Genomic DNA, 56752 nt, shown 5'->3' with positions numbered 1-56752 from the left:
GGCAGGATCGCCGAGGTCATCCGGCTGTTCAGTGCCGCTTCAGCCATGCCGCCGACGTCGAGCCCCTGGACCAGGAACAGCTTCCCGCCCACCACCAGCAGGAGCGTGAGCATGATGCCCAGCCCCAGGCGCAAGCGCTTCGTGGCGTTGGGTGCTTTGCTTTTTCCTGCTTTGCCGGTCGTTTGCGCCACCGTGATATTCCTTGCTGTTCGACCTGCTGCCTGTCTTGCCTGGCGACTTACTGTCCGGGGACCTTCTGCTGCGGCGCCGGGACGGAGCCGCCGTGCAATTCAGGTGCCGGAACTGCCGCCGCGGCTGCAGCCTTTGCGGCTGCCTGTGCCTGCGCGGCGGCCTGTGCCTGTGCTGCCGCCTGGGACGCCTCCGCCGCGGGGGCTGAGGACGTCCTGCCGGCATCCGACGGCGTCACTTTGTCCGCAGCCGCATCCTTTGCTGCCGGTGGCACGACGAGCTGGCCCGCCACGGCCGGCGACGGAATGACTGCGCCAGCCGGTGCACCCTTAACCGCAGGTGTCGCCTTTCCGGTCACGGACAGCGTGGACAGGTCGATTTGTCCTTTCACCGTTGACGCCACCATGCCCAGTTCCGTGGCCTTGGCGGCCAGGTTCTGGGGTGCCTCGAAGTTCTGCACCTGCTGGGTGAGATCCTGGTTGGCCTTGGTCAGGGTGCTCTGCTTGGCCCGAAGCTCAACGAGCTGGTACTGCGCCGTTGACACTGAGATGTTGAGGACGAGCACCGCAACCAGCGCGACGGCGAGCATGGCGAAACACAGCACGACGAAGGGGGCACGGCGCTTACGCGGAGCAGTGCGAACGACGGAGAGCGGCGTCCGTCCCTTGCGTCCTTCGTCAGGACGGCCCGCGGGCCTGCTGTCGGCCGCCGAGCTGCCGGAAACGACGGGAAAGTTCTTGACGGCGGCGGTGCTCATGCAGCTCTCCTGGCTCTGATTCGTTCTGCAGCACGAAGCCTGGCGGAGGCAGCGCGCGGGTTTTCGGCGATTTCGACGGCGGTGGGCACCTCAGTGCCTTTGGTCAGGGTTTTCAGTTCGGGCTTGTGCTCCTCCAGCTCCACCGGGAAGCCGAGGGGAGCCGAAGACTTGGACCGGGCCTGGAACACGCCCTTGACGATCTTGTCTTCCAGCGAGTGGTAGGACATGACCACGATGCGGCCGCCCAGAGCCAGAGCGTCGACGGCGGCCGGGACGGCCCGCTCCAAGACATCGAGTTCTTCGTTAACCTCGATCCTCAGGGCCTGGAAAGTCCGTTTGGCGGGATGTCCGCCGGACTTTGCGGCCGAGGCAGGGACAACCGAGCGGATTGTTTCCACGAGTTCGCCGGTGGTGGTTAACTCCTTGACCGCGCGGGCCGCGACGATCCGGTTGGCTATGCGTCCTGCGAACTTTTCCTCGCCCCATTTGCGGATGATCCGGACCAGGTCCGCTTCGCTGTAGGTGTTGACCACATCCGCTGCCGTTTGGCCCCGGCTGGTGTCCATCCGCATGTCCAAGGGTGCATCGAAGGAGTAGGCGAATCCGCGCTCACGCTCATCCAACTGCAGGGAAGAGACGCCGAGGTCCATGAGGATCCCATGCACTTCGGCTACACCGAGATCCGCCAGGACGTCCTCGATTTCGTCATACACGGCGTGGACGAGGTCGGTCCGTGCCGCAAAAGGCGCCAGCCGCTCCCCTGCGAGGGCCAGGGCTTCTTCATCGCGGTCGATCCCGATGAGGTGAAGGTCAGGAAAGCGCTGAAGCATTGCCTCTGAGTGGCCGCCCATGCCCAGGGTTGCGTCAACGGCTACGGGAGTCCGGCCCCGCAGTCTCGCAGCCTCAAATCCCGGGGCCAACAAATTGATGCACCGGTCCCGCAGGACCGGCACATGGCGTTCGGACGTAGGCTTCGGTTCATCGGTCATGCCTGGTCCTTTCCCGCCGTCATTGTCACCTGCTGCTTCTGGGACCAGATCCCCATCCGCGCCTACCGTCCTGCCCGCCTGGCTCAGGGGAAGTTGAGCCAGGTTGGCAGCCGATGGGCCGGCTGGAGATCTCGTCCAAGAAGCCACCCGCTGCCCGTTCCGGATTCAGAGAATGCCCGGAATGGGGTCGTCAGTTTCGGAGAAGGCGGTTTCCTTCTCCGCGAGGTATTCGTTCCAAGCCTGAGCGTCCCAGATCTCGGCGCGGGTACCGGCGCCGATGACGGCCAGTTCCCTTCCGAGTCCTGCATACTCCCGGAGCGCTGGTGGTATGGTCACGCGCCCCTGCTTGTCAGGTACCTCGTCCGAGGCTCCAGAGAGAAATACACGGATGTAGTCACGTGCTTGCTTGGAGGAGATTGGCGCCTCCCGCATCTGCTCGTGGACCCGTGCAAATTCCTTCTCGCTGAAGACGTAGATGCAACGTTCCTGGCCCCTTGTGAGCACCAGCCCGCTGGCAAGCTCCTCGCGGAACTTTGCGGGGAGAATGATCCGTCCCTTTTCATCCAGACGCGGCGAGTGAGTGCCCAGAAACACTGGCCCACCGCCTGTCCGCCGTCAGGAACTGCACATCCCCTATGTTGCAACCACCCTCTTATGTCCTCCACATTACTCCACTTTCCACCACAGTCAACGCAAAACGGCCGTTCAGGCCCTCCATTTATGGGATAGGACCCTTTAATTGGCGCGGAAAATGACCTGGGGGTGGAAAGTGGAGGACTTTTACTAAAGTCCGGCTCCCACAGGACCGTGAATCCGGGGCACTCGCCGCTTAAACAGGAATAAGGCCCGGTCAAACAGGAAAAGGCCCGCCGAAGCGGGCCTTTAGGTGCGTTCCCCTGCCTTCAGGGGAGCGAAATGGAGAAGTGGGTGGCTTGCCGGAGAGGCCGTTCAGGACTCTCCCCGGCGCCGCTCGTCCCAACGTTCCTCGAGGCTGCTCATGAAGGAACTCCGGGGCTTGCCGGCCTTGCCGGCGCCGGCCTTGGAACCAGGCCTGCCGCGTGAACTGCGCATGGTGGCGAAATAGACTCCGCCGCCCATTACCACAAAGCCCAGGACGCCGACGAAGATGTTCTGGAGGGTAACGCCAACCAGCAAGAGGAAGACGCCGGCAAGCGCGCACAGGACTCCGATGACCACGTGCCTCGTGGACCATGAACGACCGGGGTCCGAACCCATTGAGTTCGCAAACTTCGGATCGTCCTCGTGAAGCTGCTTCTCAAGCTGCTCAAGCAGCTTCTGTTCGTGCTCCGACAGCGGCATCACGACCTCCTTTTGTAGGCCAACGTCCGGGCTGATCCCAGCCACTACTTCTGACCCCTAGAACGTCTGCTGCAGCTGGAAAGTTCCCACCCGGCCGGCGGCGGCCAAGACGGGAACCTTACATGCAGTCGCGGGGGCGGGAGCATGTCCAAGAGGGTCCGGCAGTAAGTCCATTCACTCGAAAACTATGTATATCTAAGGATAGATTGTTGAGGCCTGATCTGAAAGACGGCAATGACTTCGGCGGAGCTTCAGGCCGGCCCTTGTGTCCTCTCGCCGGACGGGCTGTCCGGCTCCATCAGGCGCGCAGGCAGTACGGACTTGCTGCCGAACCTGCGCGTTACTTCGTCCAGTGCCTGCTCGGCAGCCCGCCAGTTCTCATCCCTGCGGTCAATACTCAGCTGAAGCGAGGTCCGGGCCGCTTCCTCGAGCTGTTCAGCCCGGACCCCCACGAGCCGCACGGTCATGGCCCTGGTTCCGAGGGACTCCAAAAGCTGGAGTGCAACCGCATAGATCAGCTGGGCGCTGTCCACCGGAGTCTGGACCGTCCTGCTGCGGGTGATGGTTGAGAAGTCTGCGAAGCGGAGCTTCAGGGCCACGGTCCGCGCCACCATTCCTGAGCTGCGAAGCCGCGTCGCGGTTCGGTGGGACAGCCGCAGCAGTTCCCGCCGCAGGAGCGCGTCGTCGGCTGTATCCACGGCAAACGTCTCTTCCGCTCCAATGCTCTTTTCGAGCCGTACCGGGGTTACGGGACGGGGGTCAATGCCCCAGGCGAGCTGGTGCACGTGTTCTCCGGAGGCACCAAGGACCTTCTTCAACGAAGACACCGGGGTAGCCGCGACGTCTGCCACGGTCCTGATTCCCATATTCGCCAGGGTCTCACCCGTCTTGGCGCCGACGCCCCAAAGCGCGCCAACCGGGAGGCTGTGGAGGTATGGAACGGTTTCGTCAGGCCCAATCATCAGGAGCCCGTCAGGCTTGCACCGGGTGGAGGCAATCTTGGCCACGAATTTGGTTTCCGCAATCCCCACCGAGGCGGTAATGCCCAGTTCCGCAGCCACCCTCCGCCGGATGAGTTCCCCTATCCCCCTGGGCGGGCCCAGGCGCCGCAGCGCGCCGGTGACGTCAAGGAAAGCCTCGTCAACACTCAGCGGCTCCACGAGCCCGGTGATCGATTCGAAAATCGCCATCAGCTCTCCGGACACCTCGTAGTAGAGCTTGTGCCGGGGTTCAATCACGACGGCTTGCGGGCACATCCGCGTCGCCACGGCCATGGGCATCGCGGACTTGACGCCAAAAGCCCGCGCTTCATAGGACCCTGACAGGACCACCGAACGCTCACCCGGGAACCCGACAATAACGGGCTTGCCGCGAAGTTCAGGACGTGTCCGGAGCTCCACCGAGACGAAGAAGGCATCCATGTCCACGTGCATGATGCACGTACGCCGGCGGCCCGGGAGGCGGGCGGCGGCTGGCTGGTTCATACCTGCGGGCCCCACGGCTGCAATCCTATCGGTTTGTAATGACCCTTCCGGAGGCTGGCTAAACTGGAGGCTGATTCCGCCAACAACACCAGGAGGAAAGTCTCTGTGACGGCTATTGGAAACTTCAAGCCAGCTGGCCTTGCCGCGCTTGCCGCCATTGGGATGCTTGCCCTTGCTGCATGCAGCCAGGCGCCATCAGGTCAGGCACAGCCTTCCCAGGCCGCTTCCACTGCCGCCACGCAGTCCACTCTCACGGCCTCGTCCAGCCCATCGGCATCCCCCAACACATCGGCCACGGTCGGCGCCGTCGTGGAAGGGTTTCCGCGGCAGCTTCTTCCCCTGATGACCGGGGCCACTGTGGTGTCCAGCAGTTTTGACAAAGCGTCCACCCCGGCAACGGCCGCGCTCGTGGGGACAGTGTCGGCACCGACCAGCGCCGTCATCGACTTCTATACCAAAGCCCTCGAAGGCCAGGGGTTCAAGGCGGTGCCGGGCGATACCGTCGGTGGTGTTGCTTCCAAGGACTTCGTCCGCGGCGACAATGAAACCGTGAACCTCTCGGTAGTGGAGGCCTCCGGCGTCTCCACGTTCACCATCGGTGCGAACGTCGCAGCTGAGTCGGCCAAGTGACTGCCGCGGAGCAACTGAGGAATGAGCAGGCGGACTTCGTGGCGGGCGTTGCCGGCGAGCTGACCGGCTTCCTGACCGAGCGCCAGTCCATCATGTCGGGCATCTCGCCTGACATCGAGCCCATCATGGGCTCCATCTCCAACTTGGTCACCGGCGGCAAACGCCTCCGCGCACTCATGTGCTACTGGGGCTGGCGCGGCGCGGGCGGCGAAGCCGGAGCCGGCCAGGTTGTGACGGCCGGCGCGGCACTTGAGCTGTTCCAGGCGGCGGCCCTGATCCACGACGACATAATCGACCGTTCCGACACCCGGCGGGGCGGTCCCAGTGTGCACCGGCGCTTCAGCCAGCTGCACACCGCACAGGGCTGGGCGCTGGACAGCGAACGGTTTGGCCAGGCAGCAGCCATTCTTGCCGGCGACCTTTGCCTGTCGTTCAGCGAGGAAGCGTTCACCGACATTGGAGAGCGGGCAGCCTCCGGCAGCAGGGCAAGGCTGATCTTCAACCTCATGCGCGCCGAGGTTATGGCCGGACAGTACCTGGACATCCTGGAAGAAGTCGCGGGTCCGGTCCGCGACCGTGCCGGCGCTGTCGGCAGGGCCCAGTCGATCATCCGTTTTAAGAGCGCCAAGTACTCCACCGAGCATCCGCTTGCGCTTGGCGGAGCCCTTGCTGGGGCCTCCAACGAGCTGCTCCGCGGCTACTCGGCCTTCGCCCTGCCGCTCGGCGAAGCGTTCCAGCTCCGCGACGACGTGCTGGGCGTTTTCGGCGATCCGCTGACCACGGGCAAGCCGGCGGGCGACGATCTGAGGGAGGGAAAGCGCACCGTACTGGTGGCGTTGGCCTTGGACCAGGCATCCCCGGCCGAATCGGCGTTCATTGACGCCAGCCTCGGCAGCCCCGACCTTTCGGAGGCGGACATCCTGGAAATCAGGCGGATCATCGAAGACTCCGGGGCGTTGCAGGCCACGGAAGTGCTGATCGGGGAATTCGGTGCAGCGGCATTTGATGCCCTTGATGAGCTCCCATTGGAGGACCTGCCCAAGACAGCACTGCGGAGGCTGGCTGAAGCAACCGTCAGCCGAGCCTCCTAGAGCGGGACATTACCAAGCGAGGGTTTGGGCCCTGCGCCTGATTTCTGTCTTGCGGCCTTCCCGCAATGCATCGATCGGGCGGCCGCGCAGTGATTCGTCGGCGGTAAAGAGCCACACAATGAGGTCTTCATCCGAGTATCCTGCGTCGGAGAGGACCACAATGGTGCCTTTTAAGCTGTCCACTACCTGGCCGTCCTGGATGAATTCAGCGGGAACTGAACGAATCTTCCGCTCGCCAACGCGCACTGCGGCCAAGGCATGGTCGTCAATGAGGCCATGGACCTTGGTAACTGAAACATCCAACAAACGGGCGACGTCGGGCAGCGGCAACCACTCGCCCACCAGGTTTTCTACATTACTCACGGACCAAGGTTGCCACGCTGCGCACCCCGTCGCCTAGTCGGGGCAATTCATTTGCCTGCCCATCCGGAGACACTCCACGAAAGTGGCCATTCCAGGCATTCCCCAGCTGTTGTGCTAATTGCAAATTCGTGAGAGATTCACTTTCATCACATTTGTAACACAAATAACTTAAGTCACAGTAGTATCAAGATTGACAGCGGCATCCCCGCCCGCGTCCGCACCCGCAGTTGAGAAGAGGATTCTTTCCATGTCGATGTCCCGCTCGCCCAAGCAGCCCCCCAAGCCGAGCCTGCCGATGATTGCCGCCACCACCGCGGCACTCCCAGCCGTCGTCCTGTCATCCTTGGCCCTTGCCCAGCCCGCAGCGGCAGCGCAGCCTGCACGGACCATTCCCAGCAGCCTGGCCGCAGCAATGAAGGCCCAGGCAGCTGCGCAGGCCACCGGCACGGTCATCCCCGCCTCTTCCGTCTCCACCACCGTTCCGTCGACCCTCCAGCCTGCACAGCCGGCGCCTCCCGCGGAATACACCATCGTCCGGGGCGATACCGTGAGCGCGATCGCCGGCCGCTTCGGACTGGACACAGGGGAAATCCTCAAGCTCAACAACCTCCAGCCGAACACCATCATTTACCCTGGCCAGAAGATCAAGCTCTCCGGCTCAGCGGCACCGGCAGCCCCGGCCCCGGCGCCCGCAGCACAGGCCCCTTCGGCACCGGCCGCCCCGGGCGGGGCAACGTACACGGTGAAGCCCGGGGACACCCTCGGTGCCATTGCCGCCAGGCACAGCGTGGGCCTCTCGGACGTCTTCGCTTGGAACAACCTCTCGATGCGCTCCATCATCTACCCCGGACAGAAGATCAAGGTCAGCGCCGGAGACGCCACGCCCGCCCCTGCCGCGCCGGCAGCGGCAGCTCCGGCCCCGTCCGCTCCTGCACCTGCCTTGGCCGTCACATCCGCCCCGGCCACCGGCTCATACACCATCAAAGCCGGTGACACGCTCTCGGCCATCGCATCCCGGCACGGCGTAAAGTTGTCGGACCTGCTCTCGGCGAACCAGCTGGGCATGACCACGGTCATCTACCCCGGCAGCAAACTGCTGATCCCCGGCGGCTCCGGACAGGCGAACCCGCAGCCTGCCCCCGCAGCCCCGCAGCCGGCGGCCGCACCCCTGGTTCCCAGCACCTTCCTCGGCTTCAGCTACCCGGCGGCGGTAGTGAGCTCGGCGAACGACAACAAGGCCCTCCTCAACGCATCCCCCGTCCCCTCGAGGGATGAAATGAAGAACATCGTGGCTGATACCGCCCGCCGGATGGGCGTGGATACGTCCCTTGCCCTGGCCTTTGCGTACCAGGAGTCAGGCTTCAACCAGCGGGCCGTATCACCGGCAAACGCGATCGGGACCATGCAGGTCATTCCCAGCTCAGGGCAGTGGGCATCCGACCTGGTGGGACGCAAGCTGAACCTGCTCGACCCCTACGACAACGCGACGGCAGGCATCGCCATCCTCCGCCAGCTGCTGGCCACCAGCAAGGACCAGGATACGGCTATCGCCGGCTACTACCAGGGCCAGTACTCGGTAAGCAAGTACGGAATGTACGACGACACCAAGGCCTACGTTGCCGCCATCAAGGCGAACCAGAAGAACTACAGCTGAGCCCCTGGGCACCACCGGCTCCGGATGAAACACCGCGGGTCCGAACCGTTACCGGTTCGGACCCGTTTCCGTTTCGGATGCCTTTTGCCGCGGGATTAGGATCGTAAGGTGCAGGAACACGTGACAGACCCCCTTGCAGGGACACTGGTGGACAACCGCTATGCAGTGGCCTCCAGGCTCGCCCGCGGCGGAATGTCCACTGTCTACCTCGCTGTCGACCAAAGGCTGGACCGCGAAGTGGCGCTCAAGGTGCTCCACCCGCACCTCGCTGCCGACGAAAACTTCCTGGGCAGGCTGGGCCGCGAAGCAAAGGCCGCCGCCCGCCTCTCCCACCCGCACGTGGTGGGTGTACTGGACCAGGGCAACGACGGCAATACTGCCTACCTCGTCATGGAGTACATCAAGGGCCACACGCTCAGGGACGTTCTCAGGGAGCGGGGCGCCCTGCCGCCGCGGCTGGCACTGGCACTGATCGATCCCGTGGTGGAGGGGCTGGGAGCCGCGCACGCAGCGGGCTTTATCCACCGGGACGTCAAGCCGGAGAATGTCCTGATCGCCGATGACGGCAGGATCAAGATTGGCGATTTCGGCCTGGCCCGTGCCGTCACCAGTTCCACCAGTACCGGTGCGCTGATCGGCACCGTTGCCTATATCTCCCCCGAACTGGTCCTGGGCCAACCGGCGGACGAGCGCAGCGATGTCTACTCCGTGGGCATCATGCTGTACGAAATGCTGACGGGCCGGCAACCCTTCGAGGGCGACGTGCCCATCCAGGTCGCCTACCAGCATGTCAACGGAACGGTCGGGCCGCCGTCAGCCCTGGTGCCCGGCCTCGCAGCGGAAGTGGATGAGCTGGTGCAGTGGTGCACCGCCAATGATCCCGAAAACCGGCCGGTCGACGGCAATGCCCTGCTCCAGGAGCTGCGCCACATCCGGACCAACCTGACGGATGCCGAACTTGACCTGCAGCCCCCCGCAGCTGCCGCCGCGACTGCCCAGCACCAGACCGAGGTTCTGGCCCGCGCCAGCAATCCAACGACGCTTATGCCCCCCGCACGGCCGGCCGCGCCCGGCTATCCTCCCGGACGGCAGACACTGCCGCAGGAGCGCACAGCCGCCGGGCCTGCGGCGGAAGCCCTGATGTCCCACTGGCGGGCGGACCTCGCACTGCCCGACGACGATGCGGAGGACGCCTGGGCTCCCCCACCGCCCCGGCTCAGCAAGCGGGCGCAGCGCCGAGCGGACCGGGAAGACGAAAAAGTCCGCGCGCGGGCGGCCGCCACTCCCGCGCGCACGCTCCGGGAAGGCAATCCGCGCCGTCGGGGCATCCTGTGGATTGTTGTCCTTATTGTTGCCGCCCTGCTGGCTACCGGCGCCGGATGGTTTTTCGGCATGGGTCCGGGCGCTGCGGCAGCGGTGCCGGCCGTGGCCAACAAGACGGTGGCGCAGGCCCAGCAAGTGCTCAACGGGGTGGGTTTCCATTCCACTACCAGCGATGTCTTTGATGACCAGGTGCCCAACGGGCTGGTGGTGGGCAGCGAGCCCTCCGCCGGAACCGAGATCCGCAAATTCCAGCCCGTCTCACTGTTGGTCTCGAAGGGCCCGCAGCTCTTTCCCCTGCCGAAACTCACCGGCGGAAGCCTGACGGACGCGAAGAACGCACTCAACGCGGCTGAAATGGCGTTGGGCCCGGTCAGCGAACAATTCGACGACCAGGCCGCAGCCGGCACGGTGTTATCGCAAAATCCTGCTGCCGGCACGCCCGCCCGGCACGGCACACCCGTGGAGATGGTGGTTTCAAAGGGACCGCAGCCGATCCCCGTTCCCTCCGTGGTGGGGAAGGCCAAGGACGATGCCGTAGCCGCGATCAAAGCCGCGGGACTCACTGCAGACACATCACCGGATGCGGTGTTTGACAAGTCCGTTCCCGAGGGCGCCGTAGTCAGCCAGTCTCCGGCCACCGGGACGCTGACCCGCGGCGGCACGGTCAGCTTGACCATTTCCAAGGGACCAAAGATGGTGGATGTCCCCAGCTTCATCGGCAAGCAGGCAACAGAAGCACGGAAGGCCCTGGAGGCGCTGGGCTTCCAGGTCCGGGTCAACAACATCCTTGGCGGCTTCTTCGGCACCGTCCGGGACCAGGAACCGGTGAACCGGAAGGTGCCCGAGGGTTCCGTCATCACCATTACGGTGGTGTAGGTGTTGGCAGGCCGGCCGCGCCGGCCCGCCAACTGACCTAGTTCTTGGCGAGGGCGCCTGCTACGAGGAAGGCCATCTCCAGCGACTGCATGTGGTTCAGGCGGGGATCGCACACCGACTCGTAGCGGTCCAGGAAGGCGTCCTGGTCGATCGGGTCCGCGCCGCCGAGGCACTCGGCCACGTCGTCGCCGGTCATCTCCACGTGCAGCCCGCCAGGGACCGTGCCCAGCCCGTGGTGTACTTCGAAGAAGCCGCGCACTTCGTCGATGACGTCGTCGAAATTGCGCGTCTTGTAGCCGTTGGGCGACGTGACGGTGTTGCCGTGCATGGGGTCGGTGACCCACAGCACCTGGGCGCCGGAAGCGGTGACCTTCTCGACGACGGCAGGCAGCTTCTCGCGGATGTTGCCGGCGCCCATGCGGGTAATGAAGGTCAGGCGCCCTGGCTCGCGGTCAGGGTCCAGCTTGTCGATCAGGCGCAGTGCATCATCACCGGTGGTGGACGGGCCGAGCTTGACCCCGATGGGGTTGCGGACCCGCGAGAGGAAGTCGACGTGTGCGTGGTCCAGTTCCCGGGTGCGCTCCCCGATCCACAGGAAGTGGGCCGAGGTGTCATACGGGAAGCCGGTGCGGGAGTCGATACGCGTCAGGGCGCGCTCGTAGTCCAGCAGCAGTGCCTCGTGGCTGGCGAAGAACTCCACGCGCTTGAGGGCTTCGAAGTCGGCGCCGCAGGAGTCCATGAACTTGATGGCGCGGTCGATGTCCCGGGCCAGCGACTCGTAGCGGGCGTGGGCCGGGTTTTCGGTGAACCCCTTGTTCCACTGGTGTACCGAACGGAGGTCGGCGAAGCCACCCTGTGTGAAGGCCCGGATGAGGTTCAGGGTGGAAGCGGAGGTGTGGTAGGCGCGGAGCATCCTGGCGGCGTCATGGCCGCGGGACTCCGGCGTGAAATCGTAACCGTTGACGATGTCGCCACGGTAGGCAGGCAAGGTGACGCCGTCGCGGGTTTCGTCGTTTGAGGAACGGGGCTTGGCGAACTGGCCCGCCATCCGGCCCATCTTGATGACCGGCATCGCCGCCCCGTACGTGAGCACCACTGCCATCTGGAGAATGGTCTTGACGCGGGCACTGATCCTGTCCGCCGTGGCGGCCTCGAACGTTTCGGCGCAGTCGCCGCCCTGCAGCAGGAAGGCCTTGCCCTGGGCGGCAGCGGCGAGCCGCTCGCGCAGCACGTCCACTTCACCGGCGAACACCAGTGGCGGAAGGACGGAAAGTTCCTTTACCGAGGCCTCGAAAACGCCGCGGTCCTGCCAGCTGGGCTGCTGCGAGATGGGAAGGTCCCGCCAGTTGTCGAGTCCGGGATAGTTGGCCGCCCCGCTCTGGGCGGTACTGGACAGCGAAAAGGCAGGTTTTGCAGATAGCTCAGTCACCATCTAAGACTAGCGGCAGGGCGGGACCGGCGGGGCACAGCCCCGTCACTCAGCCCGGCCCCGGCGTCACAACGGCACCGGAAACCCCGATGCCGTTACCTGGCGGCGGATGTCCCGGCGTCGTCCTCCGGTGCAGTACTGCCTTCCGCCGGTACCTCCGGGCCCGTACCGCTGCCGTGGACGAATTCGCCTTCGCCGGCGGCCGGTGCGGCCAATGGCTCCGCTGCCGCCCTCGGTTCTGCAGGCTTGCCGGCAAGCCGGAGCTTGACGACGGCGGCGTACTCGTCCACATACTCCTGGCCCGACAGCCGCATCAGGTTGGTCATGATCTCGTCCGTGATAAGCCGCTGCACGGTGCGGTCTTCCGCCTGGTCACGGTACTGGCTGAAGTCCAGCGGTTCGCCGAAGATCATGCCGATCCTGCGGATGTTGGGCAGCCGCTTGCCGATGGGCTGGACTTTGTCGGTGCCGATCATGGCAACGGGAATAACCGGAACGCCCGCCTGCAGCGCCAGCCGGGCCACACCCACTTTCCCGCGGTACAACCGGGCGTCCGGGCTGCGCGTGCCCTCGGGGTAGATGCCCAGCAGGCCGCCGGAGGTAAGGACGTCCATCCCGGCATTCAGGGACGCCGCCGAGGCCGCGCCACCGGACCGGTCCATGGGCAGCTGGTTGGTCAGGCGGAAGAACGCCGCCGTCAGCCTGCCCTTGATCCCGGTTCCCGTGAAGTACTCCGATTTGGCCAGGAAAACCACCGGACGGCGGACCATGAGCGGCATGAAGATGGAATCCGAGAACGACAGGTGGTTGGAGGCGATAATGGCGGCCCCCTGCACCGGGATGTTGTCCAGGCCCTTGACCCACGGCCGGAAAAGCAGCTTGATCACCGGACCGAGGAAGATCCTTTTCATGACCCAATAGAACACGTAGCGAACCTCTCCGGAAGGCGGCTTCCAGCCCCTGCGTCGGGCCTGGCCAGCGATTCAATGCAACCCTACTCTAGTGAGATTTGGCGGGAACAGTGACACGATGGAGTCATGACTGAAAGCAGCATCCCGCCCCGTCCGGCCGCTTTCAGCTATCCAGGCCGCGGCCCCAATGCGCGGATTGGCATCGCCATCTGCCACGGGTTCACCGGCAGCCCCTTGAGCGTGATGCCGTGGGCACTGCACCTGGCGGACCAGGGATACGCGGTGTCCGTCCCCTTGTTGCCCGGGCATGGAACGGACTGGCGCCAGCTCGCCCGGACGGCGTGGCAGGACTGGTACCGCAGCTACGAGGAAGCTTTCCTGGACCTTTCCGCGCGGACGGACATGACGTTTACCGCCGGCCTGTCCATGGGCGGCGCGATCGCCCTGCTCGCGGCCTCCCGCCACCACGTTTCGGGGGTCACCATCGTCAACCCGGGGCTGAGTTTCTATGACCGCCGGGTGCGCGTGATCGGCGTCCTCAAGTACTTCCAGCGGACCACGGTTCCCCTCCAGGAGGACCAGACCGGGGCACCAGCCACGGACGACGGCGACTATTCGCGGACTCCCCTGGCTGCCGTGCATGAGCTCAAGAAGCTCTTTGGCGCTGCCACGCGCGGGCTGCCGAGGGTGGACGCCCCGGTCCAGGTCTTCAAGTCGCGAACGGATGCAGTGGTCCCGCCAACATCCCTGGCCCTGCTGGAAAAGGGGCTGCGGGGAAACCTCGCCGAGGTCGTGGATCTTGCCAGCAGCGGACATGTGGCTACTCTGGACGTGGACGCACCCGCGATCTTCGAAAAATCGGAAGCATTCGTCGCCGCCCACGCCCGCCGCACCAGTACCTTGGAGACGCCATGACCTCCGGCCCTGACCACAGCCCCTTCTCGAGCGCCTTCAGCGGCGAAGGTCCCCGCACCGGAATCGTCCTCTCCCATGGCTTCACGGGAAGCCCACATGGTCTGCGGGCCTGGGCCACGGCGTTCGCCGCGGCCGGTTTCGCTGTCCGGATGCCGTTGCTTCCGGGCCACGGGACGTCGTGGCAGGACCTCTCCCGGACCCGCTGGCAGCAATGGCACGGTGCCCTGGATGAAGCTTTCCTCGAGCTTGACTCCGAGTGCGACCGGGTTTTCGCCGCCGGCCTGAGCATGGGCGGGGCCCTGGCCCTGCGGATTGCGGCCACCAGGCCCGTTGCGGGAGTGGTCCTGGTGAACCCGGGCCTGGTGGTCGATGACCCCCGCGCGCCGCTGGCGGGCATCCTGAAGCTGGTCCTGAAGAGCACCCCGTCCATTGGCAACGACATCCTCAAAGCAGGTGTGGAGGAGGGCGCCTACGCACGCACCCCGGTGGCGGCCGCCCACGAACTCAACAAGATGTTCAAGGACACCGTCCGGCTCCTCCCCCGGATCACCGCCCCCGTCCAGGTCTACCGCTCAACCGTGGACCATGTGGTGTCCGATGCCAGCATGGCCGTCCTGCGGCGCGGGCTGACCAATGCGCCACTGGACGTGGTCCCGCTGGAGAACAGCTACCACGTCGCCACCCTGGACAACGACGCGGAGCTCATCTTCGAGGGCTCGGTGGACTTCATCCGGCGGGTCCTGAACACCGCACCACCGGCCAGTCCCGCCACGGCAGGGCAGGAGGGCCGCAATGAACAGGCATGATCCGGGCCAGCCGGACCCGGGGGCCAGCCAGGACGACGCCGTCTGGCTGGACCTGGTGGCACGCCTCGAATCGGACGCCGTGGCAACGCGCCCTGATACCCCTGCAGGCGGACAGCTGCCACCATCCGGGACAGCATCCGAAACCCCGAAAACGCACCAGCCGCCCTCATTCCGGGACTTTGATCCCCTGGGCCTGGCCGGGATGCCGCCTGCCGAGTTATCGGCGGCGGAGCGCCAGGCGGCAGCCGCCGGCGGCACGGGCGCAGAGCCTGCCGACCCCTCCGATGGCCCCCGGGACTATGAGGTGGACGACGACGGCGGTGAGTTCGTGCCCGAGGAGCCGCCCAGCCTGGCCGGTACCGATCCCCTGACCATGCTGGCGTGGCTTGGGGCGGTCGGCGGACCGGTGGCGTTGCTGTTGTCGGCAGTGTTCTGGCGGTCAGCGCCCCTGCTGGCCATCGTCGGCATTGTTGCCGTCTTCGTGCTCGCGACCGTGTACTTGATCATGAAGCTGCCGCAGGAAAAGAACGGGGACGACGACGGCGCGCGGGTCTAGCAACCCCGCCGGGCCGGTCAGCTGCGGACGCGGCTGCTGACGCGGGAGAGGTCCGCGGCACCGATCAGGCCCGCGTTGGGGCCAAGGGCTGCCAGCTCGATGCCCGCCTCGGGCCGAAAGCCACGGCCGGTGAGGTTCCGTGCGAACGCCTTGCGGGCCGGCTCCACCAGCAGGTCACCCGCCGAGCACAAGCCGCCACCAATCACGAACAGGCCCGGATCCAGGGCCGCGGCCAGGTTGGCCAGTCCCAGGCCAAGCCATTCGCCGACTTCCTCGAGCAGCTCGCGCGACGCACGGTCGCCTGCCAGGGCCAGTTCCGTGACGATTGCACCGGTGATGGCTTCAGAACGGCCGCCGACGGCCGCCAGGAGGTCCTGGGCTACGGGTGAATTTGCCCGGGCGAGGAGCCGTGCCTCCCGGCCCAGGGCGTTGCCCGATGCGTACTGTTCCCAGCATCCGCGGTTGCCGCACTCGCACCGGTGGCCGCCGGGCATGATGATCTGGTGGCCGAATTCGCCGGCGACTCCGAAGCGGCCGCGTTCCACCCTGCCGTCCATCACCATCGCCCCGCCGATTCCGGTGCCCAGCGTGATGCATACCAGACGGTCCTCCCCCTGGCCGGCGCCGAAGCGCCATTCGGCCCAGGCCGCAGCATCGGCGTCGTTGGTCAGGAGCACCGGGCGGCGAAGAAGCCGCTGCAGGTTCTCTCGGAGAGGCTCGTTGCGCCAGGCCAGATGCGGGCTGAAGAGGACGGTTCCGCCTGCCAGGTCCATCCAGCCGGCGGCACCGATGCCCACCGACCAGATGCGGTGGCCCCGGCCCAATTCCTCGACGAGTTCCACGATGACCTGCTCCACCGCCCGCGGGTCCGTTCCCGGCGTGGACCGGCGGGCCTCGCTGAGGATCCGGCCTTCGGAGTCCACGACGCCTGCGGCGACCTTGGTTCCCCCGATGTCGATCCCAATGGCCAATCCCTTGCGGCCGAGGCGGAGGTGCCCACGGACTCCGCCGCCTTGCAGCTGTCCGGCGCGGTGGGTGACGGGACGGCGGCGCCAGGGAGCCGGTCGTCCAAGGGGGCCGGCCTGGTCGCCGGGCAACGGTCCGTACATAGTCCACCATTCTAGGCGGCCGGCGGAATTGTCTTGACATACACCGCCGCGCGCGGGGCTGATTGACGGCTAAGTTACTCGCCAGTAGGTTTGTGTACTGCACGGTCCCGCCAGGGGTATTAGTCTTTAGGCAAACCCCTGCGCGGGACTTCAGATATCAAAGGAGCTACAGTGCGCGAATTCAGTGTTCCGCCCCTGGTTGTTGTCCCACCCGAATCCAACATCACCGACCTGGTGTTGCGGCAGGCAGGCAAGGCCAGCAACCCGGCACTGTTTTCACGCCTTGATGCCGCAGGCGCCTGGCAGAACGTGGCCGCCACCGAGTTCCTGGCAGATGTCAGGGCACTGGCCAAGGGCCTGATCGCCAGCGGCGTCGCTGCAGGCGACCGGGTGGGCATCATGTCCCGCACCCGCTACGAGTGGGCCCTGGTCGACTTCTCCATCTGGTTCGCCGGGGCGGTTTCGGTCCCCATCTATGAAACATCCTCCCCGTCCCAGGTCGCCTGGAACCTCGGCGATTCTGGTGCGGCGGCCGCTTTCGGCGAATCCGCGCACCACGAGAACATCATCCGCCAGGCCGTCACGGCCGAGGGGCTCACCGACGTGCAGCACGTCTGGCAGCTTGAGGGCCAGGGACTGGACGCCCTCCGGGACGCCGGCCGGGACGTCAGCGATGAAGAACTCGAAGCGCGCCGCAGCGCAGCGAACCTTGGCGACGTCGCCACCATCATCTACACCTCCGGAACCACGGGACGGCCCAAGGGCTGCGAGTTGACGCACGGAAACTTCGTGGAGCTCTCGGACAACGCCTTGGCCATCATCGGCGACATCGTCCATGAGAACGCCAAGACCATCATGTTCCTGCCGATGGCCCACGTGTTCGCCCGCTTCATCTCGGTGCTGGCGATGGCCGCAGGTACCACCGTGGCCCACACCCCTGACATCAAAAACCTCCTGGGCGACCTGCAGAGCTACGAGCCCACCTTCATCCTGGCGGTCCCGAGGGTCTTCGAGAAGGTCTACAACTCTGCGCTGACCAAGGCCGAGGACGGCGGCAAGGGCGCCATCTTCCACCGGGCGGCAGAAACCGCCATCGCATTTTCCAAGGCGCGCCAGGACGGCCGGGTGGGGCTGGGCCTGAAGCTGCGCCACGCGGTGTTCGACAAACTGGTCTATGGCAAGTTGCGGGCGGCGATGGGCGGACACGTTGCGCACGCCGTGTCCGGCGGCGGCCCCCTGGGCGAACGGCTGGGGCACTTCTTCCAAGGCATCGGACTGCAGGTGCTCGAGGGATACGGCCTCACGGAGACCACTGCTCCCATCACTGTCAACACTCCGTCCCGGATCAAGATCGGATCGGTGGGCAAGCCGCTGCCGGGCAACGCGGTCAAGATCGCCGACGACGGCGAGATCCTGGCCAAGGGGGTCTGCGTCATGCGGGGCTACTACCGGCGGGACGACCTCACCGCCGAGGCGTTCACGGACGGCTGGTTCCACACCGGCGACATCGGCCGGCTGGACGAGGAAGGCTTCGTCTGGATTACGGGCCGAAAGAAGGAGATCATCGTCACCGCCGGTGGGAAGAACGTCATCCCGGCGCTGCTTGAGGACCAGATCCGGGCTGATGCCCTGGTCTCCCAAGTCCTGGTAGTGGGCGACAACAGGCCGTTCATCGGCGCCCTGGTGACCCTGGACCAGGAAGCACTGCCGGGCTGGCTCCAGCGTCACGGGCTGCCAGCCGGCACCACCTTGGAGCAGGCGGCCGGGAACCCAGTGGTCAAGGCGGCCGTCCAGGACCTGATCACCGCAGCAAACACGTCGGTGTCCCAGGCCGAGGCCATCAAGTCCTTCCGCATCGTCCCGGCAGATTTCACCGAGGCCTCCGGGCACCTGACCCCCTCCATGAAGGTGAAGCGGGCCCAGGTGATGAAGGACTTCGAAACGGTCATCGAGGAAATGTACTCCGCCCCGCGTTCGTAGCAAGGCGCCACCACGACGAGGGGGCCTCCCGTTGCCGGGAGGCCCCCTCGTTGTTGCGCGGGCTGTTACTGCTCGATCACCAGCAGCAGGTCTCCGCCCTGGACCTGCTCCACGGCCGAGATGGCGAGGCGGGAAACCTTGCCGCCCACCGGCGTCGTGATTGAAGCTTCCATCTTCATTGCTTCAATCGTTGCCACGGTGTCTCCGGCCTGGACCGTGTCGCCCGGCTTGACGGTGACGGTGACGGCACCGGCGAAGGGTGCGGCCACTTGGCCGGGCTGGCCGGGATCGGCTTTTTCGGCGGCCTTGACGTTGCTCACCACTGAACGGTCGCGGACCACGACCGGCCGCGACTGGCCGTTGAGGGTGCACATGACGGTGCGCATGCCCTTTTCATCCGGCTCCGAGACGGCCTCCAGGGAAGCGATCAGCCGGACACCGCGCTCCAGCTGGATTTCGTGCTCGGTACCCTGCTGGAGCCCATAGAGGTAGTCACGGGTGTCCAGCACGGAGATGTTGCCGTAGGTGTCCACGCTCTTCAGGTAGTCCTTGGTGGGTCCGTCGAAGAGCAGCCGGTTCAGCGTATGCTGGCGGGTCTTCGAATCGGACTTCAGGGCTGCGCTGTCCTCGGCGCTGAGCTCGGCGTCGCGGACCTTCACGCTCCTGCCCTGCAGGGCCTTGGTGCGGAAGGGCTCGGGCCAGCCTCCGGGAGGATCACCGAGCTCGCCGGACAGGAAGCCGATGACGGAGTCGGGGATGTCGTAGTTCTGCGGGTTCGCTTCGAAGTCCGCAGGATCGGCGTTGAGGCCTACCAGGTGCAGGGCGAGATCGCCCACCACCTTGGACGACGGTGTCACCTTCACCAGGTGGCCCAGGATTCGGTCCGCGGCCGTGTACATGTCCTCGATCGCTTCGAACCGCTCCCCCAAGCCCAGGGCCATGGCCTGCTGGCGGAGGTTGGACAACTGGCCGCCCGGGATTTCGTGCTTGTACACCCGGCCGGTGGGGCCGGGCAGGCCGGACTCGAACGGCGCGTAGACGCGCCGGACCGCTTCCCAGTACGGTTCCAGCGAGCTGACGGCGTCCAGGCTGATGCCGGTGTCACGCGGCGTGTGGGCCAGGGCTGCAACAAGGGCCGACGCCGAGGGCTGGCTGGTGGTGCCGGCCAGCGATGCCGCAGCCACGTCCACGGCGTCAACTCCGGCGTCGACTGCGGCGAGCAGGGTGGCCAGCTGGCCACCTGCGGTGTCGTGCGTGTGCAGGTGGACGGGCAGGTCGAAGCGTTCCCGGAGGGCGGCAACGAGTTTTGCCGCCGCCGCGGGGCGCAGCAGGCCCGCCATGTCCTTGATGGCCAGGATGTGGGCTCCGGCGTCGACGATCTTCCGCGCCAGCTCCAGGTAGTAATCCAGGGTGTAGAGCTTCTCTTCCGGGTCCAGCATGTCGCCGGTGTAGCAAAGCGCCACCTCGGCCACGGCGGTGCCCGTGGCCCGGACCGCCCGGATGGCAGGGGCCATCTGGCTGACATCGTTCAGGGCGTCGAAGATACGGAAGATGTCGATGCCGGTGGCGGCGGCCTCGTTTACGAAAGCCTCCGTCACTTCTTCGGGGTAGGGCGTGTAGCCAACGGTGTTGCGGCCCCGCAGGAGCATCTGGATGCACACGTTCGGCATCGCCTTGCGCAGTGCCGCCAGCCGGTCCCAGGGGTCCTCGCCCAGGAAGCGGAGGGCGACATCGTAGGTTGCCCCGCCCCAGGCCTCGACGGACAACAGCTGCGGGAGCAGCGCCGTGACCGCGGGCCCGGCGGCGACGAGGTCGCGGGTCCGGACACGGGTGGCCAGCAGTGACTGGTGCGCGTCGCGGAACGTGGTGTCCGTGACGGCGACGGCGGTCTGCTCGCGCAGTGCCTTGGCGAAGCCTTCCGGGCCCAGCTCCAGGAGTTTCTGGCGCGACCCCGGTCCCGTCTCCTTGCCCTTGACGTCCGGCAGCTTGTCGGCGGGATTGGAGTGCACGGTCAGCTCACCGTTGGGCTTGTTGACGGTGACGTCGGCCAGCCAGGTGAGGAGCTTGGTGCCGCGGTCGGCCGAGACACGGGCCTTGAGCAGCTCGGGGCGCTGGTCGATGAAGTTGGTGGCGACATCGCCTGCAATGAAATCCGGGTCATCGAGGACAGCCTGGAGGAAGGGGATGTTTGTGGAAACACCGCGGATGCGGAACTCGGCCAGGGCACGGCGGGCACGTGCCACTGCTGCCGGGTAGTCGCGGCCGCGGCAGGTGAGCTTGACCAGCATGGAGTCAAAGTGCGGGCTGATCTCGGCACCGGAGTAGACCGTGCCGCCGTCGAGCCGAACCCCGGCGCCGCCGGCCGAGCGGTAGCCGGTGATCTTGCCGACGTCGGGCCGGAACCCGTTGGCGGGATCCTCGGTGGTGATGCGGCTCTGCAAAGCTGCGCCGCGCAGCTTGACGGTGTCCTGGGAAAGCCCAAGGTCGGCCAGGGTCTCACCGGAGGCAATCCGCATCTGGGCCTGGACCAGGTCCACGTCCGTGACTTCCTCGGTGACGGTGTGCTCCACCTGGATGCGCGGGTTCATTTCGATGAAGACGTGCTGGCCTGCCCGCTCGCCCTCGGTATCCACGAGGAATTCGACCGTGCCGGCGTTGACGTAGTTCAGGGCCTTGGCGAACTTCACGGCGTCCCGGTACAGGGCCTGCCGGATTCCCTCGTCGAGGTTGGGAGCGGGAGCGATCTCGATGACCTTCTGGTGCCGCCGCTGGATGGAGCAGTCACGCTCGAAAAGGTGCATGACGTTGCCCTCGGCGTCGGCGAGGATCTGCACTTCGATGTGGCGCGGGCGCAGGACGGCCTGCTCCAGGAACATGGTGGGGTCACCGAACGCCGCATCTGCCTCGCGCATGGCGGACTTCAGGGCCTCGGGCAGGGCTTCGCGGGTATCCACCCGGCGCATTCCGCGCCCGCCGCCACCCGCCACAGCCTTGGCGAAGATGGGAAAACCAATCTCGTCTGCGGCGGCCAGCAGCTCGTCCAGATCCTTGGAAGGCTCGCTGGATTTGAGCACGGGCACACCGGCCTGGCGGGCAGCCTTCAGGGCGGCCACCTTGTTGCCGGCCAGCTCCAGCACTTCCGCGGGCGGACCTACAAAGGTGATGCCGGCTTCCTTCGCCGCACGGGCAAGCTCCGGGTTTTCGGAGAGGAAGCCGTAGCCCGGGTAGATGGCGTCCGCGCCGGATTCCTTCGCAACCCGGACCACCTCTGCCACGTCCAGGTACGCCCGGACCGGGTGCCCTTCCTCGCCGATCAGGTAGGCCTCGTCCGCTTTCTGGCGGTGGATCGAATTTCGGTCCTCCTGCGGAAAAACGGCAACGGTCTTGGCGCCCAGCTCGTAGCCGGCGCGGAAGGCCCTGATCGCGATTTCACCGCGGTTGGCCACCAGAACTTTGGAAAACATACTTCTCCTGCATCATTGCGGGGTGGATCGATGAGTGGTCACAGTGTCTAGGACCTACAAGGACAAACACAAATCTTTGTGGCCACCATCACAGATTTCCCCGTCATGTCCCGAACGCTTTCAGCCTGGCTGGCGGAAACCGCCCCGGCAGCACAGTCGGTGCCATGCCGACGCCTGATAAAGCAGGATTCGCCGACGCATCAACATATGATGAGTAGGGCGGCAGGACCGTCCGGCTTCGGCTCTGCCGAGGCAAACATTACCCCCAACACGGCATCCGGCGTTAGGTTTTGGTCTCTCAAGTGCAAGTAGTCAGCATCAGCAGCCTCAAGGGTGGAGTCGGCAAGACTTCCGTCACCACAGGATTGGCGTCTGCGGCGCTTGCCGCCGGAGTACGCACGCTGGTGGTGGACCTGGATCCGCACGCCGACGCCACCACCGCATTGGGTGTCCAGCCCGCAGACCAGCTTGATATCGGCCGGATGCTGAAGAGCCCCCGCCGGGCGAAACTGGCCGAGAATGTGGTGCGAAGCAGTTGGGCGGACCGTACGCCCGCCAATGGTTCCGGGCCCGCTGTCCTGGACGTCGCCGTCGGCTCCGCCTACAGCGGTATCTACGACCGACCGGACCTTGGCCGCCGCGACCTCCGCAGGCTTTCCGCCGTACTCGCGGGCGCCGAGGACTACCAGCTGGTCCTGATCGATTGCCCACCGTCCCTCAACGGCCTGACACGGATCGCGTGGGCAGCCAGCGACAAGGTTGCCCTCGTCGCAGAGCCGGGCCTGTTCTCGGTGGCCGGCACGGAGCGCACCATGCGGGCCATCCAGCTGTTCCGGCAGGAGTTCGCGCCCAACCTTTCGCCGGCAGGCATCGTGGCCAACCGGGTCCGCACGGGCTCCTCCGAACACACTTACCGGCTGGCGGAGATGGAGTCCATGTTCGGTGAACTCCTGCTGAGCCCGCGGATCCCGGAACAGGCCAACTGGCAGCAGATCCAAGGCGCAGCCCACCCCGTCCACCACTGGCCCGGTGACTCGGCCAAGTCCGCAGCCGGGTTGTTTGACGACCTCCTGGCCAACCTTATGGCCGCCGGCAGCAGCCTGCGCAGCCGCACCCGCTAGGAACCCGTTCCCAACGAGTAAGGGCCACCCTCCGTCCGGAGGGTGGCCCTTACTCGTTGGAACTTGTGTCAGCTGATCTTCCGCGCTGCACGCCGCTTGCTCAGTTCGTCGTCGGGAAACGATTGTTCGGCAGCATGTTCGCTGGGCAGCGAGGCGAGGCTGCCTTCGACTTCCCGCCAGACGCGCCCCACGGCAATGCCGAAGACGCCTTGGCCGCCCTGGACGAGGTCGATGACCTCATCCGCGGACGTGCACTCGTAAACGCTGGCGCCGTCGCTCATGAGCGTAATCTGGGCCAGGTCCTCCACGCCGCGTTCCCGGAGGTGTTCGACGGCGGTCCGAATCTGCTGGAGGGACACCCCGGTGTCCAGGAGCCGCTTGACGACCTTGAGGACCAGGATGTCGCGAAAGCCGTACAGCCGCTGCGAACCGGAACCGGCGGCGCCGCGGACGGCGGGCTCCACCAACCCGGTCCGTGCCCAGTAGTCGAGCTGCCGGTAGGTGATGCCTGCGGCCTTGCACGCCGTGGGGCCGCGGTAGCCTGCGTCCTCGTCCAGTACCGGAAGGTCCTCGGTGAACAGGAGGCCCTGGGCACCGCTCACGGGCACAGCAACACCGGCCGTGGGCTGTTTCAGCCCGCCTGCTTCGCCTTTGGGACTCACCTGGATCCTCCTTGTCGTACGCTCCCAGGAACTCTTTAAGGCAGCTTCGGCATGAAGACCATGCGTGTAATTGTCGCGGGGCGCACTTTCCAGTGTGACTTGCGCGGCTGCCGTAAGCAAGGGAACTTGATACTTCGACGTTAGGCCCGGCAGGTCCCGAGGTCAAAGACGTTGAGTGGTTGGAAGAGGCGTGTCGAAACTTTCAGCCTCAACTTTAACCTTAACGTGACCTTAGCCGTCGAAATCCTCAGGCTCCACGTCGTCAAGGAACTCGCGGAAGCGGCGCATTTCGCGCTCCTCGTCGACCGTGGGCCCGGGCTCGGTGTCCTCCCCCTCGTCGTGCTCGGTGATGCGCACGCCTGCCTCGTCCATGACCGAATCCGCGCACCAGATACGGCACTTGGCACGGAGCGCGATGGCCAGTGCGTCGGAGGCCCGGGAGCTGACGGTGGTCCCGTTCTCGAACTGCAGCTGGCCGTAGAAAATGTTGTCCTCCACGGCCACGATGTTGACGCTGACCACGGAGTGCCCCAGCGACTCCACCACGTCCACGAGGAGGTCGTGCGTCATGGGCCGGGGCGGGACCACGCCCTGCTGGGCCAGTGCAATGGCACTGGCCTCGGGCGTGCCGATCCAGATGGGGACGTGGCGTTCGCCGTGCATCTCCTTGAGCAGGACCAGCGGCTGGTTGGACGGCAGTTCGATGCGAACGCCTACGATCTCTACTTCAATCATCAGATATCCATGCGTGAGATGTGGTCTTGCACCAGGGCCCGGTGCAGGGTGAGGCAAAGATCGCTGATCTCACGGGCCGCTTCGGCGGCCCGCGCCTGCGATGCCGGGTCCTTGCGCGAGGCAAGCGGCGCGACAGCCCTTTCCACCAGGCCAAACTCCCTCTCCGCCGCCGCCTGGAAAGGACGCAGGTGGCGGGGCTCCAGCCCATGGCTTTCCAGCTGTACGCATGCGCGGGCAACATGGAGGGCATGCTCATCGAACTGGCCGTTGCTGTGGCTGATGAGGCCGAAGCTCAGGAGCGACTGCAACAGGGGGACGCTGGCTCCGGACTCGGTCCGAAGCTGTTCCTCGCTCAGTTTCCGGCCGCGGTTCTGCAGCTCGGCCGCAAGTTCGTCCGAGACGATGCGCGGGGACACCACGACGCCGGGCGGCAGGTTCTCCGGCCGCTCTCCCCTGTCGATCGCGTCAAGGTAGTCCTTGATGACTTTCAGGGGCAGGTACTGGTCGCGCTGCAGGGCCAGCACGAAGCGCAGCCGCTCGACATCGCCGTCGGAATACTGGCGGTAGCCGGCCGGCGTGCGGCGTGGATTGATCAGCCCCTTTTCCTCAAGGAACCGGATCTTCGACGCCGTCATGCCCGGGAAGTCGGGGCTGAGCTGGGCGAGGACTTCGCCGATGTTCAGGACCTGGGGGCCCCGGCGTTCCGGTTGTGCCATTGCCACAGGCAGTGGTCCCCGGTTCAGCTGCGGCCTGCAGCCGTGGCAGGGCTCAGGTAGAAGGTGAGGCGGAACTTGCCGATCTGGACTTCACTGCCGGACTTGAGCTCAACGCTGTCCACCCGGTCGTGGTTGACGTAGGTGCCGTTGAGGCTGTTCTTGTCCACGACTTCGAAACTGCGCGCGGTGCGCCGGAATTCGACGTGCCGGCGCGAGACCGTGACGTCGTCCAGGAAGATATCCGCATCCGGGTGGCGGCCGGCGGTGGTCACGTCCGAATCCAGCAGGAACCGGGCACCGGCGTTCGGGCCGCTGTGGGCCACCAGCAGCGCGGAACCGGCAGGCAGGGCCTCCACGGAGTTGCGCTCGTCCGAGGAAAGCTTCGGGGCGATGGTGGGTTCAGAGGTGACGGGGGTGAGATGGATTGAGGTGGTCTCCGACGCCTTAGCCGCACCCGTGCCGTAATCCCCATCGGCAGGGTTGTGTCTGTGGCCAGCCATGGATTCCTCCTCTTTGACGTGCAGGGCCTTGGCCCGCAACCAACGATTGCTCTCCGGCCCTGCCCGGCAGGTCCGGCACCGGCTCCCGATCCGGCCACTGACGTGCGAAGACGTCCTGCCTGCGACGCGGGGCCGGACCGGAATAACCGGTTAGCTTTAGCCTACCTGTTGTTCGTACTCCGATGCACTGAGCAGCGACTCAACGGCGTCAGGTTCGGCCAGTTTGACCTCGATGAGCCAGCCGTCGCCGTACGGATCGGTGTTGATCAAGGCCGAATCGGTGTCCAGCGAATCGTTGCGCGCCACGACCTCGCCGGAAACGGGTGCATAGATGTCGCTCACGCTCTTGGTGGATTCGACCTCGCCCACCACTTCGTTTGCCGTAATCTTCGTGCCGACTTCGGGCATCTGGGCGTAGACGACATCGCCGAGCGCGTCCTGGGCAAAATCGGTGATTCCCACGCGGACCACGCCGTCAGCATTGGGGGCAGTAACCCACTCATGTTCGGCGGTGTAGGACAGGTCTTCGGGAATGTTGCTCATGGGGGGCCTTTCATCGGGGTGCGCGCCAAGGTCACAAGGGGCCCGGAAATCGGGCCGCCGCTGAAAGTATAGGCATAACTGCCGGGGCGGGCACCGGCGTTTCTGACAAGATGGGACCCATGAGTGCAAGCACTGGTGCAGCATCCCTGCGGCGGGGCAGGTAAGCCATGCCGGAACTGCCCGAAGTAGCCGGCCTGGCCACGTTCCTGGACGAACAACTGCGGGGGTGCACGATCTCCAGGCTGCAGATCGTGTCCTTCGCCGTGCTTAAGACTGCCGACCCGCCTTTCACCGCCCTCGAGGGCCAGACTGTTTCCGGGGTCCGCCGGTTTGGAAAATTCATCAGCATCGATACCGCGGGCGTGTCGCTGGTGTTCCACCTGGCGCGCGCGGGCTGGGTTCGCTTCACCGACTCCCCCGCAGACAGCCAGCTCAGGATGGGCAAGGGCCTGATAGCTGTCCGGTGCATCTTCTCCGGCCAGGACGGACCGCGTGGCCTGGACCTGACCGAAGCGGGGACGAAGAAGAGCCTGGCGGTCTACGTGGTCCGCGATCCGCAGGACGTTCCGGGCATTGCGGCCCTGGGTCCCGATCCCTTCACGGAGGCGTTCGACGCCGGCATGCTGGCGGAGATCCTGCAGGGCAGTTCGCAGCAGATCAAGGGACTCCTGCGCAGCCAAAGCGTCATTGCCGGCATCGGGAATGCGTACAGTGACGAAATCCTGCACGCCGCGCGGATCTCCCCGTTCGCCATTGCCAAGTCCCTGGACCGGGAGACGGTGCAAGTGCTCTATGACGCCATCCACAGCGTGCTGGGTGAGGCCATGGCGGAAGCGCGCGGCAAGCCGCCCAAAGACCTCAAGGACGTCAAACGAAGCCACATGCGGGTGCACGCCCGCGCCGGCCAGCCCTGCCCCGTCTGCGGCGACACCGTCCGTGAAGTCTCCTTTGCGGACACGGCGCTGCAGTACTGCCCCACCTGCCAGACCAAGGGCAAGATCCTGGCGGACCGGAGGACGTCGAAGTTCCTGAAGTAGGACTGGCCGGAGCACGGCGTGCGGTATGGCCGGGATGCCAAAAACGCGGAAAGCGCCGGAGATAATCTCCGGCGCTTTCCGCGTTTTGGTCGGGCTGACAGGATTTGAACCTGCGACCCCTTGACCCCCAGTCAAGTGCGCTACCAAGCTGCGCTACAGCCCGCTGGTTCCGCCGTTCTCCGCTGACTCCGCCCAAGGATTCCTCCAAGGATTTCCATCAGCAGTCCGGCCGAACCACCTAGAAGAGCTTACACGATCCGGAGGGGTGCCGGTGACACTTTCCGGTGATCAACCCCGCGGTGTGTCGCAATTAACGCTTCCGGCCGCGCTTCTCGCGTACGCGCATGCTGACCTCGATGGGAGTGCCTTCGAATCCGAAAGTTTCCCGCAGCCGGCGGGTTATGAACCGTCGGTAGCCGGGGTCCAGGAAACCGGTGGTGAACAGCACGAATTTCGGCGGCCGGCTGGAGGCCTGGGTGCCGAAAAGGATGCGTGGCTGCTTGCCGCCCCGCACCGGGTGCGGGTGCGCGGCCACGAGTTCGCCGAGGAAGGCGTTCAGGCGTCCGGTGGGGATGCGCCGGTCCCAGTTCTCCAGTGCCAGGTCCAGGGCCGGAACCAGGCGATCTTTGTGCCAGCCGGTCTTGGCGGAGATGTTGACCCGCGGAGCCCACTCGACGTGGGCAAGGTCCTGCTCGATTTCCCGTTCCAGGTAGCGGCGGCGTTCGTCGTCGAGCAGGTCCCACTTGTTGAATGCCAGCACCAGGGCCCGACCGGACTCGATGGCGAGCTGCAGGATGCGCACGTCCTGTTCGCTGAGGACCTCGTCCACTGCGAGGAGAACGACGGCGACCTCCGCCTTCTCGAGCGCGGCCTGCGTCCGCAGGGAGGCGTAGTAGTCCGCCCCCTGCGCCATGTGCTGGCGGCGGCGGATGCCGGCAGTGTCCACGAATCGCCAGGTGCGGCCGCCGAGTTCGATGAATTCGTCCACGGGGTCACGGGTGGTGCCGGCAGTATTGTCCACCACCACGCGTTCGGATCCGGCGAGCTTGTTCAGCAGGGAGGACTTGCCCACGTTGGGGCGGCCGATCAGTGCGATGCGGCGGGGACCGCCGGAGCGCTCCACGCCTTCGACGGTGGAAAACTCCGGGAGGACGTCCATGACGTGGTCCAGGAGGTCGGCCACGCCGCGCCCGTGCAGTGCGGATACGGGGTACGGTTCGCCGAAGCCGAGGCCCCACAAAGTGGCGCTGTCCGCCTCCTGGGCAAAGTCGTCCACCTTGTTGGCCACCATGATGACCGGCTTCTTGCTGCGGCGCAGCATCTTCATGACGCCTTCATCCGTGGCGGTTGCGCCGACGGCGGAGTCCACTACGAAGAGGACGGCGTCGGCAAGTTCCACGGCCATCTCGGCCTGCTCGGCCACGCGGGCTTGGATGCCGCGGGCGTCGTGTTCCCATCCGCCGGTGTCCACCAGGGTGAAGTTGCGGCCGTTCCACTGCGCCGAATACATGACGCGGTCGCGGGTGACGCCGGGGGTGTCCTCCACCACTGCTTCCCGCCGGCCCAGGATCCGGTTCACCAGCGTGGACTTGCCCACGTTCGGGCGGCCGATGATGGCCAGGACCGGATCCAGCTTGAGCGGACCCTCAAGGTCCTCGTCGCCGTAGTGCCCACTGAGCAGGGCGGCGTCGTCCTCATCGAGGTCGTAGTCCTCGAGGCCGGCCCGGAGGGACGCGGCACGGAGCTCGGCTTCGTCGTCGTCAATTGCCGCCAACCGCTCGGCGACCTGGTCGCTGCCGGAGGGTACGTATTCGTCGTCGCCGGCACCGGAATGCCCGGAAGTCTGGGTGGTGTCGCTCATTGCATTGTCCTTAGTGGTCATCTGCCGGCGTCCCCGGCTACTGCTGTCAGGTCTTGGTGATCAGCGAAGGGCAAGGGCTGCCCGCTGAAGTCGATGGTGTCCTGGACATGCCCCGCCAGCGCCGCACGGATTTCCTGCGCCGCCCTGTCCATTGAAGCACGCCCGCTTTCGCCGGCCCGGCGGGCCAACGTAAGGGCTGTTCCGAAACTGACGTGGAAGCGCCGCCCGGGCCGTGGAACGGAATCCACGTGCTCGGCCCCTTGGCGGGTCCCGAGGATGGCCACCGGGACCACCGGCGCGCCGGTGTTCAGCGCCAGCCAGGCCACGCCGCCGTTAATGTCTTCTGCTGCCCCGCTCCCGCGCGTTCCCTCGGGGAGAATCCCGACGCAGCGTCCGGCGTCGAGCACGGTTTTGCAGCGCTGCAGCGCAGCCCGGTCCCCGCGGCGGTCCACGGGGAGCTGTCCGGAGGCGGTAAGGACCCGGCCCAGGAAACCCTTGAACATTTCCTGCTTCACCAGGATGTGCATGGGCCGCGGAGCCGCGCCGAACATTACCGGCCCGTCCAGGAAGCTGATGTGGTTGGCCGCGAAGATGACGGGGCCGCCGGTGGGAACGTTGCTCCTGCCGGTCACGGAAGTCCGGTAAACCACGTGGTCCAGCACCCAGCCCACCGGCCTGCTCCACACGGTGGTCAAACCGGACGGAAGGCCGGCTCCGGCGTCAGTCACGGTTGAGCACCTTGGTCACGATCACAAGCGCGGCGTTCACGGTCTGTTCAAAGTCCAGTTCCGAGGAATCCAGGGTGACCACGCCGTCCGCCGCCTGCGTGAAATTCACGACGGTTGAGTCCTTCGCGTCCCGGTGAGTCACCTGGGCGGCCAGCTGTTCGGCGTTCTGTGTGCCGCCCAGTTGGATGCCGCGCCGGCGCAGCCGGGCTTCCTCGCTGGCCGTCAACAGCATGCGCACTTCCGCGCCGGGCGCGACGACGGTGGTGATGTCCCGGCCCTCCACCACCATGCGGCGGTGGTGCTTTTCGATCAGGTCCCGCTGCCGGCGGATCAGTTCGGTCCGGGCACCCAGCGTGGTGGCTACGGCGCTGACCGCCGAGGAGATCGCGGGCTCACGGATGGCGTCAGTGACGTCCACGCCGCCAACCCGCACGTATTCTTCCTGCGGACTGGTGCTCAGTTCCAGCGCAAAGTCCCGGGACGCCTGCTCCACGGCCGGGGTGTCCTCCAGGTCGATCCCCTGGCTCACGCAGTACCAGGTCAGGGCACGGTACATGGCCCCCGTGTCCAGGTAGGCAAGCCGGAGGCGGCGGGCGACTTCCTTGCTCACGCTGGATTTGCCGGAGCCGGACGGTCCGTCAATGGCGACCACCAGGGGCCGGCCGATACGCAGCGCGCGCATGGTTTCGAGAAGTTCCTGTGTCATTACTGAAGTACCCGCCATCCGCGGTCGTTGAGGGCTTCGATCAGGTGGTCGTGCTTGTTCGGCAACACAGACAATTCCACCATGCCAACGTTTTGTCCGGATGAATGATCCAGCCGGAGATCTTCAACATTCACGCCGATTTCACCGATCTCCGTGAGCAGCTGCGCGATCTGGCCCGGCTTGTCATCCACCAGGACGGTCAGCCAGGAATACGCCTGCGGCGGGCCGCCGTGCTTGCCTGGAATCCGTGCCTGGCCGGCGTTGCCCTCACTGATGAGCTGGGCCAGGTCCAGGCGGGCGCCTGGCGCAGTGGGCTGCTCCAGGGTTCCGATGAGCCTGTTCAGGTCCTCGCGGACACCGTAAAGGATCTCCACGACTTTGGCCGCGTTGCCGCCCAGGATCTGGACCCACAGGGTGGGATCGCTGGCGGCGATCCTGGTGACGTCGCGCAAGCCGTTGCCCGCCAGCGAAAGTGCGTGCAGCGGAGTCCCCTGCAGGCGGCTGGCCACCAGGGAGGACATGACCTGGGGCAGGTGCGACACCAGGGCGACGGCTTCATCGTGCTCATCCGCCGTGAACTGCGAGACGACAGCTCCCAAGTCGGAAGCAAGCGAACGGGCCACCTGCAGAGCATGGCCTGAGGTCTCCTCTGACGGGCACAACACCCAGGGCATGGAGGTGAACAACTCGCCGCGGGCAGCTACCGGACCGGACTTTTCCCGGCCGGCCATGGGGTGGGTGCCCACGTACCGGGACAGATCGGCGCCCAGGCTCCGGAGCCGGGCAAGGATGTCCGCCTTGACGCTGGCGATGTCCACCACGACGGCGTCAGGGTAGTCAGAGAGCGCCTGGTAAACGACGTCGGCGGTGACGTCGGGCGGAGCGGCAACCACCACGAGTTGGGCTTTGCCGCTGCCGAGCTCGGACAGCGGGCGGCCGGCCCCGATGTCCACCGCCACTGCCTGGTTGGTGGGTGAGGGATCGGACAGGAACACCGGTACGCCGCGCCCGCGCAGGCCCAGCCCGATGCTGGTGCCCAGCAGTCCGGCGCCGATGACCACCACAGGCCCGTCCAGGTGGCCGCGGCCGTGGCTTTTGAACGCGGACATGGATCAGAGCCCTACGGATGCCAGCAGGTGGCCGACTTCCTGCTTGCCCAGGTTGCGGATGCTGCCCTGGCGCTGGTCTCCGAGCCCGATGGGGCCCACCTTGACGCGGACCAGACGCTGGACGGGGAACCCGACGGCGTCGAAGAGGCGCCGGACAATCCGGTTCTTGCCGGAGTGGAGCACCACCTCGATCAGCACATGGCCGGGTGTGGAGTCCACCAGCCGGAAGGAGTCGACGGAAGCGAAACCGTCCTCGAGCTCGACGCCGGCCTTCAACTGGGCACCAACACCCTGCGGGAACGGCCCGCGCACCTGGACCAGGTACGTCTTGGGTACCTCGTAGGAGGGGTGGGTCAGCCGGTTGGCGAGTTCGCCGTCGTTGGTCAGCAGCAGCAGTCCCTCGGTGGCGACGTCCAGCCGGCCCACGTGGAAGAGGCGTTCGCCGGTGTTCTTGTTGTTCTTCAGGAAGTCGCTGATGCAGGGGCGGCCCTCCGGGTCCTCCATGGTGGACACCACGCCCTTGGGCTTGTTGAACACCATGTACACCAGGTTCTCGTCCAGCTGGATCCGCAGGCCGTCAACGTGGATGACGGCGGTCTTGGGGTCGATGCGGACACCGAGCTCGGTGACCACCTGGCCGTCCACTTCCACCCGGCCTTCCGCAATCATCTCTTCGCAGACACGCCGGGAGGCGACCCCAGCTGACGCCATCACTTTCTGGAGGCGGACGCCGCCGGCATCGTGGAGTTCGGACTGGGGAACGTTGCCGCGGGGGCCTTTCCTGCGGGCAGGTTTGCGGACCGGGCCGAGGTTCTGGCCGAAGCGTTCGCTGCCGAAGGCGCGGGAGGCTGCCGCGCCGGGCGCGCCGGTGCGGGGCTTTGGCTTGGGTGCGCCGGGAGTTCCGGGCGCCTTCTTGGCCCCCGGCTTGCGGGCAGCGGGCTTGCGCGACGACGGCGTGGCCGGCTTGGAGCTACCGGCTGCGCGCCCCTGCTGATCCCCCGCCAGGTCGGGGTCGATGAAGCGTTCCTCGCGCGGCTTGGGTGCCCGCTGCGGGCGGTCGCCGCCGAAGGCGGACGCGCGCTTTGCTGCTCCGCCCCGGGAGCCTCCGCCCTGGTTGCCGCGCTGGGGTGAATTCCCGCGCTGTGACGCGTTGCGGTCGTTCCCTCCGCGTCCTGATCCGTTACGTGGTGAACCCTGGCGTCCCGCCTGTGTCATGACCCGTCCTTCGATGTTTTGGCCCGCAGAGATGTCCAAGGACAACCCTAGCCAGCCATGCAGACTTCGTCTGCCCTGGTAAGTGAATTGACGCGGACAGGGCGTGCCCTGCCTACATCGTGTCGGCGTCGTAGAACTCCGCGATCCCGTCGAGCCCTGGTAGGTGCGGCGACAGGTGGGGCAACTCCCCCACTGAACCGATTCCCATCCGTTCAAGGAAATAGGAGGTGGTCCGGTAAAGGATTGCGCCGGACTCGGGATCGGTTCCCGCGTCCTCGATCAGCCCGCGCTGGGCGAGTGTCCGTACGACAGAATCAACATTGACTCCGCGAATTGCAGACACCCTGGCCCGTGAAACGGGTTGGCGGTACGCGATGACTGCCAGTGTTTCCAATGCCGCCTGGGTAAGCCTGGTGGTCTGCCCCTCGAGCACGTACTTGCCCACGATGTCGGCAAATTCGGCGCGGGAGTAGATCCGCCAGCCACCGGCGATGTTCCGCAATTCAAAACCCCGGGGGCTGGAGCCCAGGCCAGCAGCGCTGGCATTCTCCATATCCGGGGCGTTAACAGTATAGCCGTCATACTCGCGTTGCAGTTCTGCCAGCAGGGAGCGCACCGTGGTGACCGTGAGGCCGATCCCTGCGGCGAGCTCCTCCTCCGTGGCCGGCTCGTCCAGGACCATCAGGACGGCCTCGAGGGCGGCCTTGGCGCCACCGGGAAGCCCGGCGGCGTCGTGTCCGTCCTCGAGGTCCTCCGCTGGCTCCATCGGGTGCGGTTCCGGGTTCACAGTTGTTCCTCGTATTCTTCGCTGAGATGCTCTGCCGACCAGTCATGGCCATCGGCTGTCCAGTGGATGGCCAGCTCCGCCAGCGGGGACAGCTGGTCGAATGAGACCGCCTTGTCCCGGAACAGCTCCAGCAGGGCCAGGAACCGGGCCACCACCACCAAGGTTGATTCGGCGTCCGCGATCAGGGATCGGAAGGACAGCGGAGACTCCCGTTGCAGGCGCAGCCCCAGCATCTCGGCCTGCTCCTTGACGCTGACGTTGCCGCCGTGGAGGTGGCCAAGCGCCACCTGGGGCGGCTGCGCCGCTGCCTTGGGCCGCAAGGCAGCCTCGGCCAGCGCAGCGAATTGTTCAGGGGTGTGCTTCCAAACGAGTTCGGGCAGCATTGCCGCGAACTGCTCTTCCAGCGCAACCTGCCGTGGAAACCGCCGGCCCTCCTGGTGCAGGGTCTCGCCGAGGATTCCTGCCACGTGCTTGAAGGCCTTGTACTGGAGCAGCCGGGCGAAAAGCAGGTCCCGTGCCTCCAGCAGCGCAATGTCCTCGTCGTCCTCAACCTCACCGGCGGGAAGGAGCCGTGCCGCCTTGAGGTCGAGCAACGTCGCTGCGATCACCAGGAATTCGCTGGCCTCGTCCAGGGCCCATTCTTCGCCGAGTTCCTGCAGTTTCCGGATGTACTTGATGAACTCATCCGTCACGGTGGCGATGGCCACCTCGGTGATGTCCAGCTGGTGCTTGGCAATGAGCCCCAGGAGGAGGTCGAAGGGGCCGGTGAAGTTGGCCAGCCGCACCTCGAAGCCGGGCTTTGATTCGGCCACGGCGTTGGTTACGGTGCGCCGCCGCGGGCGATCAGTTCCTTGGCCAGCCGGCGGTAGGCGTCAGCCCCCACATGGTTCCCCGCGTAGCTGGTGATGGGTTCCGCGGCGACGGTGGCATCGGCAAATTTGATGGAGCGTTTGATGACGGTCTCGAAGACTTTGTCTCCGAAGGCCTCCACCAGGCGGGTGATGACTTCCCGGCTGTGCAGCGTGCGGGCGTCGTACATGGTGGCCAGCACGCCGTCCACCTGCAGGCGCGGGTTCAGCCGGTCCTGGACTTTGTCGATGGTTTCGACCAGGAGCGCCACCGCGCGGAGCGCGAAGAACTCGCAGATCAGCGGGATGATGACGCCGTGTGCTGCGGTGAGGGCGTTGACGGTCAGGAGGCCGAGGGACGGCTGGCAGTCGATGAGGACGACGTCGTAATCGTCTTCGACCTTCTTCAGCGCACGGTCCAGGACCTGTTCGCGCGCTACTTCGTTGACCAGTTGCACTTCTGCGGCGGAGAGGTCGATGTTGGCCGGCAGCAGGTCGACGTTGTCGACGCCGGTCTGGTGGATGGCGTCGCGGATGTCCACCTTGCGGTCCATCAGGACGTTGTAGACGGTGAGGTCGAGCTCGTGCGGATTGACGCCAAGGCCCGCCGAGAGCGCACCCTGGGGATCGAAGTCCACCAACAGGACGCGGCGGCCGTATTCCGCGAGCGCCGCGGCGAGGTTGATGGTGGAGGTCGTCTTTCCGACGCCGCCCTTCTGGTTGACCATGGCAATGACGCGGGCCGGGCCGTGGGAGGACAGCGGCGCGGGTTCCGGGAACTCCCGGTATGGGCGCCCGGTGGGGCCCATCACCGCGTTTTCCAGGTCGAATTCCGTGCCCTCCAGAGTTGCCGAACCCTGTTCGCTGCTCACGTATCTGTCCACACTTTCGATGACGGTGATTTCCTGCCGCTGGCTCGCCAGCGGCGTTCGTTCTGATCCTTAGGTTACAGCGCCCGACACGGCATTCGACGGAACTTGACTTTCCGCGAATGTTGAGCCTTGACCCTCTAGTTGAGGTCGAAGGTTGAGGGTTGGACGCAATAAAACCGCCCCTGCAGCAGGGGCTGCAGGGGCGGTTTTGTTCGCTGGCGCCGGTGAAGATCAGGCCTTGGCTGCTTCCCGGGCACCCTCTTCCTTGGGTGCCATTTCGCCGTGACCGGGGATCATGGTCTGCTCATCGAACGGGGCCTCGCCGGAGAGGACGCGGGTGACCTGGCCGCCGTCGATCTCCTTGACCCAGGTGCCGATCAGGACGGTGGCGACGGCGTTGCCGGTGAAGTTGGTCAGCGCGCGGGCCTCGGACATGAAGCGGTCGATGCCGACGATCATGCCGACGCCGCCCAGCAACTGGGGGGCATGTGCCTGGAGGCCGGCCGCCAGGGTGGCCAGGCCGGCACCTGACACACCTGCGGCGCCCTTGGAGGCGATGATCATGAAGATCAGCAGGGAGATCTGGGCGCCCAGGTCCAGCGGGGTTCCCATGGCGTTGGCCACGAAGAGCGATGCCATGGTCAGGTAAATGGCCGTTCCGTCCAGGTTGAAGGAGTATCCGGTGGGCACGGTCACGCCGACGACGGGCTTGGAGACTCCAAGGTGTTCCATCTTGGCGATCAGCCGCGGCAGTGCGGCCTCGGAGGAGGACGTGGAGAAGATCAGGAGGTACTCGCGGGCCAGGTACTTCATCAGCTTGAAGATGCTGACGCCGGCCACCACCTGGAGAAGTCCGCCGAGGATAACGACAATGAACAGCGCACAGGTGATGTAGAACGCCACCATCAGGGTGAACATGCTCACGATGGCCTGGATGCCGGTGGCGCCCACGACGGCGGCAATGGCACCGAAGGCACCTACCGGAGCGAGCCACATGATCATGATGAGGACCCGGAACACGAGGGCCTGGCCGTGGCCGATGGCTTTGAGGATCGGAGCGCCCTGAGGGCCCATCTTCTGCAGTGCGAAGCCAACCAGGATGGCGGCCAGCAGGGTGGGCAGGACCGGGATGTCACTGGGGATGATGCCCAGCAGGAAGTCGACGGTACTGTCTGTCGCTGCCTTCTTGTTGGGATCGTACGGCGAGAGCTTCAGGCCTTCGCCGGGGTGGACGATGTTGCCCACCACGAGGCCGATAGCCAAAGCAAAGGTTGACATGATGACGAAGTAGCCAAGGGCCAGACCGCCTACCTTGCCCACTGTTGCTGCCTTGGCGATGGAGCCGATGCCCAGGACGATGGTGCAGAAAATGACCGGCGCGATCATCATCTTGATGAGCTTGATAAAGCCGTCGCCCAGGGGCTTGAGGTTCTTGGCGACCTCCGGGAACAGCAGGCCGACCACCGCGCCGAGGACGACGGCGGCTATGACGGCGATGTAGAGATAATGGGTTTTGTCGAGCCCTTTGCGTCGCGGCGTCGCGGTTTCGAGCGACTCTCCTCGTTGAGAGGCCATGATGTGTCTCCTTGTGGATATTCTGATAGACGCTGCGGCGCAATCTCTGGGCTCAAACGTCCGTGCAATGTGATATCCATCATTGGGCACCCCGTGATCCAGCTCACCGTTGCGTTCATATTGGTCGCGGCACGTGCAGGGCCAGAAGGAGATACGCATGATCCACCGCTGGAGTATCGCCCGCCGGCTCTTCGTGGCAAACCTGCTGATTGTCGTGTGCTTCATTGCCATCGTGGGAACCGCGGCCTACGTTGACGCGCGGGACCGGACCTATGACGAAGCCGGCCGCCGGATGGAGGGGGTGGCCGCGTCCATCGCCGCCAATCCCCTGGTACTCCAGGCCGCTGCCACGCCGGACCCCTCAGTGCTCCTGCAGCCCTATGCCAAGAATGTCACCGCCGCGGCCGGGGTAGATTTCATCACCATCATGGCCCCCGACCGGACCCGCTGGACGCATCCCCGGGATGAGGAGCTGGGCCGGCCCTACATCGGGTCCATCGACGCCGCCTTGCAGGGCCGGACGTTTACCGAAGTCACGGCGGGAACCCTGGGGCCTTCCGTCCGGACCATCGTTCCGGTCAAGGATTCGGCGGGAACAATCAAGGCGCTTGTGGCCGTGGGCGTGACGGTCCGCAACGTCGATGTTGCCTTCGCTGCGCGGCTTCCCGTGCTGCTGGCCCTTGGCATTGCCCTGTTGGTGGGCGGTTCCCTGGCCTCGTGGCTGCTGGGCCGGTACCTGCGCCGGGTGACGCGCGGCTGGGGACCTGAACAATTGGCCCAGCTGTTCGCCTACTACGAGTCGGTACTTCACTCAGTCCGCGAAGGGCTGATCCTTATCGATGCCAGGAAGCGGGTGGTGATGTACAACGACCAGGCCGCCGAGCTGCTGGGCCTGGCTGAGACCGGCAGCAATGACCCCACCAAGCCGCCGTCGCTGGCCGATCTCCCGCTGGACAGCGAGCTTCGCAGCCTGTTCGATTCCGGACGTACCACCAAGGACGAGATGGTCCTGACAGGTTCGCGCGTGCTGGTGGTCAACCAAGGCCCTGCCCGGGGTCCGGAGGCTCGCGGTGCGCGCGGCAAGGTTCCGGTGTATGGAACAGTTGCGACGCTCCGGGACCGGACGGAAATCGAAGCCCTGGGCAACGAGTTGCAGACCATGCGGACCCTGTCCGATGCGTTGCGGGCGCAGACCCATGAACACGCCAACCGGCTGCACACCATGGTGTCGCTCCTGGAGCTGGGCCGGACCGGGGAGGCCCTGGACTTTGCCACGAAGGACCTGGCGTTGAGCCAGCAGCTGACCGATGACATGGTGAGCTCCATCGATGAACCGGTGGTGGGTGCCCTGGTCATGGGCAAGGTGGCCGAGGCCCATGAGCGCGGGGTCCAGCTGGATGTGTCCACCGTGGGCTCCGGCTCGACGCCGGGTATCGCCGTCCAGGACCTGGTGACGATCATGGGCAACCTGCTGGACAATGCCATTGACGCGGCAGCCGACGCTCCCGCTCCGCGACGGGTGCAGCTGACCCTGGAAGCCGACGAGGAAGGCTTGGACATCGCAGTCAACGATTCCGGGACCCCCATCGCCCCGGCCGATGCCGAACTGATCTTCCGGCACGGATTCAGCACCAAGCCGGCCGGACCCGGAGGCCGGGGGGTGGGACTGGCGCTGGTACGCCAGGCAGTGCGCCGTTTGGGCGGTACTCTGGCCATCAACGGACGGAACGGCGCCAAGTTCGAAGTATTCCTGCCTGCGGCGGTGTCCCCGGAGAAGGAGCACAGACAGTGAGCAATATCCGGGTCCTCGTCGTCGAGGATGAAGCGGTCGCCTCGGCAGCGCACGCCGCCTACGTGGGACGACTGCCCGGATTCGAGCTCGCCGGGACCGCCCCCGACGGCCAGTCGGCCCTGCGGCTGCTGAACGAATTCGTGGCCGCGGGAGAGCCCGTGGAACTGGTCCTGCTGGACATGAACCTGCCGGACCTGCACGGCCTGGATATTGCCCGGCGGATGCGCTCGGCCGGGATCCTCGCCGACATCATCGCCATTACTGCCGTCCGCGAGCTGGCCATCGTCCGCAGCGCGGTCGCTATCGGCGTGGTGCAGTACCTGATTAAGCCGTTCACGTTCGCCACGTTCTCGGACAAGCTGGAAAGCTACCGCCTATTCCGGCAGCAGTTGGCCGGCTCCGGCGCCGGAGCCGGCAGGGGGAGCGCCTCGCAGAGTGAGGTGGACCAGGCCTTCGCCAGCTTACGGGCTCCCTCCGAATTGCCGTTGCCCAAAGGGCTCTCCACTTCGACGCTCGGTTCGGTCCAGGAGTTCCTCCGCCAACAACCCGAGGCAGTATCTGCCACGGAGGTCATGGATGCCCTGGGCATGTCCCGCGTAACAGCCCGAAGGTACCTGGAATACCTTGCCGACGCCGGCACCGTCTCCCGCACCGCCCGCTACGGCACCCCCGGCAGGCCGGAGAACGAATACCGGTGGACAGCCCGCTGAGGTCCCGGGCCAGACGTCCTACTGCGCTTCAGTCCCCTTCAGCACGCCCTGGATGCGGGCGGTAAGTTCCCTCGGCGCCAAGCCGCCGAATGGATCGCGCCGAGCCGGGCCGTGGCCGGCTCCGCGGCCTGCCGCCACGTACGTTGTAGCAGGTATTGAAGCCCCATGTATACACAGAAAAGGATTCGCAGGGTAAATACTCAAGTTTCCTTGGTCTACCACCACTCTGTGTATACACTGAAGAACGTCAACCCAGGAAGGAGACTGCATGCGCGCCAGTGATAAGGCCTATGCGGCCCTCCGCGAGGACATCGTCGAGTGGCGGCTGGCCCCGGGGACCGTTCTTGCCGAGGTGGAGCAATCCGAGCGGCTCGGCGTCTCGCGTACTCCGCTGCGCGAAGCCCTCAGCCGGCTCACCGCGGAAGGCCTGACGACGGCGGGCGGCCGCGGCGTCGTCGTCACCGATATCTCCCTTGACGACATCGACGAACTGTTCGAACTGCGGGAGACCCTTGAGGGCAGGGCCGCGGCCCTGGCGGCCAGCCGCGGCGATACGGCCACCTTCGAGCAACTGCAGCGCGAGCTGATCCAGGCCCCGGACATGATCAACGGCGACGATCCCGCCCGCCATGACTACTACGAACTGGTGGGACGGCTGGATACCGCCATCGATGCCGCCATCTCCAACTCCTACCTGGCCCAGGCCATGCGAAGCCTGCGCGTGCACCTGGTCCGGATCCGCAGGCTGGCCGCCGACGACACCGCCCGCCTCACTGCCGCGGCCGCCGAGCACGCAGCGATCGCCGAAGCAATCGCCGAAGGCAATCCGAAGCTCGCCGAAGCGGCCACGATTGTGCACCTGCACCGCAGCCTCTCCCACGTCAAAGCAACCCACGCGTCCCACCCGAAGGAGCACCATGGTTAAGGAACACCACGTCCGCGTCTACAAGAGCGAAGAGAACCTGCCCCGCGAGGACCAGCTCGCCTACAAGATCGCCCAGGTCGCCGCGGACCCCGTGGAGGTTTCTGACGACGTGACCGACATGGTGATCAACCGCGTCATCGATAACGCGTCCGTGGCGGTCGCGTCGCTGAACCGGGCCCCCATCGTCGCCGCCCGCGCCCAGGCACTGACCCATGGTCCCACGACCGGCGGCAAGGGCTCGAAGGTCTTCGGCATCGAGGAACGGGCCTCCCCGGAGTGGGCGGCCTGGGCCAACGGTGTGGCCGTCCGGGAACTGGACTACCACGACACCTTCCTTGCTGCGGACTACTCCCACCCGGGTGACAACATTCCGCCGATCCTCGCCGTGGCCCAGCACGTGGGTTCCAGCGGCCGGGACCTGATCCGGGGCATCGCCACCGGCTACGAGATCCAGGTGAACCTGGTCAAGGCGATCTGCCTGCACAAGCACAAGATCGACCACGTGGCCCACCTGGGCCCCTCCGCCGCGGCCGGGATCGGCACCCTGCTGGGGCTCGACGTCGAGACCATCTTCCAGTCCGTCGGCCAGGGACTGCACACCACCACCGCCACCCGGCAGTCACGCAAGGGCGAAATCTCCACCTGGAAGGCCCACGCCCCCGCGTTCGCCGGCAAGATGGCCATCGAATCCGCCGACCGGGCCATGCGCGGCCAGACCTCGCCCGTGCCGATCTACGAAGGCGAAGACGGTGTCATCGCCTGGATGCTCGACGGCCCGGACGCCTCCTACATGGTTCCGCTCCCCACCCCGGGTGAAGCCAAGCGCGCCATCCTGGACACCTACACCAAGGAACACTCGGCCGAATACCAGGCCCAGGCGTGGATCGACCTGGCCCGCAAACTCCACAAAGAGCACCCGGAGGTCACCGACCCGGCCAACGTCGAATCCGTGCTGATCAGGACCAGCCACCACACCCACTACGTGATCGGCTCCGGCGCCAACGACCCCCAGAAATACAGCCCCACCGCATCCCGGGAAACCCTGGACCACTCCATCCCCTACATCTTCACCGTGGCCCTGCAGGACGGCGCCTGGCACCACGTGGACTCCTACGCCCCCGACCGCGCAGCAAGGCCGGACACGGTGGAGCTGTGGCACAGGGTGACCACGGTGGAGGATCCAGAATGGACCCGCCGCTACCACTCCCTGGACATCGCCGAGAAGGCCTTCGGCGGGTCCGTGGAAATCACGCTCAAGGACGGCGCCGTCATACGTGATGAGATCGCCGTCGCCGACGCCCACCCGCTCGGCGCCCGCCCGTTCGCCCGGGAACAGTACATCAACAAGTTCCGCACCCTCGCCGTAGGCCTGGTGGAGGAGGCCGAGATCGAACGGTTCCTCGCCGCCGTCGAACGCCTCCCCGAACTCGCCGCGGGCGAGCTGGACCAGCTGAACATCACCGCCGCCCCCGGCGTCATCGACCTGAACGCCGCACCCAAGGGACTGTTCTAAATGCTGTACTCAAAAACCACCCCGGAACAGAAACGGATCCGGTTCAGGGAACTGCTCGCCTCCGGGACTGTGCAGCAGTTCCCCGGCGCCTTCAACCCGCTCTCCGCCCGGCTGATCGAAGAAAAGGGCTTCGCCGGGGTCTACATCTCCGGTGCCGTCCTCGCCAACGACCTGGGCCTGCCGGACATCGGGCTCACCACGCTCACCGAGGTGGCCACCCGCGCCGGGCAGATCGCCCGGATGACGGACCTGCCCTCGATCGTCGACGCGGACACCGGTTTCGGCGAACCCATGAACGTGGCACGCACCGTGCAGGAACTGGAGAACGCCGGCCTTGCCGGCCTTCATATCGAGGACCAGTTCAACCCGAAGCGCTGCGGCCACCTGGACGGTAAGAACGTCGTGGACCTGGATACCGCCACCAAACGCATCCGCGCCGCGGCCGACGCCCGCCGCGACCCGAACTTCCTCATCATGGCCCGCACCGACATCCGCGCCACCGACGGACTCCACGCCGCCCAAGACCGGGCGAAAGCACTCGTCGACGCCGGCGCGGACGCCATCTTCCCCGAAGCCATGCGAGACCTCAGCGAATTCCAGGCCATCCGCGACGCCGTCGACGTGCCCATCCTGGCCAACATGACCGAGTTCGGCAAAAGCGACCTCTTCACGGTGGACGAACTGGCCGGCGTCGGCGTCAACATGGTCATCTACCCGGTGACGCTGCTGCGTAGTGCCATGGGCGCTGCTGAGCGTACTCTGGAATCGATCAAATCCGACGGCACCCAGGAGGCCCAGGTTTCGAGCATGCTGACCCGTGCGCGTCTCTACGACCTCGTCGACTACGAGGCCTACAACCGCTTTGACACCGGGGTCTTCAACTTCCAGATCCCCGGAATCTGACACCCCACCGGACTGCCGGCCCCGGCCGGTCAACAGGCGTTAGGAACAAAGGAGTTTCAGCATGGCTGAAAATGAGATCAAAAAGGGCCTCGCCGGCGTCGTGGTGGATTACACCGCGGTTTCGAAGGTCAACCCGGACACCAACTCGCTGCTCTACCGCGGCTATCCTGTCCAGGAACTGGCTGCCAGGTGCAGCTTCGAGGAAGTCGCCTACCTGCTCTGGAACGGAGAGCTCCCCACGAAGGACCAACTCACGGAATTTTCCGCGCGGGAACGGGCCGGCCGGGCGCTGGATCCGGTGGTCAAGACAGTCATCGACGCGTTGCCCGACACCGCGCATCCGATGGACGTCTGCAGGACCGCCGCGTCGGTGATGGGCGCCCGGCACCCCCTGGCCGAGGATTCCTCCCGGGACGCCAACATGGCCAAGGCCATCGACCTGTTCGCCGCCATGCCCGCGGTGGTGGCCTATGACCAGCGCCGCCGGCACGGGCAGGACGTGGTTGAGCCACGCGATGACCTGGGCTACTCTGCAAACTTCCTGTGGATGACCTTCGGCGAGGAACAGGTCCCGGAGGTGGTGGAGGCCTTCAACGTCTCGATGATCCTCTACGCCGAGCACTCCTTCAATGCCTCCACCTTCACCGCCCGCGTGATCACCTCGACACTCTCGGACCTGCATTCCGCCGTGACCGGAGCCATCGGGGCGCTCAAGGGTCCGCTGCACGGCGGCGCGAACGAAGCCGTCATGCACACCTTCGACGAGATCGGCATCCGGCAGGAGGAATCCCTCGAAGAAGCTGCCGCCCGGGCCAAGGCATGGATGGAAGATGCCCTGGCACAGAAGAAGAAAGTCATGGGCTTCGGCCACCGCGTGTACAAGCACGGCGATTCCCGGGTGCCCACCATGAAGGCCGCCCTGGACAAGATGATTGCGCACTACGGCCGCCCGGAGCTGCTGGGGCTGTACAACGGACTGGAGAGCGCGATGGACGAGGCGAAGGCCATCAAGCCGAACCTCGACTACCCGGCCGGACCGACGTACCACCTCATGGGCTTCGACACCGCGACCTTCACTCCCCTGTTCGTAGCCAGCCGGATCACGGGTTGGACGGCGCACATCATGGAGCAGCTGGACGCCAACTCCCTGATCAGGCCGCTGAGCGAGTACATCGGCCCGGAGGAACGGCACCTTCCCTAGCATGTGCAGGCCGCCCGACGGCGGGTGGGCACCATGGTGCCCACCCGCCGTCGGGCGTTAAGCATTGTGGTTGTGCAAGCGCCGGCTGCCGGCAGTTCAGCCCAACTGGCTCTCGGACGAGGCGACGGATTCGTTGTCGGCGTCCATGGTGACCACGACCCTCACGGTCCCGCCTTCGAGCACCACGGGGAGCCAGTGGTCCGCGTCCTGCCACATCCGTTCCACGGGAAGGGTGTCCACAGGGAACCATTCGGGCAGGATTTCGTCGCTGGGGGCCGGCTCGCCCTGCCACAGCCGGGCGGTGAAGAGCCTGGTCTGCATGTTCCACTCCGGCCGGGCCGGAAAGACGAAGTAGACCGATCCGGCGTCCGCCAGGTCTTCCACCCGCAGCACCACACCGGTTTCTTCCAGGACTTCCCGGACCACCGCCTGCTCGTCGGTCTCCCCCGGTTCAACGTGGCCGCCAATGCCCACGATCTTGCCCCTGCCGAAACCTGTCTGCTTCAGCCCCAGAAGGACCTCGGTCCCGTCGGCCCCGTCACGGAGCAGGAAGCAAAGAGTCACGGCGGTGAATTGCATGTGCTCAACCCTATGCCAGCTGGTGAGGGCCTTCGCTATCCAGCGGCCGGTCCCGCGCCAACAAGTTCCGAACGGTATTCCACCGGGAGCCCCTTCTGCTCAAATTCCTTGTCCATTGCCTGTTGTGGCGTCAGGCCTTGGTTGTTCATTGCCTGGAATTCCCAGTTGAAGACGCTGGAATACACCTGCCGGAAGTCGCAAAGGAACCGCCCGTCCTTTAACTTGGCAAGCTGGTACCACACGTTGCCACCGTCGAGTTGAAGGGCCTTGGCTCCCTCGTCCGAGATGGAAAAAGCGAGCCAGCCGTCGGCACAACCCAGGACGGTGTAGAGATGTTGTTGGTCGGCGGGGATCGGAAAGACGACGCGCTGCTGGTCGCTTCGCTGCAGGTCCACGTTGTCCATGGTGCAGGGCACGCCGCCGGTTCTCAAGCCACCGGCGGCCGGGTTCACCGACGGGGCTGCCAAGGGTGAAGCGGTGGCAGCAGGATGTTCGCTGGCAAACGGTGTGGCGGACGGGCTGGCCGCCGGCGGAGGGCTTCCGGTTGATTCCGAGGGCACCGCCCCTGGTCCAGCCGTGGGCCGCTGAGCCATGGTTCCACCCACGAACACAGCGGCCGCCACGGCTGCGGTCGCGAGCAGGGTCGCAGCAGTTGTCCGGACGGCCGTCCGTGCCCGCTGGTTGCCTCGTTCCGGTGCCCGCGCCGTCAAACGGATGACGTCAGTGTCCTCCGTGGGCGCCAAGGCCCGGGCGCCGCTGCCTCCGGCCGTCGTGTCCGGTGCCGTGGGCCGGGGTTTGGCGGCCTTCATCAACTGCTCGATGCGATCCATGGCTAGTCCTTCCGTTCGGTCATGAGATGTGCCGGTGCGGCCTTGGCGAAGGCCCGGCGTGCACGGTGCAGCCGAACGGAAGCGGTTGAGGGAGAGCATTCAAGGGCCTGGCCAAGTTCGGGGATGGTCAGGTCATCCCAATAACTGAGCATGAGGATCTCGCGGTCCCGCTCCCGAAGGCGGCCAAGTATGTCCGCTACCGCAGCCTGTTCCCCGGTATCTTCCTGCGGAACGTTGCCGCGTGCTTCGCCCTGCAGCCGGTCAAGAAGTTCCTGGCGGCGGCGACGGCCCCTGAACTCGTTGCCGAGCACATTCCGGGCCGTGGCGAGCAACCATCCGATGCCGGGCGGCTCCGGCAGTTGTTTTTCCCATGCAATCCGGAACACGTCGGCCGCCAACTCCTCGGCCCGGCACGTGTCGCTGATACGGCAGGCGATGTACCGATAGACCCGCCCCGAATGCTGGGAATGCAGATCGATGAATGCCTGCTCTTCCGCTGCCAACATAGTATTTCCCCCCGGACACGTATTGACTTCCTCTTGAAGACTAAGTGTCCCGGGCCTGGCTGATTCTTACAGTCGCAGGAAGTTTTTTGTGGGGATTGATGCAAGCTCCGGGGGCCGGACCCCGGTGATCAGCCCAGCGCCCTCGGGTGCGCCGCGGCGTAGATCTCCCGCAGGGTATCGGCCGTGACCAGGGTGTACACCTGGGTGGTTGTCACGGAGGCGTGGCCCAGCAGTTCCTGAACCACGCGGACGTCAGCGCCGCCTTCGAGGAGGTGGGTGGCGAATGAATGCCGCAGCGTATGGGGTGAGACGTCCCTGGTGATGTTGGCTTTCTCTGCCGCCGCCTTCAGGATGGTCCAGGCACTCTGCCGGCTGATCCTTCCACCGCGGGCGTTGAGGAAAAGCGCCGGCGTACCTTTGCCTTTGGCGGCGAGCAGCGTCCGGCCGCGGACCAGGTAGGCCTCGAGGGCACGCACTCCGTAGGAGCCCAGCGGTACCAGCCGTTCTTTCGACCCCTTGCCGAAGAGCCGGACGATGGCGGGTCCTGAGCCGGGCTCTGCGAGGGATATGTCATCGACGTCCAATCCCACGGCCTCACTGATCCGTGCCCCGGTGGAATAGAGGAATTCGAGCAGGGCACGGTCCCTCAGCCCCGTGGCTGTGTCCGTTCCGGCGGCCTCGAGGATGCGGGTTACCTCATCGACGCTGATGGCCTTGGGCAGCCGTTTGCCGGCCATCGGCGGATGGACTTCGCTGGCAGGATCGGCCGGCGTGTAGCCTTCCAACGCCCAGAACTTGTGCAGTCCACGCACCGCCACCACCGTTCGGGCCGCTGACCGCACGCCCAGGGTGGAGCCGCCGTCGGAACCGTCGGAGAGGGCACGGACGTAGCCGGTGACGTGGTGCCGGGTGATGTCCTCCGGGCGGCCGCAGCCGGCAGCGGCGAGGTAGCGGGCGTACCGGGCCAGGTCCCGGCGGTAGGCTGCCAGTGTGTTGGCAGCCAATCCCCGTTCCACGCCCACATGCTGCAGGTAGTCGGTGATGGCCCGGTCGATGGCCCCGGGGCGTCCCGCGGCCGGGTCCCCGGTCGCGGCCGATTTCGGTGCCGGTTCCACCGAAATCACGGGTTCAGCCGAAGGACCGGGGACCATCAGCGCTGGCTGGGGTGTGCGGGCCAGGGGGCGTCGGCGGGCCGGAGTTCCTGGTAGTTGCCGGCGCGGGCCGCCGCGGCGGCGAGGATCCCGACGACGGCGGACGGGTTGTGCAGGCGCCCGGCCAGTACCGATTCCACGGCATCGTCGAGGCTGATCCAGTGGAACTCGATCTCCGCTTCCTCGTCCGTGCGCTCGTGGCGTTCGTGGTGCGGGATCCCGGTCAGGTCGCGGGCAAGGTAGATGCGGATTGCCTCACTTGATGAGCCAGGGGAATTAAAGACGTCGGCCAGGACGTTCCAGGTGCCGGCGGCGAGGTCGGCTTCCTCGGCAAGTTCGCGGGCAGCCCCCACCACGAAGTCTTCGCCTTCGATGTCGAGAAGGCCGGCCGGCACTTCCCAAAGATCCATGCCCACCGGGTGCCGGTACTGCTTCAGAAGCAGGATCTGCCCCTCAGCGTTCATGGGCAGTACTGCTACTGCCCCGGGATGATCGATGTAGTCACGGGTGAGGGCATCCCCGGACTCAGACAGCTGGAAGGTGTCGCTGACGACGTCCCAGATCCTGCCCTGGTACACCTTCTCGGTAGACAAAAGACGGCGCGGGCTTGGTGCATCCGAAACCTGTTTGGCAGGGGTGGTTTCAGGTGTACCAGGCATCGCGCCGTCCTTCTTCTGCTCTATTGACTACTTAGCGGCAACCGTACCGGATGCCACGGGCTTCCCGGCCGCGGGCGCAGCCGTGTCGGCAACAGCCTGCGAACCTGCGCCCTGGTGGTCCAGGGCAGCCTTGACCAGGCCGGTGAACAGCGGATGCGGACGGGTGGGCCGCGAGCTCAGCTCGGGGTGAGCTTGCGTGGCGACATAGTACGGGTGGATGTCGGCGGGCAGTTCAACGAATTCCACCAGCTTGCCGTCCGGGGACGTGCCGGAGAAGACCAGGCCCTTGTCGGCAATCTGCTGGCGGTACTTGTTGTTGACCTCGTAACGGTGCCGGTGGCGTTCGCTGACGGTGGTCTTGCCGTACGTTCCGGCGATGACCGAGCCTTCGTCAAGCTTGGCTTCGTAAAGGCCCAGGCGCATGGTGCCGCCGAGGTCGCCGCCACCCTCGACGTACTCAAGCTGTTCCTCCATGGTGGCGATCACGGGGTACTTGGACTCCGGCTCGAATTCGCTGGAGGATGCGCCCTCCAGGCCCACCACGTTGCGGGCGTACTCGATGACCATGCACTGCAGGCCCAGGCACAGGCCCAAGACGGGGAGCTTGGTCTCGCGGGCGAACTTCAGGGCACCGAGCTTGCCTTCGAGCCCGCGAATGCCGAACCCGCCCGGCACGCAGATGGCGTCGACGCCATCGAGCGCCCTGATGGCACCCTCGCGGGTTTCGCACTCGTCGGACGGGACCCAGCGGATCTTGACCTTGGCCTCATTGGCGAAGCCGCCGGCACGCAGCGCTTCGGTGACCGAGAGGTAGGCGTCCGGCAGGTCAATGTACTTGCCCACCAGGGCAATTTCGACCTGGTGCTTCGGGTTGTGGACTGCGTCGAGCAGCTTGTCCCAGCTGGTCCAGTCCACATCCTTGAACGGCAGGTCCAGGGCACGCACGATGTAGGAGTCCAGGCCCTGCGAGTGCAGGGTCTTCGGAATGTCGTAAATGCTGGGGGCGTCCGGGCAGCCGATGACGGCTTCGATGTCGACGTCGCACATGCGGCCGATCTTGGCGCGCATGGCTTCGGGAACTTCGCGGTCCGAACGGATGACGATTGCCTCGGGCTGGATACCGATGGAACGCAGCGCTGCAACGGAGTGCTGCGTAGGCTTGGTCTTCAGCTCCTGCGACGGTCCAATGTACGGAACCAGCGAGACGTGGACGAAGAAGACGTTGCCGCGGCCCACATCCTGGCGGACCTGGCGGGCGGATTCGAGGAACGGCTGGGATTCAATATCGCCAACGGTGCCACCAATTTCGGTGATGATGACATCCGGGGCGTTCTTGCCCTCAGCGGGCAGGCGCATGCGGCGTTTGATTTCATCCGTGATGTGCGGGATGACCTGAACCGTGTCACCGAGGTATTCGCCGCGGCGTTCCTTGGCAATCACGGTGGAGTACACCTGGCCGGTGGTCACGTTCGCGGAACCCTCAAGGTTCTCATCGAGGAAGCGCTCGTAATGCCCAATGTCGAGGTCCGTTTCGGCGCCGTCGTCGGTGACAAAGACCTCGCCGTGCTGGAAGGGGTTCATTGTGCCCGGATCCACATTCAGGTAGGGATCGAGCTTCTGCATCGTCACGGACAGGCCGCGGGCCCGGAGCAGGTGACCAAGGCTTGAGGCCGTCAGTCCCTTACCGAGCGAGGACGCCACACCGCCGGTGACGAAAATGTGCTTCGTCGTCTTGGAGGAGCCCGGGAACCGGGAATTTACACGGGAATTTGATCGCTGCACCACGGAATTCGAGCCTATCATCAATTCAGCCTTCCCGTGATTGTGCCAGTCAGGCCCGCTGGGGCAGGAGCTTGGCGTCGTCCAGCAGTTCCCGGGCGTGGGCCTGCGCCGATTCGGAGTCCTCCTGGCCTGCCAGCATGCGGGCCAGTTCACGGACCCGTTCGGGACCGTCGAGGAGGCGGACATCACTTGATGTGAAGCCGGTGGCGGTTTTGCCGTCCGCTCCCCTGACGGAGGTTTTGGTCACTGTGATGTGCTGGTCAGCGAAAGCGGCCACCTGGGGAAGGTGGGTAACCACCAGCACCTGCACGTGGCGTGCCAGCATTGCCAGCCGCCGGCCGATCTCGACCGCGGCCCGTCCACCCACGCCGGCGTCCACCTCGTCGAAGACGAACGTAGGCACCGGGTCCACGGCGGCGAGCACTACCTCGATCGCCAGCATGACGCGGGACAATTCACCGCCGGATGCACCCTTGCCGAGCGGCCGGGCCGGGGCGCCGGAGTGGGGCTGGAGCAGGAAGCTGATCTCGTCCCCGCCGTGCGGGCCCAGTTGTCCGGCAGATTCAAGGTTGATCACCAGCGTGGCGTCCGCCATGGCGAGCGCCTTCAATTCGGCGCTGACGCGGGCCGAGAGGTCCTTGGCGGCCTTGGAGCGGATCTTGCTGATGGCTGCCGACTGCTTTTTCAGCTCCGCTTCAGCCCGGACCACCTCGGCGTCCAGCGCCTCGATGCGCGAGGAATCGTCCTGCAGTTCGTCATAGCGGACCCGCGCGGTTTCGGCCCACACCAGCACTTCGTCGATGGTGGGCGCGTATTTGCGGACCAGCTTGGCCAGGGCTGCCCTGCGGTCCTCAATCTCGGCCAGCCGTTCCGGCCCCTCCGAATCCAGTCCTGCCTGGTAGCTGGCAAGTTCCGTGGCGATGTCGTTGAGCAGGAAGCCGACTTCGGCCAGCCGGGCGGCGGCGGAACCGAGCTCGGCATCGTGCTCTGCCACATGTTCCAGGGTGCGCTTGGCCGCATCCACCAAGGTAGTGGCGTCCCCGGCTTCGCCAAAGTCCTCGGCGATAAGGGCCTGGTGCGCGGTGCTGGCGGCAATCCGCAGTTCTTCGACGTTGGCGAGCTTTACGGCCTCCGCTTTAAGAAGCTCGTCCTCGCCCGGCTGCGGGTCCACGCCGTCGATCTCGGCGAGGGCGGCCTCCAGTGATTCCGCTTCCCGGAGCCGGTCCCGGGCGGCGCTGCGCAGGCTGTCCAGCTCAGACTGGCTGGCCTTCCAGCGGCCGTAAAGATCCTGGTAGGCGGCCAAAGGGCCGGCCAGGGTATCCCCGGCGAATTTGTCCAGCGCCTCGCGCTGGGCAGTGGCGCTCTTGAGCCGGATCTGGTCCGACTGGCCGTGCACCACCACCAGCGACTCGCCGATCTCGGCCAGCACGCCCACCGGTGCGGCCCGGCCGCCCAGGAACGCCCGGCTTCGGCCATCGGCACCCAGGCGACGCGCCAGGATCAGCTCGGCGCCGTCGTCGAACTCTTCTGCTTCCGCGCCGGCATCAAGGGCGCGGGCGATGGCGGGGTGCCCGGACTCAAGCTTTAGGACTGCCTCTGCCGTGGCGCTCTTTGCGCCGCTGCGGACGGCCCCGGCATCCGACCGGGCCCCCAGCAGGAGGCCGACGGCGGTGACCACCATGGTCTTGCCGGCGCCGGTTTCGCCGGTCACCACGCTCAGCCCCGGGCCGAGCGGAAGCGTTGCATCGGTGATGACGCCCAGATCGCGGATTCTCAGTTCTTCAATCATGGATTCACTTTGCTGTCGACGAATCGGGGTCGCCGCCCGCGGCGTCCGGCTCCGGGACCTGCAGCGGCGGCATGGGCCGTGGCGTACGTACCAGCGGGATGGGTCCCGTGTGCACCGCACCGGCCTTGGGCACGGGGCCCCGCCAGCCGTGGATGGGCAGTTCAAACTTTCGGACCAGGCGGGCGGAGAAGGGGGTCTGGTGGGTGCGGGCCAGCCGTACCGGGATGGCGGACTTGGTCACCTCGACGCGGGCACCCGGCGGCAGGTCCACCGAGCGCCGGCCATCACACCACAGGACGCCCTGCGCGTCGGTCCGGCCGAGCACTTCGACAGCGAGCTTGGACCGGGGCGAGACGACCAGTGGCTTCGCGAAGAGCGCGTGCGCACTGATGGGTACGATCACCAGGGCTTCCACCTCCGGCCAGACCACCGGTCCGCCGGCCGAGAACGCGTAGGCCGTGGAGCCGGTGGGAGTGGCCAGCACAATGCCGTCGGACCCAAAGGACGTCAGGGGGCGCTCATCCACTTCGGTGACAACTTCGAGCATCCGTTCGCGGTTGGCCTTCTCGATGGCGGCCTCGTTTAAAGCCCAGGTGTGCCAAATCTTCTGTCCGCGGACCCACACCTGGACATCGATGGTCATCCGCTCTTCAACCGTGTACTCGCGGCTGGCAATCCATTCAACGGTCTGGGCCAGGTCCGCGCGCTCGCTTTCGGCCAGGAAGCCCACGTGCCCCAGGTTGACCCCCAGCAGGGGCACGTCCACCTCGCGGACCAGTTCGGCGGCGCGCAGGATGGTTCCGTCACCGCCGAGGACCATCACGAGCTCGACGTCGGGCAGCTGGACATGGTCGTGGAGCACCTCCACCGGCTGGGCGAGGTGGCCAAAGAAGCGTTCCATGTCCCCCAGCTCGGACTCCTGCATCACGGGGACGATGCCCGACGCGTGCAGCAGGGCGCAGGCTTCCCAGGCAGCCTTCAGTGATTCCTCGCGGCCAGTGTGGGCAAGGACCAATACACGCCTGCTCATCAGGTTCCGCTCTCTAGTGGTTCGGCCAGATTTGTCCGAGCAACGCAGCGGCTGCTGCCTCTCGCTCTTCGATCTTAGGCAAGTCTTGGGTGTTCCTGCGTTTTATCCACAGGAAGTATTCGACGTTGCCATCCTGTCCCGGAAGCGGGCTGACCGCCAGCCCGCACAAGTCCAGCCCGGCGTCGAGCGCTGCCGTGGCGACTTTCTCCACGGCCAGGCGGCGTTCGCGCTCCGATGTGACCACGCCGGTCCTGCCCAGGCGGTCCTTGCCGATCTCAAACTGCGGCTTCACCATGAGCACCAGGTCGCCGCCGGGTTCGGTGCAGTCCGCCAGCGGCCGCACCACCAGGGTGAGGGAAATAAAGGAGAGGTCGGCGACCGTCAGGGTGCACGTCCCCCCGATGTGCTCCGGTGCCATGTACCGGACATTCATTCCCTCGTGGACTGCCACGCGCGGGTCGCTGCGGAGGTGCGGCACCAACTGGCCGTGCCCGACGTCGACCGCCACCACGTGTGCGGCCCCGCGACGGAGCAGGACGTCGGTGAAGCCGCCGGTGGAGGCGCCGGCGTCGAGGCACCTTTTGCCCTGGACGGTAATGACCGGGAAGGCGTCGAGGGCACCCGCCAGCTTGTGGCCGGCACGGCTGGCGTAAACGTCCTGGTCGTCCTGCTCGACGGCGAGGTCACGGCCGTCGTCGATCTGGAGGGACGCTTTGGCGAGGACCTGGCCGGCGGAGCTGACCTTGCCCGCCGAGATGAGCGAGGCTGCGTGCGTGCGCGACCGTGCCAGCCCGCGGGCCACCAGTGCCTGGTCGAGGCGCACTGGCATCAGGCGCTGCCGCCGGTAGGATCACCGACGGCAGGTGCGCCGTCATTGGGGTCGGTGTTGTTGGGGTCGCTGTTGAGCGCGGCCAGCAGCTCATCGTGAAGCCGGCTGTACCGGTCTTCGTGGTCGGCAGCTGGAAGCCGGGGTATCTCCTGCAGCGTGGCCACGGCCTGCGCCACGTATGGATCAGTGATGTCCTGTCCGGGGGCCTGCGGCCACTCAGGAGCAGGCTGGGCTGGCACGTTGTCCGGTTCAGTCAGCTCAGTCATGAAACCATCCTAATGATCCATCCACACCAGCTTGGGCGCCTGCGGGGCCGATGCGTCCGGGGTCGCAGCCCACCAAGCGGCACATGCTGCGCGCCAGGAATCGAGGTCGTCCTTGCCGCCAATGATGCCCACCGCGCCGTTGGCCACGCGTGCCGTCGCGCGGCCGCATACGTAGCTGCCGTCGTCGTGCGTCACGTCCGGGTACGGACGGTGCAGCCCGGCCAGGTTTTCAATGATGTAGTCGGGCCGTTCCACAGACCGTGCGGCGAGGATGCTTTCGCGGGTATCGACGCCGGTCAGCACGGCGACGGTGGCAAAGCCTGCGTTGTTGCCGCCCAGGATGTCGGTATCCAGGCGGTCGCCCACGACCAGGGGGCGCTCGGCCCCGAGGCGCTTGGCGGCCGAGTGGAACAGCGGTGCCTCGGGTTTTCCGGCAACTTTGGGCTTCTGGCCGGTAGCCGCTGCCACGGCGGCCACCAGGCTGCCGTTCCCCGGTGCGATCCCGCGAGCCTGCGGAATGGACATGTCGGTGTTCGTTGCCACCCAGAGTGCACCGGCGGACACCACATAGGCTGCCTCCGCCAGGTCCTTCCAGCCAATGGACGGGCTGAAGCCCTGGACCACTGCCACCGGTTCCTCGTCCTGGCTGCCGACCGGTACCAGGCCCACCAGCTCTATTTCGCGTGCCAGTGCGGAACTTCCGGTGATCAAGACCCGTGATCCGGGTGCAAGCAGCGAAGCCAGCAGTTCCGCTGCCGCCTGGGAGGAGCTGACCACTTGGCTGTCCTCTGCCGGCGCGCCGAGCTCACGAAGGTGCGCCGCGACGTCCGCCGGTGAGCGCGAGGCGTTGTTCGTTACGTAGCCCAGCCCAATGCCCAGCCCGGAGAGCTGCTTCAGCGCATCCACGGCTCCGGGAATCGCGTGCGGACCCGCGTAGACCACGCCGTCCAGGTCTGCGAGGAGCGCGTCGAAGCGTGCAACCAGGGAAACGTCACTCATCCGTTGTCAGTGCTCCCGGCGCTCGTCAGTGATCGGGCCGTTGTCAGCACCCCGGTCCTCTTCGTGGTCCTCTTCCGCCGTGGCGGAATCGAGCTCGTCCTGTTCCACCGAGTCCTGGTCAGATTCGGCGTCGTCGGAGACGAAGTAGTCCGGGTCCTGGTCGTCGAGGTTGCTGTCCTGGCCAGCCCTGGCCTCAGTGATGCTTTCAGCGGAGGCGCTTTCCGCCGTTGCAGAGCTTTCGGCATCAGCGGCTTGCGCTTCCGAGGACTTGGACGCACTGTCCAGCATCCTGCGGCGTTCGGCCTCTTCCCGGGCTTCTTCCTCTTCATCCCAGCCGAGGTCGATGATTTCGGGTTCTTCATCCACGCCTTGGCCGAGGGCGTTTTCGGCAACGACGGCCTGCCTGCTCCACTTCTCCGACTCCGCTTCACGGCCAACGGCTGCCAGGGCGTCTGCGTAGGCGCGGAACAGCCGTGGGCTGTAGGAGAACGCGCGGTTGATGTCCAGCTGCGGGATCTCAAGTTCGGCTACGGCAGCATCCAGCTGGCCAAGGTCCGTACGGGCACCGGCAGCCACGATGGCCAGTTCCACCTTGCCGGGTGCGTCAAGGTCCTGGGCTTCCTCCGAACGGGCGACGTCCAGCGCCCTGTCCGGACGCCCCAGGCCGCGTTCGCAGTCGGCCATGACGGGGAGGTGCACGTTGGAGCCGCTGATCCGGCGGAACGTACGGAACTCGCGGAGCGCCTCGCCGTAATGTCCGGCGGCGTAGGCTGTCAGCCCCACCGCTTCACGGACAGCCGCGAGCCGTCCACCGCGCCGGCTGGCGGCCAGGGCATGCTGGAACGCGAGCTCGGGTTCATCGTCAATCAGCCGGCCGGCCATCACCAGGTGGCGGGCCACCCACTCCGCGCTTTTGGGCTCAAGGGTCTTGATCTGGTGATGCGTGGCGCGGTCCAGTTCCTTGCCTGTGACATCCTCATCGATCTCGGGCGAACGTTCGCGGTCGGGCCGGTTGGCGCTGCGAAGGTCTGCAGCGTTGGGCACGCGGGCGGGGCGCTCGTCCTGGCGGTCACGGCCGAAACTGCGGGGGCCGGAGCCGCCACGGCCGGACTCGGCACGGGAGTCACCGCGATCGAAGCTGCGTGGCGCCCGGTCCTGCCGGTCTCCGAAAGGCTTGCGGTTCTCGCCGCCGCTGAAACTCCGGCGGTCACCCTCACCATCACGACGCGGACGATCGCCAAACGGCTTCCGGTCACGGTCACCGAACGGCTTACGGTCACGGTCACGGTCACCGAACGGCTTACGCTCGCGATCGCCACCAGCACCGGCACCACCACTGAATCCGCGGCGGTCACCCTCACCATCACGACGCGGACGATCGCCAAACGGCTTCCGGTCCCGATCACCGAACGGCTTACGGTCACGGTCACCACCGAAACCACGACGGTCACCCTCGCCGTCACGACGCGGACGGTCACCAAACGGCTTCCGGTCCCGATCACCGAACGGCTTACGGTCGCGATCGCCACCGGCACCACCACTGAATCCGCGGCGGTCACCCTCACCATCACGACGCGGACGGTCACCGAACGGCTTCCGGTCACGGTCGCCACCAGCACCGGCACCGGCACCACCACTGAAACCGCGGCGGTCACCCTCACCATCACGACGCGGACGGTCACCGAACGGCTTCCGGTCACGGTCGCCACCAGCACCGGCACCGGCACCACCACTGAATCCGCGGCGGTCACCCTCACCATCACGACGCGGACGGTCACCGAACGGCTTCCGGTCACGGTCGCCGCCGCCTGCAGAGCCGCCGCGGGGGTCACGGTCTGACCTGGAGCGGAAGCCACGGGGGTCCCCGCCGGAATTGTTGTTGCCTCGGAAGGCCCCCCGGTCATTGCCGCGGTTGCCACCGTTGTGCTCGGCCATATGGATTCCTCCTGTTGTGAGCCGACCACTGGCGCAACTGCAGCCGCTCGTTTCGTTTCATACGCAACCCGAAATCAAGCGTTTCGAAGTCCGTGTACCTTCATCAATTCTAGTGGAGACGCAAAATCCCCCGGGACAGAGGGAGCCTTGGCGGCCGGATCGTGGCAATCTTCACAACTGCGGCCAGGTCCATCCGGCTCTGTCCATCACCTGTCTGCCACCGTGCCGGCACCCCCGCTCACATCCTGCAGCTTCTCCTCCAACGCCCGCTCACATCCTGCAGCTTCTACGCCGATGCCCGCTCATTTGTTGCGGGTTTCCTGTGAGCGGGCGTGGTAAGACGGGTTGTGTTAAATGTGGGAGGCCCCAACCGTGTGGTTGGGGCCTCGACCAATGATTGTCCGGCGGTGTCCTACTCTCCCACACCCTCCCGGGTGCAGTACCATCGGCGCTGTGGGTCTTAGCTTCCGGGTTCGGAATGGGACCGGGCGT

Annotated in this window: 53 protein-coding genes, 1 tRNA gene, 1 rRNA gene and 1 pseudogene (1 of these 56 cut by a window edge); 17 read left to right on the top strand and 39 right to left on the bottom strand. The window is 66.0% G+C overall.

Going from position 1 to position 56752, the window contains the following annotated elements:
• The 6 genes from AB4Y79_RS17765 to dinB form a co-directional block, all read right to left on the bottom strand.
• On the bottom strand, positions 1-191 hold the 5' portion of the coding sequence (locus tag AB4Y79_RS17765) for a peptidoglycan D,D-transpeptidase FtsI family protein (RefSeq protein ID WP_441864589.1). It extends 1615 nt beyond the left edge of the window; the window shows 191 of its 1806 coding nt (coding positions 1-191); its start codon is at positions 189-191; its stop codon lies off the left edge, out of view.
• A gap of 47 nt (positions 192-238) precedes the next feature.
• Complete coding sequence (locus tag AB4Y79_RS17760; RefSeq protein ID WP_441864586.1) at positions 239-946, bottom strand: hypothetical protein; 708 nt, start codon at positions 944-946, stop codon at positions 239-241.
• Positions 943-1935, bottom strand: a complete 993-nt coding sequence (gene rsmH, locus AB4Y79_RS17755) for a 16S rRNA (cytosine(1402)-N(4))-methyltransferase RsmH (RefSeq protein ID WP_441864583.1) — start codon at positions 1933-1935, stop codon at positions 943-945. Before rsmH ends, AB4Y79_RS17760 begins: the two co-directional genes overlap by 4 nt.
• Before the next feature lie 165 nt (positions 1936-2100).
• Complete coding sequence (gene mraZ / locus AB4Y79_RS17750) at positions 2101-2529, bottom strand: division/cell wall cluster transcriptional repressor MraZ (RefSeq protein ID WP_018763545.1); 429 nt, start codon at positions 2527-2529, stop codon at positions 2101-2103.
• Positions 2530-2883: 354 nt separating this feature from the next.
• Positions 2884-3255, bottom strand: coding sequence for a DUF3040 domain-containing protein (locus AB4Y79_RS17745; RefSeq protein WP_441864579.1), 372 nt, complete (start codon positions 3253-3255; stop codon positions 2884-2886).
• A gap of 251 nt (positions 3256-3506) precedes the next feature.
• A complete protein-coding gene (gene dinB / locus AB4Y79_RS17740) occupies positions 3507-4739 on the bottom strand; it encodes a DNA polymerase IV (RefSeq protein WP_441864576.1) in 1233 nt (410 codons plus the stop codon).
• Positions 4740-4844: 105 nt separating this feature from the next.
• On the opposite strand from dinB, the gene AB4Y79_RS17735 reads away from it, so the two are divergent.
• Positions 4845-5369, top strand: a complete 525-nt coding sequence (locus AB4Y79_RS17735; protein WP_441864573.1) for a hypothetical protein — start codon at positions 4845-4847, stop codon at positions 5367-5369.
• Positions 5366-6460 (top strand): polyprenyl synthetase family protein, encoded by a 1095-nt coding sequence (locus AB4Y79_RS17730; protein WP_441864570.1) that lies wholly within the window; start codon positions 5366-5368, stop codon positions 6458-6460. The genes AB4Y79_RS17735 and AB4Y79_RS17730 overlap by 4 nt, the downstream gene beginning before the upstream one ends.
• Before the next feature lie 9 nt (positions 6461-6469).
• Here AB4Y79_RS17730 and AB4Y79_RS17725 read toward each other — a convergent pair whose 3' ends face one another.
• Positions 6470-6823 carry an Rv2175c family DNA-binding protein gene (locus AB4Y79_RS17725; RefSeq protein ID WP_026265088.1) on the bottom strand — a complete coding sequence of 118 codons (354 nt, stop codon included), beginning with the start codon at positions 6821-6823 and terminating at the stop codon, positions 6470-6472.
• A 247-nt stretch (positions 6824-7070) separates the two neighbouring features.
• Between AB4Y79_RS17725 and AB4Y79_RS17720 the strand changes: the two genes are divergently transcribed.
• The gene (locus tag AB4Y79_RS17720) at positions 7071-8477 is read left to right on the top strand and encodes a LysM peptidoglycan-binding domain-containing protein (protein ID WP_441864566.1); all 1407 of its coding nucleotides are present in this window, start codon (positions 7071-7073) and stop codon (positions 8475-8477) included.
• 108 nt (positions 8478-8585) lie between these two features.
• Positions 8586-10676 carry a Stk1 family PASTA domain-containing Ser/Thr kinase gene (pknB, locus tag AB4Y79_RS17715; RefSeq protein WP_441864563.1) on the top strand — a complete coding sequence of 697 codons (2091 nt, stop codon included), beginning with the start codon at positions 8586-8588 and terminating at the stop codon, positions 10674-10676.
• 37 nt (positions 10677-10713) lie between these two features.
• On the opposite strand, the gene AB4Y79_RS17710 is transcribed toward pknB, so the two are convergent.
• Together AB4Y79_RS17710 and AB4Y79_RS17705 are read right to left on the bottom strand one after the other, a co-directional pair.
• Positions 10714-12108, bottom strand: a complete 1395-nt coding sequence (locus tag AB4Y79_RS17710) for a class II 3-deoxy-7-phosphoheptulonate synthase (RefSeq protein ID WP_441864560.1) — start codon at positions 12106-12108, stop codon at positions 10714-10716.
• A gap of 92 nt (positions 12109-12200) precedes the next feature.
• A complete protein-coding gene (locus AB4Y79_RS17705) occupies positions 12201-13031 on the bottom strand; it encodes a lysophospholipid acyltransferase family protein (RefSeq protein ID WP_441864557.1) in 831 nt (276 codons plus the stop codon).
• Positions 13032-13142: 111 nt separating this feature from the next.
• On the opposite strand from AB4Y79_RS17705, the gene AB4Y79_RS17700 reads away from it, so the two are divergent.
• Genes AB4Y79_RS17700 through AB4Y79_RS17690 form a run of 3 tightly spaced genes read left to right on the top strand, consistent with a single transcriptional unit; the run spans position 13143 to position 15293 of the window.
• Positions 13143-13931, top strand: a complete 789-nt coding sequence (locus AB4Y79_RS17700) for an alpha/beta hydrolase (RefSeq protein ID WP_441864554.1) — start codon at positions 13143-13145, stop codon at positions 13929-13931.
• Positions 13928-14737, top strand: a complete 810-nt coding sequence (locus AB4Y79_RS17695) for an alpha/beta hydrolase (protein ID WP_441864551.1) — start codon at positions 13928-13930, stop codon at positions 14735-14737. The genes AB4Y79_RS17700 and AB4Y79_RS17695 overlap by 4 nt, the downstream gene beginning before the upstream one ends.
• Entirely contained in the window at positions 14724-15293 is a 570-nt protein-coding gene (locus tag AB4Y79_RS17690; RefSeq protein WP_441864549.1) for a hypothetical protein, read from the top strand. The genes AB4Y79_RS17695 and AB4Y79_RS17690 overlap by 14 nt, the downstream gene beginning before the upstream one ends.
• A gap of 17 nt (positions 15294-15310) precedes the next feature.
• Here the strand turns inward: AB4Y79_RS17690 and AB4Y79_RS17685 are convergent, their stop codons facing one another.
• The gene (locus AB4Y79_RS17685; RefSeq protein ID WP_441864546.1) at positions 15311-16402 is read right to left on the bottom strand and encodes an ROK family glucokinase; all 1092 of its coding nucleotides are present in this window, start codon (positions 16400-16402) and stop codon (positions 15311-15313) included.
• 171 nt (positions 16403-16573) lie between these two features.
• Here AB4Y79_RS17685 and AB4Y79_RS17680 point away from each other — a divergent pair, with 171 nt between their 5' ends.
• Positions 16574-18382, top strand: a complete 1809-nt coding sequence (locus AB4Y79_RS17680) for an AMP-dependent synthetase/ligase (protein WP_441864543.1) — start codon at positions 16574-16576, stop codon at positions 18380-18382.
• A gap of 65 nt (positions 18383-18447) precedes the next feature.
• Here the strand turns inward: AB4Y79_RS17680 and AB4Y79_RS17675 are convergent, their stop codons facing one another.
• Complete coding sequence (locus AB4Y79_RS17675) at positions 18448-21846, bottom strand: pyruvate carboxylase (protein ID WP_441864540.1); 3399 nt, start codon at positions 21844-21846, stop codon at positions 18448-18450.
• 302 nt (positions 21847-22148) lie between these two features.
• Between AB4Y79_RS17675 and AB4Y79_RS17670 the strand changes: the two genes are divergently transcribed.
• Complete coding sequence (locus AB4Y79_RS17670; RefSeq protein ID WP_441864537.1) at positions 22149-22967, top strand: ParA family protein; 819 nt, start codon at positions 22149-22151, stop codon at positions 22965-22967.
• 68 nt (positions 22968-23035) lie between these two features.
• Here the strand turns inward: AB4Y79_RS17670 and AB4Y79_RS17665 are convergent, their stop codons facing one another.
• The 5 genes from AB4Y79_RS17665 to gcvH form a co-directional block, all read right to left on the bottom strand.
• Positions 23036-23629 carry a MerR family transcriptional regulator gene (locus AB4Y79_RS17665; RefSeq protein ID WP_018763528.1) on the bottom strand — a complete coding sequence of 198 codons (594 nt, stop codon included), beginning with the start codon at positions 23627-23629 and terminating at the stop codon, positions 23036-23038.
• Between the two features lie 231 nt (positions 23630-23860).
• On the bottom strand, positions 23861-24364 hold the full coding sequence (locus AB4Y79_RS17660; protein ID WP_018763527.1) for a bifunctional nuclease family protein: 504 nt from the start codon (positions 24362-24364) through the stop codon (positions 23861-23863).
• On the bottom strand, positions 24364-25080 hold the full coding sequence (ftsR, locus tag AB4Y79_RS17655; RefSeq protein WP_441864532.1) for a transcriptional regulator FtsR: 717 nt from the start codon (positions 25078-25080) through the stop codon (positions 24364-24366). The genes AB4Y79_RS17660 and ftsR overlap by 1 nt, the downstream gene beginning before the upstream one ends.
• 23 nt (positions 25081-25103) lie before the next feature.
• Complete coding sequence (locus tag AB4Y79_RS17650; protein WP_441864529.1) at positions 25104-25580, bottom strand: FHA domain-containing protein; 477 nt, start codon at positions 25578-25580, stop codon at positions 25104-25106.
• Between the two features lie 156 nt (positions 25581-25736).
• Complete coding sequence (gcvH, locus tag AB4Y79_RS17645) at positions 25737-26123, bottom strand: glycine cleavage system protein GcvH (RefSeq protein ID WP_141940850.1); 387 nt, start codon at positions 26121-26123, stop codon at positions 25737-25739.
• A 167-nt stretch (positions 26124-26290) separates the two neighbouring features.
• On the opposite strand from gcvH, the gene AB4Y79_RS17640 reads away from it, so the two are divergent.
• Positions 26291-27160, top strand: a complete 870-nt coding sequence (locus tag AB4Y79_RS17640) for an Fpg/Nei family DNA glycosylase (protein WP_441864526.1) — start codon at positions 26291-26293, stop codon at positions 27158-27160.
• An 86-nt stretch (positions 27161-27246) separates the two neighbouring features.
• Here AB4Y79_RS17640 and AB4Y79_RS17635 read toward each other — a convergent pair.
• The 10 genes and pseudogenes from AB4Y79_RS17635 to AB4Y79_RS17590 form a co-directional block, all read right to left on the bottom strand.
• Positions 27247-27323: transfer RNA gene (locus AB4Y79_RS17635), tRNA-Pro, on the bottom strand.
• A gap of 147 nt (positions 27324-27470) precedes the next feature.
• Entirely contained in the window at positions 27471-29021 is a 1551-nt protein-coding gene (gene der, locus AB4Y79_RS17630) for a ribosome biogenesis GTPase Der (protein WP_441864523.1), read from the bottom strand.
• A 10-nt stretch (positions 29022-29031) separates the two neighbouring features.
• Positions 29032-29749 (bottom strand): annotated as a pseudogene (locus AB4Y79_RS17625) (lysophospholipid acyltransferase family protein).
• Positions 29742-30455, bottom strand: coding sequence for a (d)CMP kinase (gene cmk, locus AB4Y79_RS17620; RefSeq protein WP_441864520.1), 714 nt, complete (start codon positions 30453-30455; stop codon positions 29742-29744). Before cmk ends, AB4Y79_RS17625 begins: the two are co-directional and overlap by 8 nt.
• Positions 30455-31564: a prephenate dehydrogenase gene (locus AB4Y79_RS17615; protein WP_441864517.1), complete on the bottom strand. Its 1110-nt coding sequence runs from the start codon at positions 31562-31564 to the stop codon at positions 30455-30457. The genes cmk and AB4Y79_RS17615 overlap by 1 nt, the downstream gene beginning before the upstream one ends.
• Positions 31565-31567: 3 nt before the next feature.
• On the bottom strand, positions 31568-32779 hold the full coding sequence (locus AB4Y79_RS17610; RefSeq protein ID WP_441864515.1) for a pseudouridine synthase: 1212 nt from the start codon (positions 32777-32779) through the stop codon (positions 31568-31570).
• Between the two features lie 112 nt (positions 32780-32891).
• A complete protein-coding gene (gene scpB, locus AB4Y79_RS17605; protein WP_441864664.1) occupies positions 32892-33545 on the bottom strand; it encodes an SMC-Scp complex subunit ScpB in 654 nt (217 codons plus the stop codon).
• A gap of 17 nt (positions 33546-33562) precedes the next feature.
• Positions 33563-34378: a segregation and condensation protein A gene (locus AB4Y79_RS17600; protein WP_441864512.1), complete on the bottom strand. Its 816-nt coding sequence runs from the start codon at positions 34376-34378 to the stop codon at positions 33563-33565.
• A gap of 8 nt (positions 34379-34386) precedes the next feature.
• Positions 34387-35286 (bottom strand): ParA family protein, encoded by a 900-nt coding sequence (locus tag AB4Y79_RS17595; protein ID WP_308931373.1) that lies wholly within the window; start codon positions 35284-35286, stop codon positions 34387-34389.
• Between the two features lie 231 nt (positions 35287-35517).
• The gene (locus AB4Y79_RS17590; protein ID WP_441864509.1) at positions 35518-36861 is read right to left on the bottom strand and encodes a cation:dicarboxylate symporter family transporter; all 1344 of its coding nucleotides are present in this window, start codon (positions 36859-36861) and stop codon (positions 35518-35520) included.
• Positions 36862-37018: 157 nt separating this feature from the next.
• On the opposite strand from AB4Y79_RS17590, the gene AB4Y79_RS17585 reads away from it, so the two are divergent.
• The 6 genes from AB4Y79_RS17585 to AB4Y79_RS17560 all read left to right on the top strand — a co-directional run bounded on the left by AB4Y79_RS17585 (position 37019) and on the right by AB4Y79_RS17560 (position 43905).
• Positions 37019-38653: a sensor histidine kinase gene (locus tag AB4Y79_RS17585; protein WP_441864507.1), complete on the top strand. Its 1635-nt coding sequence runs from the start codon at positions 37019-37021 to the stop codon at positions 38651-38653.
• Positions 38650-39363: a response regulator gene (locus tag AB4Y79_RS17580; RefSeq protein WP_441864504.1), complete on the top strand. Its 714-nt coding sequence runs from the start codon at positions 38650-38652 to the stop codon at positions 39361-39363. The genes AB4Y79_RS17585 and AB4Y79_RS17580 overlap by 4 nt, the downstream gene beginning before the upstream one ends.
• Positions 39364-39631: 268 nt before the next feature.
• Entirely contained in the window at positions 39632-40288 is a 657-nt protein-coding gene (locus AB4Y79_RS17575) for a GntR family transcriptional regulator (RefSeq protein ID WP_441864501.1), read from the top strand.
• Positions 40281-41801, top strand: a complete 1521-nt coding sequence (locus AB4Y79_RS17570) for an MmgE/PrpD family protein (RefSeq protein WP_441864498.1) — start codon at positions 40281-40283, stop codon at positions 41799-41801. The genes AB4Y79_RS17575 and AB4Y79_RS17570 overlap by 8 nt, the downstream gene beginning before the upstream one ends.
• A complete protein-coding gene (gene prpB, locus AB4Y79_RS17565; RefSeq protein ID WP_441864495.1) occupies positions 41802-42704 on the top strand; it encodes a methylisocitrate lyase in 903 nt (300 codons plus the stop codon).
• 61 nt (positions 42705-42765) lie between these two features.
• Complete coding sequence (locus AB4Y79_RS17560; RefSeq protein ID WP_441864492.1) at positions 42766-43905, top strand: bifunctional 2-methylcitrate synthase/citrate synthase; 1140 nt, start codon at positions 42766-42768, stop codon at positions 43903-43905.
• Positions 43906-44001: 96 nt separating this feature from the next.
• On the opposite strand, the gene AB4Y79_RS17555 is transcribed toward AB4Y79_RS17560, so the two are convergent.
• From AB4Y79_RS17555 to AB4Y79_RS17500, 12 genes are all read right to left on the bottom strand, one after another.
• The gene (locus AB4Y79_RS17555; protein ID WP_441864489.1) at positions 44002-44484 is read right to left on the bottom strand and encodes an 8-oxo-dGTP diphosphatase; all 483 of its coding nucleotides are present in this window, start codon (positions 44482-44484) and stop codon (positions 44002-44004) included.
• Between the two features lie 35 nt (positions 44485-44519).
• Complete coding sequence (locus tag AB4Y79_RS17550; protein ID WP_441864486.1) at positions 44520-45314, bottom strand: hypothetical protein; 795 nt, start codon at positions 45312-45314, stop codon at positions 44520-44522.
• Between the two features lie 2 nt (positions 45315-45316).
• The gene (locus AB4Y79_RS17545; protein ID WP_441864483.1) at positions 45317-45820 is read right to left on the bottom strand and encodes an RNA polymerase sigma factor; all 504 of its coding nucleotides are present in this window, start codon (positions 45818-45820) and stop codon (positions 45317-45319) included.
• Positions 45821-45948: 128 nt separating this feature from the next.
• Positions 45949-46971: a site-specific tyrosine recombinase XerD gene (gene xerD / locus AB4Y79_RS17540; RefSeq protein ID WP_441864480.1), complete on the bottom strand. Its 1023-nt coding sequence runs from the start codon at positions 46969-46971 to the stop codon at positions 45949-45951.
• Entirely contained in the window at positions 46971-47630 is a 660-nt protein-coding gene (locus AB4Y79_RS17535; RefSeq protein WP_441864477.1) for an NUDIX domain-containing protein, read from the bottom strand. Before AB4Y79_RS17535 ends, xerD begins: the two co-directional genes overlap by 1 nt.
• Positions 47631-47657: 27 nt before the next feature.
• Positions 47658-49433, bottom strand: coding sequence for a CTP synthase (locus AB4Y79_RS17530; protein ID WP_441864474.1), 1776 nt, complete (start codon positions 49431-49433; stop codon positions 47658-47660).
• 28 nt (positions 49434-49461) lie between these two features.
• Complete coding sequence (gene recN, locus AB4Y79_RS17525) at positions 49462-51201, bottom strand: DNA repair protein RecN (protein WP_441864472.1); 1740 nt, start codon at positions 51199-51201, stop codon at positions 49462-49464.
• A gap of 4 nt (positions 51202-51205) precedes the next feature.
• Entirely contained in the window at positions 51206-52231 is a 1026-nt protein-coding gene (locus AB4Y79_RS17520) for an NAD kinase (RefSeq protein WP_441864470.1), read from the bottom strand.
• A 13-nt stretch (positions 52232-52244) separates the two neighbouring features.
• On the bottom strand, positions 52245-53060 hold the full coding sequence (locus AB4Y79_RS17515) for a TlyA family RNA methyltransferase (protein ID WP_441864468.1): 816 nt from the start codon (positions 53058-53060) through the stop codon (positions 52245-52247).
• Positions 53060-53326 carry a hypothetical protein gene (locus tag AB4Y79_RS17510; protein WP_441864465.1) on the bottom strand — a complete coding sequence of 89 codons (267 nt, stop codon included), beginning with the start codon at positions 53324-53326 and terminating at the stop codon, positions 53060-53062. The genes AB4Y79_RS17515 and AB4Y79_RS17510 overlap by 1 nt, the downstream gene beginning before the upstream one ends.
• Positions 53327-53335: 9 nt before the next feature.
• Positions 53336-54325: an HAD-IIA family hydrolase gene (locus tag AB4Y79_RS17505; protein WP_441864462.1), complete on the bottom strand. Its 990-nt coding sequence runs from the start codon at positions 54323-54325 to the stop codon at positions 53336-53338.
• A 6-nt stretch (positions 54326-54331) separates the two neighbouring features.
• Complete coding sequence (locus AB4Y79_RS17500; RefSeq protein WP_441864459.1) at positions 54332-55225, bottom strand: hypothetical protein; 894 nt, start codon at positions 55223-55225, stop codon at positions 54332-54334.
• A gap of 36 nt (positions 55226-55261) precedes the next feature.
• On the opposite strand from AB4Y79_RS17500, the gene AB4Y79_RS17495 reads away from it, so the two are divergent.
• The gene (locus tag AB4Y79_RS17495) at positions 55262-56164 is read left to right on the top strand and encodes a hypothetical protein (protein ID WP_441864457.1); all 903 of its coding nucleotides are present in this window, start codon (positions 55262-55264) and stop codon (positions 56162-56164) included.
• A gap of 495 nt (positions 56165-56659) precedes the next feature.
• Here AB4Y79_RS17495 and rrf read toward each other — a convergent pair.
• Positions 56660-56752 (bottom strand): 5S ribosomal RNA (gene rrf / locus AB4Y79_RS17490); the annotation flags it as partial.

The organism is Pseudarthrobacter sp. YAF2, assembly GCF_052113345.1.
Lineage (GTDB): Bacteria > Actinomycetota > Actinomycetes > Actinomycetales > Micrococcaceae > Arthrobacter.
This window is presented reverse-complemented; position numbering and strand designations above follow the sequence as displayed.

Bases quoted from the DNA above. Each gene is read 5' to 3' on its own strand.
- AB4Y79_RS17640 (WP_441864526.1), top strand. From the start codon at position 26,291: ATGCCGGAACTGCCCGAAGTAGCCGGCCTGGCCACGTTCCTGGACGAA.
- AB4Y79_RS17570 (WP_441864498.1), top strand. From the start codon at position 40,281: ATGGTTAAGGAACACCACGTCCGCGTCTACAAGAGCGAAGAGAACCTG.
- AB4Y79_RS17745 (WP_441864579.1), bottom strand. From the start codon at position 3,255: ATGCCGCTGTCGGAGCACGAACAGAAGCTGCTTGAGCAGCTTGAGAAG.
- dinB (WP_441864576.1), bottom strand. From the start codon at position 4,739: ATGAACCAGCCAGCCGCCGCCCGCCTCCCGGGCCGCCGGCGTACGTGC.
- AB4Y79_RS17520 (WP_441864470.1), bottom strand. From the start codon at position 52,231: ATGAGCAGGCGTGTATTGGTCCTTGCCCACACTGGCCGCGAGGAATCA.
- cmk (WP_441864520.1), bottom strand. From the start codon at position 30,455: ATGACACAGGAACTTCTCGAAACCATGCGCGCGCTGCGTATCGGCCGG.
- AB4Y79_RS17700 (WP_441864554.1), top strand. From the start codon at position 13,143: ATGACTGAAAGCAGCATCCCGCCCCGTCCGGCCGCTTTCAGCTATCCA.
- ftsR (WP_441864532.1), bottom strand. From the start codon at position 25,080: ATGGCACAACCGGAACGCCGGGGCCCCCAGGTCCTGAACATCGGCGAA.
- prpB (WP_441864495.1), top strand. From the start codon at position 41,802: ATGCTGTACTCAAAAACCACCCCGGAACAGAAACGGATCCGGTTCAGG.
- AB4Y79_RS17530 (WP_441864474.1), bottom strand. From the start codon at position 49,433: ATGATAGGCTCGAATTCCGTGGTGCAGCGATCAAATTCCCGTGTAAAT.
- AB4Y79_RS17675 (WP_441864540.1), bottom strand. From the start codon at position 21,846: ATGTTTTCCAAAGTTCTGGTGGCCAACCGCGGTGAAATCGCGATCAGG.
- AB4Y79_RS17760 (WP_441864586.1), bottom strand. From the start codon at position 946: ATGAGCACCGCCGCCGTCAAGAACTTTCCCGTCGTTTCCGGCAGCTCG.
- AB4Y79_RS17550 (WP_441864486.1), bottom strand. From the start codon at position 45,314: ATGGATCGCATCGAGCAGTTGATGAAGGCCGCCAAACCCCGGCCCACG.
- gcvH (WP_141940850.1), bottom strand. From the start codon at position 26,123: ATGAGCAACATTCCCGAAGACCTGTCCTACACCGCCGAACATGAGTGG.
- AB4Y79_RS17555 (WP_441864489.1), bottom strand. From the start codon at position 44,484: ATGCAATTCACCGCCGTGACTCTTTGCTTCCTGCTCCGTGACGGGGCC.
- AB4Y79_RS17575 (WP_441864501.1), top strand. From the start codon at position 39,632: ATGCGCGCCAGTGATAAGGCCTATGCGGCCCTCCGCGAGGACATCGTC.
- AB4Y79_RS17695 (WP_441864551.1), top strand. From the start codon at position 13,928: ATGACCTCCGGCCCTGACCACAGCCCCTTCTCGAGCGCCTTCAGCGGC.
- der (WP_441864523.1), bottom strand. From the start codon at position 29,021: ATGAGCGACACCACCCAGACTTCCGGGCATTCCGGTGCCGGCGACGAC.
- AB4Y79_RS17515 (WP_441864468.1), bottom strand. From the start codon at position 53,060: ATGCCAGTGCGCCTCGACCAGGCACTGGTGGCCCGCGGGCTGGCACGG.
- AB4Y79_RS17650 (WP_441864529.1), bottom strand. From the start codon at position 25,580: ATGGCTGGCCACAGACACAACCCTGCCGATGGGGATTACGGCACGGGT.
- AB4Y79_RS17660 (WP_018763527.1), bottom strand. From the start codon at position 24,364: ATGATTGAAGTAGAGATCGTAGGCGTTCGCATCGAACTGCCGTCCAAC.
- AB4Y79_RS17585 (WP_441864507.1), top strand. From the start codon at position 37,019: ATGATCCACCGCTGGAGTATCGCCCGCCGGCTCTTCGTGGCAAACCTG.
- AB4Y79_RS17685 (WP_441864546.1), bottom strand. From the start codon at position 16,402: ATGTACGGACCGTTGCCCGGCGACCAGGCCGGCCCCCTTGGACGACCG.
- xerD (WP_441864480.1), bottom strand. From the start codon at position 46,971: ATGGTCCCCGGTCCTTCGGCTGAACCCGTGATTTCGGTGGAACCGGCA.
- AB4Y79_RS17505 (WP_441864462.1), bottom strand. From the start codon at position 54,325: ATGAGTGACGTTTCCCTGGTTGCACGCTTCGACGCGCTCCTCGCAGAC.
- AB4Y79_RS17545 (WP_441864483.1), bottom strand. From the start codon at position 45,820: ATGTTGGCAGCGGAAGAGCAGGCATTCATCGATCTGCATTCCCAGCAT.
- scpB (WP_441864664.1), bottom strand. From the start codon at position 33,545: ATGGAGCCAGCGGAGGACCTCGAGGACGGACACGACGCCGCCGGGCTT.
- AB4Y79_RS17610 (WP_441864515.1), bottom strand. From the start codon at position 32,779: ATGACACAGGCGGGACGCCAGGGTTCACCACGTAACGGATCAGGACGC.
- AB4Y79_RS17690 (WP_441864549.1), top strand. From the start codon at position 14,724: ATGAACAGGCATGATCCGGGCCAGCCGGACCCGGGGGCCAGCCAGGAC.
- AB4Y79_RS17535 (WP_441864477.1), bottom strand. From the start codon at position 47,630: ATGCCTGGTACACCTGAAACCACCCCTGCCAAACAGGTTTCGGATGCA.
- AB4Y79_RS17615 (WP_441864517.1), bottom strand. From the start codon at position 31,564: ATGTCCGCGTTCAAAAGCCACGGCCGCGGCCACCTGGACGGGCCTGTG.
- AB4Y79_RS17590 (WP_441864509.1), bottom strand. From the start codon at position 36,861: ATGGCCTCTCAACGAGGAGAGTCGCTCGAAACCGCGACGCCGCGACGC.
- AB4Y79_RS17510 (WP_441864465.1), bottom strand. From the start codon at position 53,326: ATGACTGAGCTGACTGAACCGGACAACGTGCCAGCCCAGCCTGCTCCT.
- recN (WP_441864472.1), bottom strand. From the start codon at position 51,201: ATGATTGAAGAACTGAGAATCCGCGATCTGGGCGTCATCACCGATGCA.
- AB4Y79_RS17710 (WP_441864560.1), bottom strand. From the start codon at position 12,108: ATGGTGACTGAGCTATCTGCAAAACCTGCCTTTTCGCTGTCCAGTACC.
- AB4Y79_RS17720 (WP_441864566.1), top strand. From the start codon at position 7,071: ATGTCGATGTCCCGCTCGCCCAAGCAGCCCCCCAAGCCGAGCCTGCCG.
- AB4Y79_RS17560 (WP_441864492.1), top strand. From the start codon at position 42,766: ATGGCTGAAAATGAGATCAAAAAGGGCCTCGCCGGCGTCGTGGTGGAT.
- rsmH (WP_441864583.1), bottom strand. From the start codon at position 1,935: ATGACCGATGAACCGAAGCCTACGTCCGAACGCCATGTGCCGGTCCTG.